Here is a 54935-nt window from a genome sequence, read left to right as displayed (position 1 = left end):
CGAAGCCCCATCCAGCGCCTTGGGATGATCGTAGAAGTCCTCGGCCACATTGAGCACGCCTTCGAGCCTGTAAATCTGACGGATCCGGCTCAATTCACCCACCGCATCCTTGAGCTGTGCGATCGCGTTCAACGCCGCCAAGCGGCAGGCCGCATAGCCTTGGCCGAGGTCGAGATCGCGCCCCAGGCGGCCTCGGTACTGCAATTGCCCATCGACCCAGGGAAACTGCCCAGACGTCATCAGCGTATTGCCGACGATGCTCCAGGGTACATAGTTGCCCAGTGCCGGTGCCGGGCTGGGCAAAGTCAGACCGGCAGCTTGCAGGCGTGATTCGGGCGTGTCGAGCATGTTCATGGTGAGGTCCTTGTGCTGTTGTTATTGTCAAGCACGCGCAAGGCGCGCCTGGACGCCATGCCGAGGAAAACTCAAGCAGGAGGCAGGTCGCCGCAGATCCTTGTCGAACCAACGGCGGTCAATCTGGGCTGACGGTGTGAGGCGCTTCAATCTCAAGGTGCGGCATGCTCTGGCCAACAATTCGGCTACCCGGTACGTAGTCGAAGATCATCTCGATGGTTATGCCGTTAGGGTCCTCGAGAAACAGTTGGTGTTCGCCGATTTGTGGTATGACGCGTTCACGAAACGCAATACCCAGGGATTGCAATCGTGCCTGGACTTGCACCAGTCCCTCGCAACGCAGCGACACATGATCGAGCGAACCCGATCCATACCCGCCTGGCTTGTCGCCCAGGTACATCTGAAGTTCCTTTGGGTCGCCCTGGACACTGGCGATGTGCAACAGCGGCTGGTCACCGGCATACATCCAGTAACCCGGGAAAAGAAACCCCGGCCGGGGCCCTGGCACCAGGCCGATCACGTGCTCGAAGAACGCTGCGGTTTCTACCCAGAGCGGGGTGCGGATGGTGAAATGGTCGAGTTTAAGGATGCCCATGAAATCCTCCGGATTGGGGGTAATGCCAATAAGCGAGCCGTTGGAACACGCGGCTCATCGCACCGGTACATCGTGTTGGAGACCGGCATTGCGCGTGTCGAGTCTGGCGTGCTCAGTGCCCGGGATTAATCAGCCCTGCCCATGAACACTTTCATTGCACAAGTGACAATCATCCGGCTCGAAGCACCGGTTATCTTCGTTCGCCACGTCACTGATAGGCGGGATAGTCGCTGTAACCCACTTCGTCACCGCCGAACAGGCGGCTGCCCTCGAACTCGGCCAGCGGCCAGTCATGCTGCAGCCGCGTGGGTCTGTATGATCATTTATTGGAGATGTGCGATAAATATGGCTTTTGGCACATAACTTTTAAGGAATGCTTACAAGTGCAAGGGCTGGCTGAGTTGAAAGTGCTGGTCAGAACCGCCGAAGCCGGTAGCCTCTCGGCCGCGGCGCGTGAGCTGGACATCAGCCCTGCGGCAGCCAGCCTCACGCTCAAGCGCCTGGAGTCGCGCCTGGGGGTTCGCCTGTTCGCCCGCTCGACGCGCCAGCAGCGCCTGACTGTGGAGGGTGAGCGCTATCTGGAGGCTGCGCGGCTTGCCCTGGCAGCATTGGACGAAGGAGAACGGGCGATTCGCGGGGGGCAGCAGGGTCTGGCCGGAGTATTGCAACTGGCGGCACCTTCAGACTTCGGCCGCAGTGTACTGCTGGGTTGGTTGGATGAGTTGCGCGTCTCGCACCCACACCTGCAGATGCATCTGTTGCTCAATGACCGCCCCAACAACCTGTTCGGCGAACCGGTGGATGTCGCCCTGCGGTTCGGCGTCCCGGTCGATTCAAGCCTGGTGGCCTTGCCGGTGCTGGAGGCGCATCATCGGGTCGCCTGCGCCAGCCCCGCCCACCTTGCCCGTCAGGGGGAGCCTGCATCACCTCAGACGCTGGCCGCCCACTCGGCGATCATCTACCAGCGTCATGGGCGTCCCTACGATGTCTGGCATTTCAGCCGTGGTGACGAGGTCTGCGAGGTCAAGGTCCGAGGCGACTATCGCAGCGATGATGGCGAAGTTGCCAGGCGCTGGGCGCTTGCCGGGCACGGGATCGTGTACAAGGCATGGCTCGATGTCGTCACGGATGTGCGTGCCGGGAGGTTGCGCGTCTTGTTCGCCGACTGGCAGGGAGAGCCTGCGCCGGTCTACCTGATGTGCCCGCACAGGGCTCAGGTCAGTGAACGGGTCAGGGTCCTTCAGGCCTTTCTACGCGAACGCTGCACGTCGTTGGCCGGGACGCAGGACATCCGCGCCATATGAATGGTAGGCTGCCTGTCGCTCAAGTCCGAACATTCGAGTAAATACTGCGTTACGCCTACACCAACAAAAACGCGACCTTTCGGTCGCGGTTTTCTGTGCTTTTGCCTTAAATGGAAGGCCAGCGAGGGACTGCCTGCTCTTCACCCAGATGTCCGGTTGGTGCGGGGGAATGGACGGTTGCGACGATGGATGAAGGGCTACGCATGTAGGCGGCCTTTGTCCCCAAGAACTCGAATGCATGGCTGGCAACGAACAGGACTTCGTCCACCTCCCCCGGTGTCAGGATAGTTGTCGTGACCCAGGACGTGGTGTAACTGAACAAGCCGAAAGCCCCTTGCGGACGAAAGAGGATGCTTGGTGCTGGCGGAGCTGGCTGACAACACCAGCGCCGGTGTTAAGGCGTTCTCGCAGCAGGCACCGCAGCCAATACAGTGCGCAGCGACTGTCAGCGCTGTGTGCCCTGCGCATTGACAGCCCAAGGTCAATTTTCTCCCTCGGGCGCCCGAAATGCTTTGCTGTAGTAGCCGGACGAGTCGAAACAGCAAACCGCCTTCTTACCGGTCGCAAGCATCTCGCAAGCATCCCCAATGCGCTTTTCACGTGTCTTGAGTTGCTTCGCTGAAGTAATCCAGTGGATCCAGTCCACCCGCGCGAGGGTCGTCGTAGAGTTCCAAACCTTTTGAGCCTCAGGTGTGGCTGCCAGGGCTTTCTCGAAATCCGCTGGGATATCGGGTTCGGGCTCCTTCTTCACAGGGGCTAGTTCGAGGGTGACGATATCTCCAACAGCCACACCCGCCGCATCGAGTAACTCGCTACTGACCTTCAACCAATGGCTCAACTGCCCATCGGGTTCAAGGGTTGCCCGGAAAGGATGCCCATTGATCGTGCCGTCAACGGACGTCCTTCCCCGCCTCGGAAGCCGTTCACTCGCGTCCCTTGGAAGCACTACGAACGCCCACGAGCTGTCATCACCGGGCTTTGCCGGACGAAGAAGCTTGGCTTCGAATCGCGACCTCGCACCCTTTGCTGTCATGGCAGGTTCTCCAACCGTGCGCTCAGTTAACCATCACCTCGTCCAGCGCCTGCTCAAGGGTGCTGACCGTGCGCTCGAGATTGTGCAGCTTTTCGAGCCCGAACAGGCCGATGCGGAAGGTCTGGAAGTCGGCCGGCTCGTCGCATTGCAACGGCACGCCGGCGGCTATCTGCAGGCCGTGGCTGGCAAACTTCTTGCCGCTCTTGATATCGGCATCATCGGTATAGCTCACCACCACGCCAGGGGCCTGAAAGCCTGCTGCGGCCACGCTCTTGATGCCTTTGCGGGTCATCATTGCGCGCACCCGATCACCCAGGGCCTGTTGTTCGTCGCAGACCTTGTCGAAACCGTAGGCCTGTGTCTCTTTCATCACTTCGTTGAATCGCGCCAGGGCGTCGCTGGGCATGGTCGCATGGTAGGCGTGGCCGCCCTGCTCATAGGCCTGCATGATCTGCAGCCACTTCTTCAAGTCGCAGGCGAAGCTGGTGCTTTGCGTCGATTCGATGCGCTCGAGGGCCAACGCGCTGAGCATCACCAGGGCGCAGCAAGGTGAGGCGCTCCAGCCTTTCTGCGGTGCGCTGATCAGCAGGTCGACTGCGCATTTGTCCATATCAACCCAAATCGCGCCTGAGGCGATGCAGTCCAGCACGAACAGGCCACCCACCGCATGCACGGCGTCGCCCACGGCCCGCAGGTACTCATCGGGCAGGATGATCCCTGATGAGGTTTCAACGTGGGGGGCGAAGACAATCTGCGGTTTCTGCGACTCAATGGCCGCCAACACTTCTTCCAGCGGGGCCGGGGCGTAGGCCGCCTGGCGCCCCGTTTCAACCGGCCGGGCTTTGAGCACCGTTGTGGCCGCCGGGATATTGCCCATCTCAAGGATCTGACTCCAGCGATAGCTGAACCAGCCGTTGCGTAGCACCAGGCATTGCTGGCCGGTGGCAAACTGCCGGGCTACCGCTTCCATGCCGAACGTGCCACTGCCCGGGACCACCGCAACCGCCTGGGCGTTGTAGACCTGCTTCAGGGTAGTTGAAATGTTCTTCATCACACCTTGAAACGACTGGGACATGTGGTTGAGCGAGCGGTCCGTGTAGACCACCGAATACTCGACCAGCCCCTCGGGATCGATACCGGGATAAATCTTCGACATGGTGTGGCTCCTTTGGCAGAGATGTCCTTGGCATCGACCCTGCCCTAAGCCATTGCAAATGACAAGATGCATTGAGAGCCCGGCGATAAGACCCTCAATTACACACCAGCCTTATGACCTTGGCCGCCGCTCCTGCTGCCTGCATCGCTCATAGCAGTTCGGGGAAGGCCACGCCAAGCAGGCCGGGATCTTTCAGGATCGATGCACTGCTGGCGATATCCGGTGCCAGCCAACGGTCCTGGGCATAGGCCGGGACCCGTTCGCGCAACAACCGCCAGGCAATGCTGGTACCGGCGCCAAAGCGCTGCTCCTTGAGGAACTCGAAGGCCTGGGCCGCCAACAGGTACTCGATGGCGAGGATCTGCGTGCAGTTCTCCAGGGCGCGGTGCAGCTTCAGCCCGGCATTGGTGCCCATGCTCAGGTGATCCTCCTGCAAGCCGGAGGTGACGTAGTTGTCGATGACGGCCGGTTGAGCCAGCTGACGGTTTTCGGCACACAGTGAAGCGGCCACATACTGGACGATCATCATCCCCGAGTTCACACCCGGTTGGCTGACCAGGAAGGCCGGCAAACCGCTGACCAACGGGTTGATCAGGCGATCGAGACGACGCTCGGCAATCGCCCCGATCTCGGCCACCGCGATGGCCAGCAGGTCGGCCGCCATGGCCACGGACTGGCCGTGCGGGTTGGCTTGGGAAACCACCCGATACGACTCGGGTGTACCCAGCAACATCGGGTTGTCGGTGGTGGAGTTGAGTTCGGTCTCGATCTGCCGCGCCGCGTGTTCCAGTTGATCGCGCGCGGCGCCATGCACCTGGGGGATCGAGCGAATGCTCAAGGCGTCCTGGGTGCGGATGCCATGGCTGCTGGCAATGATTTCGCTGCCCTCGAGCAGGCGCCGCAAGTTCCTGCCCACGCGCTGCATGCCAGGGTGCGGTTTCATCGCGATGATTTCAGGGTCGAAGGCATCGAGTTGGCCGCGCAGGGCCTCGAAGCTCATGGCGCCGATAACATCCGCCCATTGGCTCAGCCGAGTGGCATCGTCCAAAGACAGGCAGCTAAGGCCGGTCATGCAAGGGGTTCCGTTGACCAGGCACAGACCATCCTTGGCACCCAGTTTGATCGGCGCCAGGCCGACCTCGGCCAAGGCTTGCTGCGCCGGCACGATCTGGCCGCGATAGCTGACCTGGCCGACACCCAGCAAGCTGATGCTGATATGGGCCATGTGGGTCAGATACCCCACCGACCCCTGTTTCGGCACCTGCGGGGTGATGTGCTGGTTGAGCAAGGTCAGCAGCGCCTCGACCACCTTGCGCTGAAGGCCGGAACGGCCCTGGCAGAAGTTGATGATCGCCGCGCACATGATCGCCCGGGTCTGCTCGTCCGACAGCGCGCTACCCACGCCGCAGGCATGGCTGAGCAAGGTGTTGTGCGACAGCTGGCTGAGTTGTTCGTCCTGCAACGAGACATTGCACAAGGCGCCAAGCCCGGTGTTGACGCCATAGGCGCGGTCACCGCTGGAAACGATGCGCTGGACGATCGCCTGGGCGTTCTCGATCCGCGCCCAGGCCGCTGGGTCCAGCTCAAGCTTCGCGCCATGCCGGGCCACAGCCACCACGTCCTGCCAGCGAACGGGCGTGTCGGTGATGATGATCTTTTCGGCAAACGACATACACGCGGTTCCTTATAGCGAAGCTACGCGACGCTGCACGAAACGATCGACGTATTCGTCCGCAGGCTGGTAGAGGATTTCTTTCGGCGTGCCTACCTGGATCAGGCGGCCGTCCTTGAGAATGGCAATGCGGTTGCCGATGCGCACCGCTTCGTCCAGGTCGTGGGTGATGAAGACGATGGTCTTGTGCAGGGTCTTTTGCAGTTCCAGCAACTGGTCCTGCATTTCGGCGCGGATCAGCGGGTCGAGCGCACTGAAGGCTTCGTCCATCAGGATGATGTCGGTGTCGGCAGCCAACGCACGCGCCAGGCCCACACGTTGGCGCATGCCGCCCGACAACTGGTGCGGGTACGATTTTTCGTAACCCTTCAGGCCCACGGTATTGATCCAGTGCAGGGCACGCTCCGTGCACAGGGCTTTGCTCTCGCCACGTACTTTCAGGCCGTAGGCGACGTTGTCCAGCACGGTGCGGTGCGGCAACAGGCCGAAGCTCTGGAACACCATGCTGATCTTGCGCCGGCGGAATTCACGCAGGGCCCGCATGTCGTACTGCAGAATGTCCTCGCCATCGACCAGGATCTGGCCGCTGGTGGGGTCGATCAGGCGGTTGAAGTGACGCACCAGGGTCGACTTGCCCGAGCCCGACAACCCCATGATCACGAAGATCTCGCCGCTGCCGATGGACAACGACAGATCGTTTACCCCCACCACACAACCGGTTTCGGCCAGGACCTGCTCTTTGCTTTTGCTCTGGCGGATCAGTTTCAGGGCATCTTCGGCACGCGCACCGAAGATCTTGAAGACGTTCTTGACTTCGATCTTGTTCATCGTCTGCTTGGCGCTCATTTGCCCACCCCATGCCGTGGCCGGCCATAGGCCTGGGTAATGCGGTCGATCACAACCGCCAGAATCACAATGGCCAGGCCCGCTTCGAGGCCGCGGCCCACGTTCAGGGTCTGGATGCCGACCAGGACGTCTTCACCCAGGCCACGGGCACCGATCATCGAGGCGATGACCACCATCGACAGGGCCATCATGGTGGTCTGGTTGATACCGGCCATGATGCTCGGCAACGCCAGTGGCAGCTGCACGCCGAACAGTTGTTGCAGGCGATTGGCACCGAACGCATTGATCGCCTCCATGACCTCGCCATCCACCTGGCGAATGCCCAGGTCGGTCAGGCGAATCAGCGGCGGCGCGGCATAGATGACGGTGGCGAAGATCGCCGGCACCTTGCCCAGGCCGAACAGCATCAGTACCGGGATCAGGTACACGAAGCTGGGCATGGTCTGCATGATGTCGAGCAGCGGCATCAACACCGCCCGCAGGCGGTCGTTGCGCGCCGACAGGATACCCAGCGGGATGCCGACCAGGACCGAGATCAGCGTGGCCACCAGCATCAGCGCCAGGGTCTGCATCAGCTTGTCCCAGAGCCCGACCGCACCGACCAGGAACAGCAAGCCGACGATTACCGCGGTGGGTACGATTCTGCGGGTGGCGTGCCAGGCAATACCGCCGACGATGGCCAGCATCAGCCACCAGGGTGTAGCGCGCAGTAAACCTTCGAGGTTGACGATGGCCCACAGCAGGGTGTCGGAAATGTGCCGGAACACGTCACCGTAGTTGGTGACCAGCGCATCGACCCAACCATTGACCCAGTCGGCGATGGAAAACGTGAAGTCTTTGGGAAACATGGAGTTCTCTCGAGCAAGTGCGTGAAGCGGACTGCTGTGTGGCATGCCCGGCAGGCGCCGGACCGGCCCACACCCTTCAGAGTGCCGCGTCTACCTTTTTGGCTGCGTCTTCGCTGACCCAGCTGTGCCAGACTTCGGGGTGCTCCTTGAGGAACGCCTTCGCCAGTTCCGCCGATTCGATACGGTCCCTGGTCATGCGCGCCAGGTTCTGGTTCAGCAGATCGATCGGCAGGTTGACCTTTTCCAGCACCGCCACCAGTTCCGGTGCCTGCTCGTGGAAGGTCTTCGACACGCCCACCTTGATGGTCACGGATTTGTCCACGCCTGGCTTCTCGTCCAGCTTGACCAGGTCGGCCTGGCCCATCAGCGGGGTCGGCGACCAGTAGTAGAAGAGGATCGGCTCGCCACGCTTGTAGCTCGAGAGCACGGCGGCATCCAGTGCCGGGCCGGTGCCCGGGCGGAAGTTGGTGTAGGTGTTTTCCAGGCCATAGCTCTTGAGCATCTGGCTGTTGTCCAGCTCGCAGGTCCAGCCGGCCGGGCAGTTGTAGAAGCGCCCCTTGTCCGGCTCTTCCGGGTCCTTGAATACCTGGGCGTATTGCCCCAGGTCGGCAATGCTCTTGAGGTTCGGTGCCTTGGCTTCGAGTTTGCGCTTGGCGTCGCCTTCGATCACATAACGCGGCACATACCAGCCTTCGACCGCGCCAACCACCGGCGAGCCGACACCGACGACCTTGCCGGCGGCCTGCGCCTTGTTCCAGACCTCGCTGCGCCCTACCCACTCCTCGGCGAACACCTGGATATCGTTGCTGCTCAGGGCGTTCTCCATGGAGATGGAGTTACCCGGCAGGCTGTCGGTGTCACAGCCATAGCCATTTTTCAGCACGAACTGCATCACCTCGGTGAGCAGCATCCCGCTTTCCCAGTTCAAACCGGCGAACTTCACCGGCTTGCCAGACTCGCACCAACCGGCGGCCTGGCTGGCGCCAGCGCACGCCAGGAGCCCTAGAGAAAGTGTCGTGGTCAGCAGAGCCTTTGTAATTGTCATTGTGACGCTCCCAAACAAGATGATCACTGCGCAGGAGAAATATTTCACAACGATAAAAAAGGATAAAATAATAAGTCCTGATGCATCACCACGGAAAAAACTATGAAGTTCACACTGCGGCAGCTTCGCTACGCGCTCGCAGCGGCCAAGCACGGAAACCTGACCACTGCCGCCATGGAGCTTCATGTTTCACAGCCTTCCATCTCGGCGGCCATCACCGAACTGGAGGAAGTACTGGGGCAATCCATCTTCATACGCCAGCGTGGCCTCGGCATATCGCTGACCCCCTTCGGTCGTACCGTCATGGTGCAAGCGCGTCGCGTGCTGGCAGAGGCCCAGACCTTTGCCGAGATCAATGCCAATGCAGACGAGTGTGTCGGGGAACTGGTGGTGGGATGTTTTGAAGATCTGGCGCCCTATTGCCTGCCGCAGATTGTGCGACGGATGCAGCAGTCCTGCCCAAGGGTCACGGTCGATATGCGCGATGGCAGCTTCGATTATGTGGGCAAGCGGCTCAGTGAGGGCGCGATAGAGCTGGCCATCACCTATGACCTGGGTTTACCGCCGAACACTCAATGCACCCAGCTGTGTCAGCTGACCGCCCAGGTGCTGCTGTCGGCCGATCACCCGTTGGCCAAGGCGCCGCGCGTCAGTCTCAAAGCGCTGGCCGAATACACCCTGGTCGTCACCGATCAGGTCCACAGTTGGCAGCATGTGTTGGATCTGTTCAGCTTTTACGACATTTCACCCGCTGTTGTGCACCGTGTGCGCACCTTTGAGTTGCAGCGCAGCCTCGTCGCCAATGGCTTTGGCGTGGCGCTGATTTATACCCGGCCATTTGGTGACCATAGCTACGATGGCCAAGCGCTGGTGTGTCGGCCGACTCAGGAGAAACTGCCAACCCATAGCATCGTACTGGCGCATGATCAGCGCTACCCGCTGACGCCTTCGGCCGAGGCGTTCAAGGAGCTGGCGGTGGCATGGTTCGCCGAGCGACCGTCGTTTGCATCCGAAGCCGTTAGCAAGCACGGTAATTGACCGAAAGCGGCCATGAGGCCAGCCTCATGACGTTCGACAGGTAAGCCTACGAGCCTTGTGGCGTCGAGACTGCGACAGCGTCCGATCTTCAGCGCTGTGAGTCAAAAGCGTGGTCAACTCGGGATCCATAGGAAACCCATCCTCCAACCATTTGAGCGCTAACCCGGCCCAATAGTCGGAATGTGACATCAGCGCTGTAACGACCAGCGGGTGCAATGTTATGTCGGCAGGCAGTATGTATTTTTCTCCGAGGGCTTTTAACGCGCGGGGCAATTGTTGCGCTGCTTGTTCTAATGGTTTTTCCAGCAGAGGCAGTAACCATACGTAGGTGAATGCCTCTTTCATCCTCTCTCCAAGAATACTGATGGCTGTGCTTTGTATGACATAGGTTGCGTTGACCGACTTCTGCCTGCCGTCACCTGCGCTATCCGGTTACGTGGAATTGCGTGCTACTTAACCAACGCACGTACTCGTTGAGCCATCTCATTGGCATGATCAGGTACAGATATTGAAATGCCCAGATAGTGCTCAAGATGCAGGGTAAGCGCCTGCTCGCCTACCATCAGATCCCAGTAGCGCTGATCCAGGCCGTCGAATTTTTCCTTCCAGTAACCGCCCAGCCCTTGCTCAAGCTGCTGAGCCACGTTCTCGAAAAATTCCCAATCTGCGTGCTCTGATATTTCTATGATCGCCATGCGCCACCTCACCAAGCGAATGCAGATTTTCGTGGTTCTTGCGATCGGCAGCAATAGGGCGTAAGCGGACGGTCTCGAAAGGCCGCAATGGATCGAAGTCCGCCAGGTGGTGTACCTCTCCCCCTTTGGGCTGTTTTGCAGCCCTTCGCGGTTGACCCGCTCCCGCAGGTACTGCGCCAACTCCAGAAATTGCGTAGCCCAAGGAGAGCCGGCTTGGCTTGTCGAGGCGCGAGACAGCTTGCCCCCCGAGTAAACCTTCGGTGCTGTTCAAGGAACTGGATAGAAGCCTCTGCATTCACGTCCTAATGGGCCGTCTGCAAAGGTGTTGCCGCTGCAACAGTCCAAGCCGTCGCGCCCCACGTAGGTACCCGCCCTACACGCTGCAGGCAGCAGCTTCCTCCAGGTTTTAGTCCCTGCGTCGTTTCTGCCCGTGCCATTCAGCTCGTAGGTGCAGTCATGCTTGCGCTTCTCTGCATTCGGCACCTGTTGGTTATAGGCTGCTTCCCCGAGCTGGAGACATTTCTTGAACTTCGGGAGATCCAGTTCGCGTGCAGCCTTTGCCTCTGCAATGATTGCGCTGCATTTGGGGTCGCCAGGTGTAGCGAGGCAGTTGATTCGCCCACTCAATGCCTTGGCTCTCTCCCTCAAACTTACGCACTCCTTTGCCAACAGCGGCTGCGCCGGTGTGCTGGCACACGCTTGCTGATAGAACGCCGGGGTGAAGTCGAACGTATCAGGGTGCGGGCCACTCCCCCGGTACATGACGTTCAAGCACTGCTTTTCGCCGGACTCGAAGCAGATGCGACACGCTTCTCCCTTCACACACTTGCTGTACTTCGTCCCTTCCTTGTGAGCGAACGCTGTTCCATTCATGGCGTTGGAGAAGACGACATGTGCGTCGCAGTTGGCGGGACAAGAAACCCCATCGTCGTAGATCGTGATTTTCTTGACCTCTGCCTGGCTGGCCGGTACCGCCGCTGTGAGGAACAGCATTGAGAACAGGAGTCGGATAAGCATGTGACCCTCCGTGGAACGTGCATGAACCGCTGCTCTTTCGACCTTACCCTCCTCGATAGGCAGGAAGGCATTCAAAGAGCCTAGCAGCCATACTGGCACAGTGCCCTGTGCTTCACCCCGTCACCACCTCATACCTCACCCGATGCGCCTCGGTCGGCAACGGCACCTCCCACTTGAACATCATCCGCCGTATATCGTCATTGCGCAGCGATGTATCCCGGCGCTGGTTACGCCGCATGATCTCCTCCTCCGGCCGCTCCAGGTAGACGATCTCCACCTGCGCCCCGTAGCCGTACAGCAAGTCCAGCGTCCGGCTGCGCATCTGCGCCGACAAGTGCGTCGAGTTCCACACGAAGGGCCTGCGCTCGCGCAACAGCGCCTTGGCCCGGTCGATGGCGTAGTGCGCGGCGGCGCCTTCGTTCTGGCCATGGCGCAGGCCCAGGGCCTGGCGCGCGTCGTCGAACGACACCACCGGCAGGTCCGGGTGGTGTCGGGCAGTCCAGGTGTCCTTGCCGCTGGCCGGCAGGCCGGAGAGCATCACCACCGGGGAGCCCTGGGGTTCGTGCAGCGCATAGTCCGGGTGCACGCGGGCGCCACGCAGGTACTGAATACGCGTGTAGTCGTCGGCAAACGGCCTTGGGCCGTACAAACACCCCTCCTCTGCGGCCAGTTCGCGCCACAGCTCGATGGCGGTCAGCACATCGGCCTTGCCGGCATAGTGGCGGCCCTGCATGTCGGCCTCAGCCACTGCGCAGAGCATCCACACCGGCAGTTCCCAGGACAGCTTGTGCAGCAGAAACTCCGCGCTGCGTCCGCTGCGGTCGCCCTGCAAGGCGAAGAACGGCAATTGATGCACAGTGATGATCCGGCAGATCTGTTCGCGCAGCGCGAACGGCACGCCAGCGCGCCACAGCAGCAGGCGTGCATCCACCGCGCCCCGGCGCGAGTGGCCGGGTTGGCCGATACGCCCGGTCTGTGGGTCGATCATCGTGGTGTCGGGCTTGGCGATGTCATGCAGCAAGGCGGCGAAGAACAGCACGAAGCGCTGCTCGGCGCTGGCGTCGCGGTAAGCGCTCTGCGCCAGCAACGCTTCGACCACCAGCCGGGTATGGACCCACACATCGCCCTCGGCATGATAGGTCGGATCCTGCGGGGTGTCGGCCAGGCGTGCCAGGGCCGGGATGGCCGCCAGGCAGGCGGCGCAGTCCATGTCGTGCCCGGGGTCGGGCACCAGTTGTTGCAGTCGAATATCCATTTCAGAAAGCTCCACAGTCGCCGCGGCGTTCGCCGTGCCAGTCCAGGGACAGGCGCGGTGCGTAGAGATCGACGCCTGCGGCCAGTTGATTGGGTATGAACGGTTGGTTGGCATGGTGCTGGTCAGCGTCGAGGATGGCCTGGACAAAGTCCTGGCGCACCCACTTGAGCCGGCCCAGGGTCTGGCGCTCGTCTTCGAGCTTCAGGTACAGCCCCTCCATGCGGCTCGAGCGGTCGCATTGGCGCCAGGCGCGGGCCAGGTCGAGGCCTTCGCGGCGTACCACCTGCTCGAACACTTCGCGCCAACGCGCAGTCTTGGCCAGCGAGTCGCCGAGCAATGCCATCAGCTCGGCGTAGCGGCGCGGTGCCGGGCCTTCGTACAGCACCGGTACCGACAGCACCGGGCCGTCCGCGAGCAGATGTCGGCGCGCCGCGGTGGACAGGAACTGGCCTGTGGCGCGGTCCCACACGTCGAACTCGCAGAAGAAATGCGGCAGGTGGTCGTAGAACACCGAGTGCTTCTTGTGCAGCCACTCGCCATACAGCACGAAGCGGTCTTCAAGACGCTCCAGCAACCAGTGCTCGTGGGCCACGGCCCATTGCTTGAACAGGTTGAACTGGCGCTCGCGACCACCGCCGCTGAGGTAATGGCCACGCGATTGCAGGCGTAGCTCGCCGCCGTTGGTAAAGCTGATGCCGGCGTTGGCGCCGTCGAGTTTCTCTTCCACCACCAGCCATTGGCCAACCAACGAGCCATAGGCCACCTGGCCGGCATCGCTGTCGCCGTCCTGCAGACGCGAGCCTTGCAGATGCGCTGTGCGGGGGTATTTGAGCAGTTCGAGGGAATGTGCGTCGGCACGAAAATCCATGTTCATGGGTTTCTCCTTGGAAATAGGGAAAAACCGACGACAGGATCAGGCAGGTACGAGGATGAAGCGCCGCCGCGCGCAAGCACGGGCAGCCATCAGGCACGATGGACCGTCGTCGGTATCAGGCGTGTTTGATGGCGCAGGGCACTGGCTTCACCACTTTGGGGAAAGGTTGCGGGGATTCGAGGGCGCACATTCAACAGCAGGTATTAGTCGCGGGTCAAGCCCTCAATAGCAGCAATGTGATAGCATCTGCGCGCCCCTGGAGGGGCAATTTTTTGATATCCCGCAAGGAATACGCTTCGTGAAAGACTTCGTCATCAGCGTCAACAACATCGTTCTCTACATCTCCCTGGCCGTTATCTGGCTGTTCGCGCTCATCACCCTGTTCACCGGCGGATTCCTGCCAGCCCTGGGTGTCTTCGTGGCCGGCAGCCTCGGATGGTGCATAGTCTCCGGCTTCTGGTTCGTCCAGTCCGCCACTTACGAAGAGCTGCGCAAGCTCAACGCCAGCAAGGACTGAAGCATCCGGGCGGCTAGGCACCTCGCCTCGCAGCGCATGGCCGCCCTCCTCCAAGCCTGGAACCGTTATCGGCCGATCAGTACCGCCTCAGCCTTTATTGCGCAGTGCCTCGACCAGTTGCGCCTTGGTCATGCTCGAACGCCCCTTGATATCTTTGCTTCGCGCCTCTTTCATGAGGCTTTCCTTGGTTTGCGTACCCAGTGACGCACCTGACTCACGCGCATGGCCCTGACGCGTTTGCGCCGCCCGCTTGGCCGAATCGGCGCGTGCTGTCTTCTTTTCGCTCGGCGATGTCTTGCTGCCCGACCCACCGGCCTTGTCACCGCCGCCGGACTGCTTGTTGACGGTAGCCCAGGCGCGAGCCTCGGCCTCGTCCTTGGACAGGCCCTTGTGCTCGTAGCTTTGCTCGATGTGTTCGGCCTTGCGCTTCTGTTTCTCGGTGTACTTGCCTTTGTCTCCACGGGGCATGTCGTTCACTCCTGAGTGAGTTTGGCTGAACGGTTGAAATGATTGCCACGCCCGAAGTGCGATCGACAGGACGAATGGTCGGCCACCGCAGGTTCTATTCAACGTGATAGTCCGCACCTGCCACCGCCTTCACGAACGCACGATCGGCAAGCCGGCGCAGGTCGCGCCACTCGGTCCAGTCGATCAACCGCTGCCGATCCATCTCATCGGCCTGGCGCAACAGTTCGTCGTGGTAGGTGCTTGGACAATGCCGACGCAGGGCGTGGTTGTCGTAGGTGTCGAACCAGCGGTTGATTGCTGCCAGCCGGCATTGCGCCGGGGTCATGGGGTCGCTGAAGGCATTCATCGCGGGCCGCCCTGCTTTCTTTAACGGAAGATGGCTGCGCGCCGTACGAGGTTCCGTCCAGCCGCCTGGATGGTCACCACAACGCAATGCCACTGGTGATCTGCGCCTGAACTTTACCGCGCTCCCTGGCTTCCCCTGCATAGACCCGTCACCACAGTGCGCAGGAGATCCAACCCATGAGAGCTTTGATCTGTCGCGGTACCCGCGATGTCCGTATCGATAGGCTTCCGGATCCGGTCGACCTGGATAAGGACGGCCGTGTTTTTCGCGCTACAGCCACACGGAGCGTGCTGCCATGATCGATCCCGCCACCGGCATGAAGCCGGGAGAACGCTATGCCGTGGACAACCTCGAGCGGGTGCATCCGTTCACCGGCTTCTTCCTCGACGGCAAGTACTACCTGGGGCCGGAACTGCTGACCGCCGTGGGGTGGCTGGAGGGGCGGCGATTCATCTATGACAACCTCGATGCCACGGGCGAGCCGGTGTTCGCGAACCGCATCGCCGGCGAGATCAAGGACCTGGTATTGACCCTGGCGGACGGCACTCCCCTGGCAGTGTCGCGCCTCAAGCATTGGCCCCCTGACGAGGGGGCCGGTGAAGTCGAACAGCCCGGACAGCGGCCATCGACACCTGAAGCCCCAGCCTTCGCAGCGGTGCAGGGGCGGCGTCTGCTGGCGGGTGTCGAGCGCTTGCAACGCCACCCCGCAGCCATCCTGGCAACCGCCTTGGCCCTGGGATTCGTGGCGGGCTGGGTGCTGGCGGCACTTGAGCGCAAGCGCCAGTAGGCGGACCAGGCACGCGTGCGCCCTACCCTGGTCTGCGTCTGTCACTCACGGCCATGTGAGGCTTGAAGATCAGCGTAAAACTGCCGGTCAGGCGCGCACGCAATTCTTTGGGCATGGTGTATCCGAAGTGGACAAGCCATGCGCCGTCACCCAACAGGAAGGTATCGCCCCGATAGCGCTTGACCTCGGTTTCGCTGATGCCGATTTCCATTGCCACTTCCAGATCGGTCGGGGTGGTCACCATTTTACAATGGCCTCGGGCAAAATTTTTATTGGAAGGTAAACAGCGCGTGTTCGACTTGAATAAGGGCGCTTTCCCCCCCGGGCGTTCAGGCCAAGTCGCAAGTGTCGGACGAATGGCAGCTGCTGTAACGCGGTGGAGCGCTGGCAGGGTCAAGACGTTCCATAAACCCAGCCGTGAAAATCCGATCGACCTCTTGCCGCACCTCGACGTCCCATGAAAGGACGCTGCACATCCCCGAGGGCAACCAGGAGGCGAGCCACTCATGAATGACCGCATCATTGAACTGTTCACCGATACCACGCTATTCGGTATCTCCATCCTCAACCTGCTGCTGGCGTTGGGTGTCGCCGCCCTGACCTTTGTCGCGGCGCGGGCGGCGATCAGCTTCGTGCAGCGGCGGGTGCGCCGCTGGTCCGAACACGACGGCGCGTTCAGCCAGGTGCTGGCCAAGGTGCTCGGCGGCACCAGCAATGCCCTGCTGCTGCTCGCCTCCCTGCTGGTGGGCCTGGGTATGCTCGACCTGCCTGAGCGCTGGCTGGCCCGGGTGGGCAGCCTGTGGTTCGTGGTGGCGGCGCTGCAGATCGGTCTATGGGCCAACCGCGCCATCGCCCTGGGCCTGCGCCGCTATTTCGCCCGGCACGGCAACGAGGGGCTGAACCAAGGCAGCGCGCTGGCCACCCTTTCGGCCTGGGGCGCCCGGGTACTGCTGTGGTCGGTGGTGGTGCTGGCCATGCTGTCCAACCTGGGGGTGAACATCACTGCCTTCGTCGCCAGCCTTGGCGTGGGTGGCATCGCCGTGGCGCTGGCGGTGCAGAACATCCTCGGCGACCTGTTCGCCTCGCTGTCGATCGCCGTGGACAAGCCCTTCGAGGTGGGCGACTTCATCGTCGTCGGCCCCCTGGCCGGCACGGTAGAGCATGTCGGGCTGAAGACCACGCGGATCCGCAGCCTGGGCGGCGAGCAGATTGTCATGGCCAATGCCAGCATGATCAGCAGCACCATCCAGAACTACAAGCGCTTGCAGGAGCGACGCATCGTCTTCGAGTTCGGCTTGTCCTATGACACCCCCACCGATGCCGTGAAGAAGGCACCCGGCATCATCGAGGAAGCGATCAAGGCACAGGGCCAGGCGCGCTTCGACCGCGCGCACCTGCGGGGCTTCGGCAAGGAGGCGCTGGAATTCGAGTGCGTGTATATCGTCAAGGACCCCGGCTACAACCTGTACATGGATATCCAGCAGGCCATCAATTTCCACCTGCTGGAGCGTTTCTCCAGGATCGGCGCCAAGTTTGCCGTGCCGGTGCGGGCGATCAAGGTTACCGCGTTACCCCAGGAAGACATGCTGCGCTTCAGAGAGGCCTGAATACCGTGGGCTGGAGATCAGCGCCATAGCGTCATCAGGGCGCCTTGTGCGCCGGCCACCGGATCTTGCGCTGGCCTGGACACGGCGGCAATGCGCGCCAGCGCCTGGTCGTATGCGCCGTCCTCGGGCCGTTGGATGGCGTACTTCTCCTGCCCCTGCGGATAAGCCCCCACCACCAGGAAGTCCTCGCTGTGCTCGACACAGCAATGGCCGGTGCCGGCCGGCAGCACCAGGACATTGCCTGCTTTCACGGTCAACGTCTGGCCGCCCGCGCCGCCCAGTGTTACCCGCGCCTGCCCGCAGGCCACCCCCAGCACCTCATGGGCATTGGGGTGGAAATGCTGGTAGTCGAAGATGCCGTCGCGCCACAGCGGCGTCCATTGGTGGGCGGCGAACAATGCCTCGAAGGCGCCCGCGTTGTCCTCGGCCGGTGCAAGGCGCAGGCGGTAGAGCAACACGGCGAAGCGGCTGTTCGGCGTCGCGCCGTCATCGGCGAAATGCAGCGTCTTCTGCGGCTGGGTGGTGCTGTCGAGGGCAAGCATGAGGGCCTCGCGATGAGGTTGGGCGATACCCTTGAGAATCCGCTGCCAGCGTCGAGGTTCCTGCCGGGCGACCAGGTGCATCCAGTGAAACTTTCCCCTTCGCGGCCCAGTCCAGACCCTATCCATCACTGACAGGGACACGACGATGACAACGACGGTAGGTGACTTCCTGGTCGAGCGTTTGTACCAGTGGGGCGTGCGGCGTATCTACGGTTATCCGGGCGACGGCATCAACGGTGTGTTCGGCGCGTTGAACCGGGCCAACGGCAAGATCGCGTTCATTCAGGCCCGCCATGAGGAAATGGCCGCGTTCATGGCCAGCGCCCACGCCAAGTTCACCGGTGAGCTGGGCGTATGCATCGCCACCTCGGGCCCCGGCGCCTCGCACCTGCTCACCGGGCTGTACGATGCACGCATGGACCACCAGCCGGTGCTGGCCATTGTCGGCCAGCAGGCACGGGCGGCGCTGGGCGGGCACTATCAGCAGGAGCTGGACTTGCTGTCGATGTTCAAGGATGTGGCCGGTGCGTTCGTGCAGCAGGCGTCCACCCCTGCCCAAGTACGCCACCTGCTCGACCGCGCGGTGCGCACGGCCGTGGGCGAGCGCCGGGTAACCGCGATCATCCTGCCCAATGACCTGCAGGACCTGCCCTATGAAGCGCCCGCCAGGGCCCATGGCACCGTGCACTCCGGCGTCGGCTACAGCAAGCCGAGGGTGCTGCCCTACACGGCTGACCTGCAGCAGGCCGCCGACGTGCTCAATGCCGGGCGCAAGGTGGCCATCCTGGTCGGTGCCGGCGCCCTGCAGGCGAGCGAACAGGTGGAGGCGGTGGCCGAAAAGCTTGGGGCGGGCGTGGCCAAGGCGCTGCTGGGCAAGGCCGTGCTGCCGGACACGCTGCCCTGGGTCACCGGTTCCATCGGCCTGCTTGGCACCGAGCCCAGCTACAAGCTGATGACTGAATGCGACACCTTGCTGATGATCGGATCCGGCTTTCCCTATTCCGAATTCCTGCCCAAGGAAGGCCAGGCCCGCGGCGTGCAGATCGACCTGCAGCCCGACATGCTCGGCCTGCGCTACCCGATGGAGGTCAACCTGGTCGGTGACGCCGGCGAAACCCTGCAGGCGCTGCTGCCATTGCTCGAACACAAGCCCGACAGGCGCTGGCGCAAGAAGCTCGAAGGCTGGCGCGCGCGCTGGGACAAGACCCTGGAAAAACGCGCCCTGGCCAAGGCCGACCCGATCAACCCGCAGCGGGTGGTGCACGAACTTTCCCCGCGCCTGCCGGATGCGGCCATCGTCACCAGCGACTCCGGTTCCTGCGCCAACTGGTTCGCGCGTGACCTGATGATCCGCCAAGGCATGCAGTGTTCGTTGTCCGGCGGCCTGGCATGCATGGGCGCCGCCGTACCCTATGCGATCGCCGCCAAGTTCGCCTACCCGCAACGCCCGGTGATTGCCCTGGTAGGCGACGGTGCCATGCAGATGAACAACCTGGCCGAGCTGATTACCGTGGCCAAGTACTGGCAGCAATGGGAAAACCCCATGTGGATCTGCGCGGTGTTCAACAACGAGGACCTCAACCAGGTCACCTGGGAGCAACGTGTCATGGAAGGCGACCCGAAGTTCGAGGCCTCCCAGTCCATACCCGACGTGCCCTACCACCTGTTTGCCATTTCCATCGGCCTGCAGGGCATCTTCGTCGAGCGCGAGGACGAAGTCGCCAGTGCCTGGGAACGGGCCTTGGCCGCCGACCGCCCGGTGCTGATCGAGTTCAAGACCGATCCCAACGTGCCGCCGCTCCCCCCGCACATCAAGCTGGAGCAGGCAAAGAAATTCGCCAGCACCCTGCTCAAGGGCGACCCTGACGAGGTTGGGGTGATCGTGCAGACGGCCAAGCAGGTGCTGGGCGCGGTGCTGCCTGGCAAGAGGTGATGCCAGCCTTCCGGGAATCCGCTGGAACTTCACGCCAGGCCCGAGGCCTGCCCTTTCAGACCTATCAAAAAAGGAGACACGACGATATCCCCGCCTTCAACGAGCAGTTGATCGCAGCGCTGGGCCGCTGACATTGGCGCATGGCCCCCTCGTCCCACGCCTGCATCGAGCCGGGGCCATGCTTTGGGTTGTTCACGCCAGCTGGATATACACCGAATAACTACCCAGCAGCACCCAGAACACCAGGAAGATCCACGGGGTACGCAGTGAAAAGAGCAATGACTTGCGATGCCCCGCACGTGAGGTTTCGGCCTCGCAGAACAGGGGGGACTCGTCGTAGGCCAGCCCCATCAAGGGCTCGCTGCGCAGCAAGTGGCTCTGCTTGAGTTGCCAGTGATCGATGATGTTGTACGCCGCCCGAATGCCTGGCCAGGCATTGAGCGAACTCAATACCCCGAGCAAGGCAAGGAACGCAGGCACGATCAGGGTGAACATCTCGCCCCACCCCTGATTGAGGTTGCCCATGGATGAGACGAACGCGATGACCAGAAACGACTGGGCTGCCAGATAGGCGTCCGTGCGATTGGCCAGGATGCTGGTTTCGTACTGGATCTCACGCCGGTAGAAGTCCAGGCGCTCCTTGGGCGAGCCGAACATCCTGGCGTTATGTTCGGTGATTTCGTGTTCGGGGGTCGATGGGGTGATGATTCTAGGCACTCGGTTCTCCTGCGGTCAGGCTCCGGGCAAGAAGAATCGAGGAGCTCGCTGTGGTAGAACCGCTCATGCAGGGCAAAATTCAATTCTGTTTGGCGTTGACCAAATCGGCACCGCCGCCCTGCTTTCAGAGATCCAGGGCGCCCCTGAGCAAGGCGTTGAGCATCCCCGCCACATCATCCCCCTGCTCGTCCAGCACACGCAGCGGAATGCCCTGCAACACCGCTTGCGAACCCGCCACCCCGGTCAGGGCCATCGGGCAGGCAATCTCCATCTGCAATGCGCGCAGCCGCCTGGCCAGGCCGGCGTTCACCGGCCCTTGCACCGCGATCACCAGCGCTGCCGGCAGGGTTGCCGCGCACACCAGCGGAAGTTCCTCCAACGGCTGTCCGCAGCCGAGCACGTCGACGCGCTGTTGCTCGGCGCTCAGCAGCAAGCCGGTACACAGCAACGGCAGTTCGGCATGCCCCTCGGTACCGGCCAGCAGCACCCTTGGCGCATCGGCCTGGTTCATCTGCAGGCGCAGCAGCAGGCGGGCGCGCAGGAAGGTGTCGAGGAACAACCATTGGCTGCGTTCCCCGAAGGCCCTGCCTGCCGCCATTTCCTGCCACACCGGCAGCAGCACCTCACGCAGCACGGTAGCCTTGGGCAGGAGCGTGAACAGCTGGCCATGGACACCTTCCAGCGCCCGTGCATCGAATGCCATCGCCGCCCGTTTCACAGTGGCGCGCCAGTCGTGGAAGGCCGAGTCCTGCTGCACGGGCGCCTGGCGCTGGGCGGCGAGCATTTCGCCGACCTTGCTGATCGGCAGGCCGTTGGCAGTCCAGTGCAGGATGTCGCGGATGCGCTGCACGTCGCCGGGCGTGTACAGGCGATGGCCACCGTCGGTGCGCTGCGGGCGGATCAGCCCGTGGCGGCGCTCCCAGGCGCGCAAGGTCACCGGATTGATGCCGGTCAGGCTGACCACGTCGCGCATGGGCAATAAATCGGGTGAGATGGCTTCGGTCATCAGGAGGGATCGTCGGAAAGATGGCACATTCTAAACCCATACGCTCTTTCTGCGGCGAGCTCAGGTAGGCCATTATGTAGCGAATCGCGCCGGCGCTTTGTACCGTTGCGCCCGCCATACCGCTTAGGCTTTCCATGGGTGTCCCCAATGATCAACGCAAAACTCCTGCAACTGATGGTCGAGCACTCCAACGATGGCATCGTCGTCGCCGAGCAGGAGGGCCCAGAAAGCATCCTGATCTACGCCAATCCTGCCTTCGAGCGCCTCACCGGCTACTGCGCGGACGATATTCTCTACCAGGACTGCCGCTTTCTTCAGGGCCAGGATCGGCAACAGTCGGGCATCGCCGCGATCCGCGAGGCGATCCGCAAGGGCCAGCCCTGCCGCCAGGTGCTGCGCAACTATCGCCAGGACGGCAGCCTGTTCTGGAACGAATTGTCCATCACCCCGGTGCGTAACGAGGCGGACCAGCTGACTTACTACATCGGCATTCAACACGATGTCTCGGCGCAGATCGCCGCCGAGGAGCGGGTGCGCGAGCTGGAAGCCGAGGTCGCCGACCTGCGTCGCCAACTGGCGGCGGCCGGTCTCTGAGCAAAATATCTGTACAAGAACGTTGACTTGTACAGATTTAAACGTAGGCTTCGTTTATACCTGTACAAAAATACCGGGTTGTACAGGATTGCCCGGAGCCGAGCATGTCAACGTACCTGCAGAATTTCGCCGAGCGCTTCGCCCAGCTCGATGGAGAGCACCTCGAAGCGCTGGAAAACCTGTACAGCGAGAACGTCACTTTCCGCGACCCGCTGCATCAGATTGATGGGCTAAGCGACCTGCGGGCCTATTTCGCCCAGCTGTACGCCAACGCCCATGACATCCGTTATGTCTTCTCTGGTGTCGACGAGGTGAAGACCGGGCAAGGGTACCTGCGTTGGACCCTGCAGTTTCGTCATCCCCGGCTGGCCGGCGGTCGCCCGGTTTCCCTGCAAGGCTGCAGCTACCTGCAATGGCATGATCGGGTGCATTTCCACCAGGATTTCTTCGACGCAGGCGCCCTGCTCTACGAGCATATTCCGCTGATGGGCGGGGCGATTCGCTGGCTCAAGGGGCGGTTGGCATGAGCCGCTGCTGGTTGACCGGTGCCAGCAGCGGCATCGGTGCGGCGCTCGCGCAGTGCCTGCTGGAGCAAGGCCATCAGGTAGCCCTGGGCGGTCGCCGGATCGAGCAACTGGTGCCTTTTGCCGAGCGCTTTCCCGGGCAGGTGCTGCTGGCCAACGGTGATCTGGACGATCCGGAGCAGGTCACGCAGATAGCAGCCCGCATTCGCCAGGCCTGGGGCGCACTGGACCTGGCAATTTTCAACGCCGGGACCTGCGAATACCTGGAGCCCGGCCGGTTCGATCCGGCGCTGGTCGAGCGCGTGATGCGCACCAACCTGCTGAGCCTCAGCCATTGCCTGGCGGCCGCCCTGCCCCTGCTGCGGGCCGGCGCACGTCCTCACCTGGTGGTGATGGGCAGCTCGGTAACCTGGCTGGCCTTGCCCCGGGCCGGTGCCTATGGCGCGTCCAAGGCCGCCGTGCGCTACCTGGTGGAGTCGCAGCGCATCGATCTGACGCAAGCCGGCATCGACGTCACGCTGGTCAACCCGGGCTTCGTCGACACGCCACTGACCCGGCGCAACGATTTCCCGATGCCGCAGCTGTGGTCGGCCCAGCGCGCCGCCCAGCACATCGCCAGACGGCTGCCGCGTCGCCCCCTGGAAATAAACTTTCCGCGCCTGTTCACCTGGGGATTGCGCCTGCTCGGAGTGCTGCCGGCGCGGGCGCGCCTGGCATTGGGCCGGCGCCTGGCACGTCAAGAAACGGACTGAGCAACCATGCGTATAGCCATCATTGGCAGCGGCATCGCGGGCCTGACCTGCGCCTACCTGCTGTCGCGCAAACACGAAGTAACGGTATTCGAAGCCGCCGGCTGGGTCGGTGGCCACACCCACACTGTCGACGTGCTGTGGCGGGGTGAGCGCCATGCCATCGACACGGGGTTCATCGTCTTCAACGACTGGACCTATCCCCATTTCATCCGTTTGCTTGAACAGCTCGGAGTCGCTTCGCAGCCGACGCAGATGAGTTTCTCCGTGCATGATCCACTCTGCGGTCTGGAATACAACGGGCACGACCTGAACACGTTGTTTGCCCAGCGCCGCAACCTGCTGTCGCCGGGCTTCTGGGGCATGCTGCGCGATATCCTGCGCTTCAACCGGCAGGCTCTCGCCGACCTCGAGCACCAGCGTATCGACGCCACCACCACCTTGGGCGCTTATCTTCATGAACGCGGTTACGGCCCGCGTTTCATTGAGCATTACATCGTGCCCATGGGCTCGGCCATCTGGTCCATGTCCCGTGCCGATATGCTCGGCTTCCCGCTGGCGTTCTTCGTGCGCTTCTGTCGCAACCACGGTTTGCTGTCGGTGAACCAGCGCCCGCAGTGGCGTGTCGTCGCGGGCGGTTCGCGCAGTTATGTCGCCCCGCTGTGCCGACCCTTCGCCGAACGCATCCGCCTTGACTGCAAGGTGCACCGGGTCGGCCGCGACGAAGGCGGTGTCACCCTGGTCAGCGACGCCGGCACCGAGCGCTTCGACAACGTGGTATTCGCCTGCCACAGCGACCAGGCCCTGGCGCTGCTGGAGGCGCCGAGCGTGCACGAGCGTGCCGTGCTGGGTGCCATCGGCTATGCCGACAACGACGTGGTGCTGCACACCGACACCCGCCTGCTGCCGCGCCGCCGCAACGCCTGGGCCAGCTGGAACTACCGCCTGGGCGGCCCCGAGCAGGCGCCGGCCGCGGTGACTTACAACATGAACATCCTGCAGGGCATCCAGGCACCGACGACCTTCTGCGTCAGCCTGAATCAGACCGCGCTGATCGACCCCGCGCAGATCCTCGCCCGCTTCAGCTATGCCCACCCGCAGTACAGCCTGGCGGCATCTGCCGCTCAGGCCCGGCAAACACAACTGCAAGGCCAACAGCACAGCTATTTCTGCGGCGCCTACTGGGGCAACGGCTTCCACGAGGACGGCGTGGTCAGTGCGTTGCAGGTGGCCAGGCACTTCGGAGAGCAGCTGTGAACAGTGGCCTGTACCTGGGCTGGCTCAGTCATCGGCGCCTGAGTCCGCGGCCCCATGCCTTTCGTTACCGGATCGGCCTGTTCTACCTGGACCTGGACGAACAAGCCTGGCTGATGGCCCTGTCGCGCTGGCTGGGGCGTTGGCGCCTGGCCCCGCTGTGCTGGCGGGAAACCGACTACCTGCCGAGCCTCACCCGCCAAGGTCAGCCCCTGGCCCAGGCCGCACGACTGCTGGTGAGCCAAGCCACGGGGCAAATGCCCGACGGGCCAGTGTGCCTGCTGACCCAGCTGCGTTGCTGGGGGCTGTCGTTCAATCCGGTGAGCTTCTATTTCTGCCATGACCGCGACGGGCACCTGGCGGCGATCCTGCTGGAGGTGCGCAACACCCCTTGGCGTCAGCGTTTCCACTATGTGCTGCCGGTGCAAGGCGACCCGGCGAAAACCTTCGCCATGGCCAAGCGCTTTCATGTGTCGCCGTTCATGCCCTTGGACATGGACTATCGGGTGCGCTTTCACCTGGACCAGGCACAGATGCGCATCCACATGGAGAACTGGCAAGGCAGCCAGAAAGTGTTCGAGGCCGACCTGGCCCTGAAGCGCCGCCCGCTGGACCGCAAGGCTGTGCGCGACTACATCCTGGCCTTCCCCTGGATCAGCCTGCGCACCGTCTCGGCCATCTACTGGCAAGCCCTGCGCCTGTTCATCAAGCGCACGCCCATCCACGACCACACCGCCAGCCGGGGCAACCTGGCACTCGGCCACTCCTGCGAGGACCCCGATCATGTCCAATCCGACCCTGAGCGTTAGCAAGTCCGCGGGCCTGGCGCCACTGCTCGGCGGCTTGGCGCGCAAGGCCGTGCTCGCCCAGCTGGGCAAGCTGCGTCATGGCCATCTGCGCCTACTCTGCCATGGTCGCCAGTGGACGTTCGGCGACCCCGGCAGCGCGCTGCAGGCCGAGGTGGAGATACTCGACGACACCGCCTGGAGCCTGATCGCCGGCAATGGCTCGATCGGCGCGGCCGAAGCCTATATCCATGGTTACTGGCGCAGCCCGGACCTCGCGTTGGTCACCCGCCTGTTCGTGGCCAACCTCGATGTGCTCGACGCCCTCGAGGGCGGCCTGGCACGCCTCGGCCGCCCTGCCCTGCGGCTGCTGCACCGGCTCAACCGCAACAACCGCCAAGGCGCCCGTCGCAACATCCTGGCCCATTACGACCTGGGCAATACCCTGTTCGAGCAACTGCTGGACCCGACCATGATGTATTCGGCCGCGCAGTTCGAGCACCCCGAACAGTCCCTGGAGCAGGCTCAGCGGCGCAAGCTGGAGCGCATCTGCCAGAAGCTCGAGCTGAGCCCGCAGGATCACCTGCTGGAAATCGGCTGCGGCTGGGGCAGCCTGGCGATCCACGCCGCCACCCGCCACGGCTGCCGGGTGACCACCACGACCCTGTCGCACGCGCAGTACACCTATACCCTGCAACGGGTGAAGGACCTTGGGCTGGAGCAGCGGGTGACCGTGTTGTGCGACGACTACCGCGACTTGACGGGGACTTTCGACAAACTGGTCTCCATCGAGATGATCGAAGCGGTAGGCCACCGCTACTTGCCGGTGTACTTCCGTCAGTGCGCGTCACTGCTCAAGCCCGACGGGCTGATGTTGCTGCAGGCCATCACCATCCGTGACCAGCGCTACGCCCAGGCGCGGCGCTCGGTGGATTTCATCCAGCGCTACATCTTCCCCGGCGGCGCCCTGCCCTCGCTGAGCGTGCTGCTGGACACCGCCAGCCGTCGCACCGCGCTCAACCTCGTGCACCTGGAGGATTTCGGCGTCGACTACGCACTCACCCTGGGGCATTGGCGCGACAACCTGCGCCAGGCGCGCGGCACATTGGCGGCACTGGGCTACGACGAGACCTTTCAGCGCCTGTGGGAGTTCTACCTGTGCTACTGCCAAGGCGGCTTCGAGGAACGGGCCATCGGCGTGGCCCAGCTGCTGTGGGCGGCGCCCCTGGCGCGGCGGGCGCCGTTGCCCGGGCAATGACGATGCCCCGCGCCTGGCTGATCGCCAATGCCCTATGGCTGCAGGTGGGCTGGTGGGCCTGCGTGCTGGGCGCCAAGGTTCCCTGGCTATTGCTCCTGGTGCCGCTGGGGCTGGCCGTGCACCTTAAACTGTGCCCGGCCCGCAGCACCGAAGTCGGCGCACTGTTACGCGTGACCTTGGCCGGTTGCATGCTGGACGGTCTGCTGGGGGCAATTGGGATTTTTCGTTTCGAGGCATGGCCACTGCCATTGTGGCTGGCGCTGCTGTGGCTGGTGCTGGCCAGCGGCTTGCGCCACAGCCTGGCCTGGGCGGGTTGGCCGTTTTGGCGCGGTGCGTCAGTCGGCGCGCTGGGTGGCCCGTTGGCGTACCTGAGCGGTGCCGGGCTGGCCGATATCGCCTTGCCCCTGGGGCCCGTGGTCACGGGCTTGCTGCTGGTGCCGGTCTGGGCCCTGGCCCTGCCCTTGCTGGTGCGACTCGCCGCGCGGCGCTGAGCGGCGGCAGCGTTCAGAACAGTAGCGCACCTGCGCCCAGCACCGCGCCCAGCGCTTGCGCCAGGTGAAAGGCCGGCCGCATGCCGCGCATACCTTGCTTGGAAGATGCTGCTTCTTCTTCATAGGTCCTGGCCGGCATCGAGCCGCGCCAGCAGCGCCTGGCCGCGTTGCCACACGCCCTCGCGACGGGCAGGCGCCATGCCGTCCAGGCTGCGATACACCAAGGCCAGACGAGGATTGCCTGAAAGCTGGGCGCGGTGGCGAATGAGAAAATGCCAGTACAACGCATTGAATGGGCAAGCGTCTTCACCGACCGCCTTGTCCACCCTGAAGCTGCAGGCCTTGCAGTGATCGGACATCCGCTGAATGTAGCGACCACTGGCGCAATAGGGCTTGGAACCCAGGTAACCGCCATCGGCGTGCATCACCATGCCCAGGGTGTTGGGCAGTTCTACCCAGTCGAACGCGTCGATGTAGACGGCCAGGTACCATTGGCAGATCGCGGCGGGCACGATTCCGGCCAGCAGGGCGAAGTTGCCGGTGACCATCAGCCGCTGGATGTGATGCGCGTAACCGAGGCGCAAGGTCTGTCCGATGGCCTGCGCCATGCAGCGCATGCGCGTCTGCCCGGTCCAGTAAAAGTCCGGCAGGTCGCGAGTGTTGCCCAGGCGGTTGAGCCTGGCGTACTCGGGCATGCGCAGCCAGTAGATACCGCGCACATACTCGCGCCAGCCAATCAACTGGCGGATGAAGCCCTCTGCGGCGTTGAGCGGCACCCGGCCCTGGCGCCAGGCGTCTTCCACGTCCTCGCACAGGCAGCGCACGTCCAGCAGCCCGATGTTCAGCGCCGCGCTGATGCGCGCATGGAACAGGTAGGGCTCGCCCTCAGCCATGGCGTCCTGATAGTCGCCAAACGCCGCCAGGCCGAAATCGAGAAAATGACGCCATAGCTGTTGAGCCTCGGCATGAGTCACGGGATAGTCGAAACCATCCAGTTCGCCGTAATGGTCGCTGAAACGCTGGCGAACCAAGGCCACCACGCCACGGGTGATGGCATCCTGTTCGAAATGCGCCGGAAACGGGCCGCGCAGACCTCGCGCCAACGGCTTGCGATTTTCGTCATCGAAATTCCATGCGCCCCCCGCCGGGCTGCCGTCGGGCTCCAGGAGCAGGCCGCAACGCTTGCGCATGCCGCGGTAGAAATGCTCCATGCGCAGCTGGGTGCGGCCCTGGGCCCAGCGTGCGAAAGCCTCTCGCGAGCACAGGAAACGGGTGTCGCGGTGCCACACCAACGGTAGCCCAGCCTCCCGTAACGTCTGTTCCAGGCGCCACTCACCGCACTCGGTCAGGTGGATCTCGCTGGCGCCCAGGGCCTGCTGCCAGCGACGCAGTTCGCCGGCAATGCTGGCACTGTTGCCGTCGGCGTCCAGTTTGACATAGTGCACATGCCAGCCACGCGCCCTCAGCGCCTGGGCAAAATGACGCATGGCGCTGAAGATAAGCACGATCTTCTGCGGATGATGCGGCACGTAGCGTGCCTCGCCCTCCACTTCGGCCATCAGGATCGCATCGCGGGCGGGGTCCAGCGCGGCGAGACTCGCCAATTCGAACGACAGCTGGTCGCCCAGCACCAGGCCCAGGCGCATCGCCGGGGCTACCACTGCTCGTCCAGCGTCACCGGCACCCGCAGCGGCGCGACGGGGCCGTCGCCTTGCCCGCACATTTCATCGTGTACCACGTGCTGGACCAGCATGCACGGCACCGGCGGCAGCCCGGCCAGCACCTGGCGCAACTGCGTGATGGAGCGAAAGCGCAGGGCCTGCCCGTGATCGTCGCTCAGCGTGACCGGCCCTGCGTCGGCCATGGCCCGCAGCAGGTAGAAACCGCCTTCCAGCGACAGCAGCTCCAGCGCCCGGACCTGGCCGGCGCCGACCTGATCGAAAAGTGTATTGAGATTCATCGCGTGCCCTCCGGCAGGCGGCGGAAGAACAGGGTGACCTGGCCGATCTCCACGCCCAGCTTGCTCATGCGCGAGCGGTTGATCAGGGTGTCGTCGTCCATCAGGTACATCCAGTCGTCCAGGTCCACCTGCCAGTGCCGCCCGTCAACCGGCAGGTCCAGCTGGTAACGCCAGCGCAGCGCATTGCCAGCCACCTCGCCGCGGGCCTCGCCGATCACGTCGCCAGCGGTGCCACGCCAGCGACCGGGGCCATCGGGCACCAGCGTCCAGGTGCGCCGCTGTCGGATACCGTCGCTGTAGAGAAACTGCTCGTCGAGGATCAACCGGTCGCCATCGCGGCGGCTGTCGATACGCACGTGAAAACGCTTCACCACCTCGCCGGAACGCTTCTGGAACATGCCCCAGGCCTGCACCGGACGCGAAAAGAAGGCCGCCAGGTCCAGCTTGGGTTGCTCGTCGGCATAGTGCTCGACGCCGACATTGCCACAGCTGCCCAGCAGCAGGCACCCTACCAACAACAATGCTTTGTACATGTTCAGGGTCCTCGATCGTTGCCGGCCAGGCCGAGCAGGCGCTGGCGCAGTTGTGGATCCCGGGCGCGCGGATCCAGCCAGATGGCGAAGAAGGCCTTGGCAAAGGCCGCATCGGCCACTTCACGGCGCAGTCGGCCATCGACGTAGAAGCGGCAACCTGCTTGCGGGAGGTACACCCCCGTGATGCGCATACCGGGACGCACATCCACGAACGCCGCTTGCATTTCCCCGGTCCAGGCGTCGAGTTGCTGTGCCGTGACGCTGCCGGCGCCAAGGCGACGCATCTCCTCAATGCTGGCCTTGACCAGGGTGTCCCGGGACAACGACCGGTGGTAAGCAAGCTCCAGGGCGAACGGTCGACCCCAGTCCAGCAGCGGGCCCTCTGCCCACAAGCGGGCGCTGTACAGGCGCAGGCCGAACCAGGTGAACTCGCCTTCACCCAGTCGTTGAGCCGCCGGCAGCGTGGCTCGCCAATCCGCGCCGATCGAGGCGAGCGAGGTCAACAGCAGACAGAAGCAGGCTAATCGTAGAGCAAAGGCCATGATAAACCTGTACAGAAAACAAATTCTGTACAAGATTAGATTTTTGTACAGATAAATTCCAATGCTGTATAGAAATTAGGGCAGCTAGATCCATGCCAGGGGAGCACCTCGAATGAGCCTCATCACCAACCTCCACAGCCCCGCAAACGTGCTGGTCTGCGGCGCCAGCCAAGGCATCGGCCTTGCCCTGTGCGAACAACTGCTGGCACGCGAAGACGTGGGCCTGCTGATCGCCGTGTCGCGCCAGGCAAATTGCAGCACGCCGCTCGATGCTCTGGCCCTGACCCATGGCCGCAGGTTGATGCGCATCGACTGCGATGCTCGGGATGAACAGGCGTTGCAAGCACTGGCGGTGCAGGTCCAGGCCAGCTGTGCGCAGTTGAACCTGGTCATCAGTACCCTCGGCGTGCTCCACCAGCCTCCGGCACGCGCCGAAAAGTCGCTGGCGCAACTGGACATGGCAGGGTTGCAGGCCAGCTTCGTCAGCAACTGCTTTGCCCCGATCCTGCTGCTCAAGCACCTGCTGCCATGGCTGCGCCAGCAACCGGTCACCTTCGCCGCGCTGTCCGCCCGGGTCGGCTCGATCAGCGACAACCACCTTGGCGGCTGGTACAGCTATCGGGCCAGCAAGGCCGCGCTCAACCAGCTGTTGCGCACGGCCAGCATCGAACTCAAGCGGCTCAATCCCGCTTCAACAGTCCTTGCCCTGCACCCCGGGACCACCGACACCCAGCTCTCGCGACCCTTCCAGGGCAATGTGCCAATCGACAAACTGTTCTCGCCAGCGTTTGCCGCCCGTTGCATCCTCGAACTCGTCGGCCGGCATGGACCGTTACAGACCGGTACCTTCTGGGCCTGGGATGGCAGGCCAATTCCCTGGTGACTCGCAGGCTTGTCAGCGGTGGATCGGGTCAAGGAAGATCAGTTGCAACGGATCCGCCAACAACGCGTCAGCCTGCTCGGCAAAACGAAGAAAGTGTTCGGTGGCCAGGTGGGTGTCCAGAGCCTGTCGAGGGTCGAACGCTTCACGCATGTAAAACGTCCTGGGCTAATCGTTGCGCTCGAACAACATGTAGTTTCGGTTGCCGCCCTCGGCCCGGGTCGGTTCGCCAGGCCTCTTTAAAGTGCCGGCGGCTGGCCTGGCTTGGCCTTGCGTATGGCTGCGGTAGATCCGGACCGGACAATCTTTTACAAACAAGTTCTTGAGGGTAGCGGCCAGTTAACCTCCAATACTCTAATCGGGAAGTTAGCAGTATTTCAGTACCTTCAAAACCATTGAGATCCAGAGAGCCTTTGTGAAAATATCACTCGCCACAATAACAAAGCACAACTATGAAGCCGCTTGCGAATTGGAAGTCACAGACGAGCAAGAAGACTATGTAGCCAGCAATACCTGGTCACTGGTGGAGGCTGCGTACAACCCTGAATACTCCGTACGGGCCATTTACGCCAACGATGAGCCTGTTGGCTTTTTCATGTGGGTTCAGGCGTCACCCCATAAAATATCCATCTGGCGGTTTATGGTTGACAAGAAGCACCAACAAAAATCCATCGGCAGGATAGCACTAGGCCTGGCACTTCAAGAAATCAAGCGAGCCCCTGGCCTGGAAGAAATTGAAATCTGCTACAACCCTGGTAATCCCGTGGCGAAAAGATTTTATTCCAGCTTTGGCTTCGAAGAGGTCGGCATGGCCCCAGACGGCGAAGACATGCTGGCGCTCATCAGGCTTTAATCTACCGAGACGCCTTTGTTTATCGAAAAGCGGTTCACGCCTGCCCCGCTTACTGCTGCCCTTGGAGGCGATAGCGAGAAAGCGAAACACCGGTTTGCCGCTTGAAGTAGCGGCACAGGTAGGAGGCATCGACAAAGTTCAGCTCGTCGGCGATCTGGCCGATCGCCAGATTGCTGTAGGAAAGCAGCGCCTTGATTTCCTGGGTCACCTGGCGATCTATCAGGCCTTTGGCGGTGTCGTTGAAAAACGCTTTGGTCAGCTGTGACAGGTAGAACGGCGTGATGCTCAGCGCGTCGGCATAGAACTTCACATCCCGGTGCCTGGTGCAGTGCTTGCCGATCAAGTCCCAAAATTGCCAACTGAGCATTTCCTTGCGGCTGAACGCCCTGCTGCCTTTGTATGTAGCTGGAAGCTGCTCGGCAATTTTCAGGAAAAGGTTCTGCAGTTGGTTGCGCAGCATGACGTGCCGGTAAGTCGGGCAGCACTTCACGATATCCCGCATCTGCGCCAGCCATCCTTCTATCAACGGCCTGTCGTCACTGTCCGGGACGCAATGTGGATGTTCATGCAAGAAGATGAACAGGGGGTTGGGCAGTTGGTAGGCGACCTCCGCAGCGAAACCCTTTGGCATCAGGCAAAAAAATACCTTGAATCCGCGTGAGCGACGTTTGAGCAAGGCAATGGTGTCTTCGGCCAGCAGCAGCACATCACCGCGCCGGACCACATGTTCCTTGAAGTTGAGCGTGAAGCGGGCGCTCCCGGACAGGCAGACCAGCAGCGTCAGATAGGTGTGGCCGAAGGAGAGTGGCACTCCCAGCCCTTCGGTCAGGGAGGTATCACCCATGCGCGGTGGGTCGTCAGCAGTAAAAAGTTGCGGAATATGCTGCATAGCCTCTAGATGCCAGGACCTGAAACGCGATGAATCTTATCACCCATTGGCCATCTAGTTTCGAAAAGTACCGAAATCACCGAGGTACTGATGTATACCGAACCTGTCTTCCTCCCTACCCTGTTCCCCACCTGATCAGCCAACTGAGGACATGAGATGAGCCTGGAAACAACCCGACTGCTGCTGCGCCCTTGGCGAGACACCGACGCTGCGGATCTGTACGAATTCGCCAAGGACCAGCGAGTCGGTCCCATCGCCGGTTGGCCCCGGCACACCAGTGTGGAAAACAGTGCCGAGATCATTCGCACGGTCTTCAATCACCCTGAGGTCTATGCTGTCGAGTTGAGGGAAAATCGCCGTGCGGTAGGGTGCGTCGGTATCCTTATCGGTGGCGATAGCAACTTCGAAATCAGTGCGCAGGAAGGCGAAATCGCCTACTGGATCGGAGTACCGTACTGGGGCCAGGGCCTGATTCCCGAAGCTGTGCGGGAAGTGATGCGACACGCCTTCGAAACCCTGAAGCTCAAAGCGCTGTGGTGTGGTTACTATGCCAACAACAGTCAGTCCTTTGTCGCGCAGTCGAAGTGTGGTTTCCGCCATCACCATACTGAAGAGAACAAGTACAACCCGTTCCTTGAGGACTACCGGACAGAACACATCAGCCGCATTACCTATGAGCAGTGGCTCGAGCATACGAAAGAAGGCACTTTTCGAGCAGGTTAATCAAACAGGCTACGGATCTCTGATACCAACGCCTGCGTTGCCTCTTCAAGGGTTCCTTCGTTGCGACATAAAACCCACCCTTGATCGGCAACCACTCGCTCGAACGCTTGGGTGCACGCGACATGCTCTTCCAGTGCGTGCATCACGGTACTGCTCAGGCCGCGTGACCGCGCCGCTGCTCTCCTCCACGAGACTTCAGGGTCGGTGAGAACGCCCACATGCAGGTCCGGCACCCGCACGTTGCGTTCGATGTTCAACCGCAGGATCTCGGCAAACGGCACCAGCCGGCGAAACGCCGCATCGGACGGGTACCAGCGATCGATCAGGATGATGCTGTCCGTCGGCTGCTTGGCCAGCACGTGCCGGGAAATCCAGGCACGGCTGTCCGCCAGGCGCTCACAAACCTTCATCTCCAGGTCCCGGCAGGGGTTCCTGACGAACTGGTTGACCAGAACCATGGTTTCGCCCCGGTAGGGATCGCTTTTCTTCTCGCTGATGCGGATCACCTTCCTGTTTTCCGCCCTCAGCGCTTGCGTGACGGCTTCCAGGAGCGTGGTCTTGCCGGTGCCCTTGGGGCCATCCAGGGAAATGAACAGCGAACGACTCATGCTTCACACAACGGTTGAATTCCTTCACGAACAGTCAATGAACCGGGCTCGGTCACATCAGGCAGTAGAACTCACTGACCTCTGCGACGATTTCCCGGGCGGCATTGTACAGCCTCGCCTCGGGTGTCAGGGCCATGGAGCGGGCTTCCAGGACATAGCGCTGACCAGCCTGGAAATGGGCGTATTCGAGGGTGAGGTAGCATTGGCGGACGGTGGTGCCACCCAGCATGCTCATGCCTCCTCCACCGTTCGTTTCATAGTCGAAGCGCACGATCAGTTCGTGGCTGCCGGGGCTGACCTGGAAGAAACGGCCTTCATCCAGGCGTTGCTTGTCCAGGCGTTCGGCCAGCAGGACGCGGTCATTGGGGAATGGCAGCGACAGGTCGACCCAGGCCATCTGCGGGTTGGCGGCTGGCAGCGGGGTTTGGCAGCCTGGGATGACGGTGATCAGTAACAGCAGTAGCAGCCGGCGCATGGTGAGGTTCCTTGGGGAACTGGGTTAAGGATAGCGCTGGGGCGTTGGGTTGTTAATCACCGCGTGGGAACGTGCTGGTGCTCGTCACCTGGGAGGAGATAAAACTCAGGCCCGCCAGGTTGAACCCGGACAGGCCTGAGGAAGGGAAACTGTCGGCCGGCGGCGGCCGTTGAAGCTATAGACTCTCGTCGAGGAACTTGACCACCGTGCCCATGCACGCCACCCGTTCTTCCACATGCGGCATGTGGCTGGAGTTCTCGAACAACGCCCAGCGGATACCGGGGATCAGGTCCAGGTACGGCTTGACCACCAGCGGCGTCGCCTCGTCGTAGCGCCCGGAGATCAGCAGGCTCGGCACGTTGATCCGCGGCAGGCGGTCGACGATGGTCCAGTCCTTGGTGCTGCCGATGATGTGAAATTCGTTGGGCCCGGTCATCGCGTGGTACACGGTCGGATCGGCCTCCACTTGGGCGAAGGTGCGTGCCACCTCTTCCGGCCAGGGCTTGAGCCGGCACACGTGGCGGTCGTAGAACACCTGGGTGGCGGCGATGTAGTCGGCCGCGGTGTAGTCGCCCACAGCTTCGTGGCGCAGCAGGGTTTCCTGGACGTCCTCGGGCAGTTCCTCGCGCAGGCGGTTGGCCTCGCGCACCCAGGTGCGCATGTCGGCCGGCGAGTTGGCGATCACCAGGCAGCGCAGGCCCCTGGGCTGACGCACCGCGTGTTCGCTGGCGAGCATGCCGCCCCAGGACTGGCCCAGCAGCGCGTAGCGCTCGCTGATGCCCAGGTGCTTGAGCAGGTTGTCGAGCTCATCCAGGAACAGCTTCACCGTCCAGAACGACGGCGGCATCTGCGGCAGGTGGGTCGAACGGCCGTTGCCCAGTTGGTCGTAGTGGATGACCGGGTAGCCACCAGCGGCGACATCTTTATAGGCATCGACATAGTCGTAGGTGCAGCCCGGGCCGCCGTGCAGGATGACCAGCGGGGTGCGGCCACAAGCCAGGTCGCCGGTGACGCGGTACCAGGTCTGGTAGTCGCCAAAGGGGGCAAAACCTTCACGCGATGGGGTGAGTTCCATTTCATCCGGCTCCATGTGAATCATGGAACACACGATAACCCTATGCGCAACGCGGCATAACTAGAGAGTTCGCTAGGTTTTCGGTTTTTTTTGCCCCTTTCACGGGTCGAGCAGGCGGTAATGCACCGCCCGGGCGACCGCCTGGACGCGGTTCTTGGCCCCGAGCTTGTGCATGGCCGAGGTCAGGTGCAGGGAAATTGTCGCCAGCGAGCGGTTGAGCTTGTCGGCGATCTCCCCCGCCGTCAGGCCCTCGGCGGCCCAGCGCAGGCACTCGGCCTCGCGACGGGTCAGGCGGATGGCGCGGGTGGCGGATTCCTTGGCCAACAAGGGATAGGCGGCTTCCTGCAGGGCATGGGCGATCAGGCTGAAATCGGCAAGGTGTTCCCGGGCGTCGTCCAGGTCGCGCTGGCTGGCCTGGGGGCGCAGGCCGGTCAGGGTCGCCAGGCCGCCGCGCGGCAGGTGGATGGGTACGGTTACCCCGCAGGTCAGTTGCGCATCGTGCAAGTAGCCGACCACCGGGGCATGGCGCCTGTCGATCAAGCGCTGCAGGACGGTCTCGCCCTTGGGCAGGTACGACCAGACGAAGGGGGCGATGGAGGACACGGCCACCTGCTGCACCGGGTCGATCTGGTAGAAGCCTTCGGAGCACCACAGGTCCTGCCAGTCCTTCGGGGTCTGGCGCAGCCTGACCACGGACGGGGTGATCAGCTCGCCGGTGTGGTCCAACGGTACCGGGCTGTAGTCATACACCAGGGCGTCGAAGCCCAGTTGCGCCGCCAGGTCGGCGACGCTGTCCATCTGTTCATCCAGGCTGCTGCCTGACGCCAGACGCGAATTGAGTTCAGCCACCTTGGCCTGCATACCTGACACTCCCTGTGTTCCTTGTGGATTTCCAACTTGAAGTCCGGCACGTAGAATGCCACGGCTTGGCGCGGGACTGCCATACAAAACCTATAGGAAACACTAGCTTGTAGGCGACGAATTCTCCTGCGCTAGTTATAGCCCCAAGCCATGGCCAACAGGAGAGTAGCGATGTGGCGTGAGATGCAACCTGACCAGCGGTTCGATGTAGAGGTCGATGGCCACAACGTCGTGGTGTACAGCTTTGGCGAAGGGGACGAGGTGCTGCTGTGCCTCAATGGCGGGCCGGGGCTGCCTTGCGACTACCTGCGCGACGCCCATGCCTGGCTCAAGGACAAGGGTATCCGCGTGGTCGCCTTCGACCAGTTGGGTACCGGCGCCTCCGACCGCCCGGATGACGACAGCCTGTGGAACATCACCCGCTACGTGGCCGAGGTCGAACGCGTGCGCCAGGCCCTGGACCTGGGGCGCGTGCACATGCTGGGGCATTCCTGGGGTGGCTGGCTCGCAATCGAGTACGCCATTTATCACCCGCAGTCGCTGAAAAGTCTGATTCTCGAAAACACCGTCGGCGATATCCCGCACCTGATCACCGAGCTTGCACGCCTGCGCGGCGCGCTGGGCAGCGAGACCGTGGCGATGATGCAGCGCCACGAGGCCCTGGGCACCCTCGACCATCCCCAGTACCAGGCGGCCATCACCCTGCTCAACTACCGCCATGTCTGCCGCCTCGAGCAGTGGCCGGCGCCGATCCAGCGCTCGCTGGGCGACTGGAACATGGGCCCGTACAGCACCATGCAGGGCCCCAACGAGTTCCTTTATATCGGCAACCTCAAGGACTGGAACCGCCTCGAGCAGATGGGCGAGTTCCGCATGCCGGTGCTGATCACCACCGGCCAGCACGACGAATTGACCCCCGCCTGCGCCATGCGCATGAACCTGGCCCTGCACGGCCGCGCCGAGCTGCACGTGTTCCCTAATAGCAGCCACATGCCGTTCTACGAAGAACCCCAGGCCTATTTCCCGGTGTTGCTGGACTTCCTGCAGCGCAACCGGGGTTGATCGATGAACCTGGCACGTTACCGGTTCGTCCTTGTTCGGCCGTTGCAGTTGCTGCCGGTGCTGCTGGGCATCAGCATCATCACCTTCGTGCTGGTGCGCTCGATCCCCGGCGACCCGGCGCGGGTGCTGCTCGGCGCGCGCAGCACGCCGGACGCGATCGCGAAGATTCGCGCCCAGTTCGGCCTCGATGAGCCGATCTGGGCGCAATACCTGTACTTCCTGAAGAACCTGCTCAACGGCGACCTGGGCAAGTCATTGCTGTACAAGGTCGATGCCCTGCCCTTGATCGCCGGGCGCATCGAACCAACCTTGTTGCTGGTGCTGGGCAGCGTGCTGCTGGCGTTGCTGATCGCCGTGCCGCTGGCCACCCTCGCCGCCCGCCACAAGGGCGGCTGGGCCGACAACCTGATCCGTCTGTTCACCACCGCCGGGCTCGGCCTGCCGGCCTTCTGGCTGGGGCTGATGCTGATCCTGCTGTTCAGCGTGCACTGGGGACTGTTCCCGGTGTCCGGCTATGGCCGCACCTGGCCAGACAAACTGCACCACCTGGTGCTGCCGTGCCTGACCATCGCCCTGGCGCTCTCGGCGGTGCTGGTGCGCAACCTGCGCGCAAGTATTCTCCTTGAGCTGCAGGCCGACCACGTCACCGCCGCCCGCGCCCGCGGCCTGGGCGAAGGCGCGATTCTGCGCCGGCACATCCTGCCCAACGCCATGCTGCCCACCATCAACCTGCTGGCGGTCAACATCGGCTGGCTGATCAGCGGCACCGTGGTGATCGAGAGCCTGTTCTCGCTGCCCGGCGTCGGCCAACTGCTGGTGCGCGGCATCTTCACCCGCGACTATATGGTGGTCCAGGGCGTGGCCATGGTACTGGCCTGTGCCACGGTGGCGGTGAACTTCATCGCCGACGTGGTGACCACCGCACTCGATCCGCGGGTGAACATCCAATGAGCCAGAGCCCCGCACTGGCGCTGCGCTGGCGCCTGGCCTGGCACTTGGGCAATGGCCGCCTGACGCTGTACTGCGGCCTGGCGATCGTCCTTGGCTGGTGCCTGCTGGCCCTGTGCGCGCCGTGGATAGCACCCTTCGACCCGCTGGCACAGGATGCCGACCTGCGCCTGGCCGCGCCCAGCCTGGCCCACCCCTTCGGCACCGACAACTTTGGTCGCGACATTCTTTCGCGAGTGATCTGGGGCGCGCGCATCGACCTGCAGATGGCGCTGATCGGGGTGATCTTCCCGTTCCTGCTCGGCACCTGCATCGGCGCGGTTTCCGGCTATGTTGGCGGTTTGCTGGACAACGTCTGCATGCGCCTGGTCGATATCGTCCTGGCCTTCCCGTTCCTGGTGCTGATGCTGGCGATCATGGCCATCCTCGGCCCGGGCCTGGGCAGCTTCTACATCGCCATGGCCCTGGTCGGCTGGGTGTCCTATGCGCGGTTGATCCGCTCGCAGATCCTGGTGCTCAAGCAAGGCGATTTCGCCCTGGCCGCCAGGAGCCTGGGGTTCAGCCACCGACGTGTGCTGTTCGGCCACCTGCTGCCCAACGCCCTGTTCGGCTCGGTGGTGTTCTGCATGTCGGACGCCGTGCTGGTGCTGCTCAATGGCGCGGCCGTCAGCTACCTGGGCCTTGGCGTGCAGCCGCCCACTCCGGAGTGGGGCACCATGGTGGCCGAGGGGCAGAGTTTCATCACCAGCGCCTGGTGGATCTGCACCTTCCCGGGCCTGGCCGTGGTGACCCTGGCCATGGGCTTCAGCCTGCTGGCCGACGGCGTCGCCGAGCTTCTGGGAGACCGCACATGAGCCCTGCCCTGCTTCAGGTTCGCGAACTGAGCGTCATCGCCCGCGCCGGCCAACGCGATATCACCCTGGTCGATCGCCTGTCCTTCGACCTCGGCGAGGGCGAGATCCTCGGCCTGGTGGGCGAAAGCGGTTCGGGCAAGACCCTGGCCTGTCGCGGCCTGATGCGCCTGCTGCCGTCGCCCAACCTGCGCCTCGAAGGCCAGGCCGTGCGCCTGGCCAGCAACGACCTGCTGCGCCTGGACGAGGCCGGCATGCGCCGTATGCGCGGTCGCGAGCTGGGCATGATCTTCCAGAACCCCAGCAGCCACCTCGACCCGCTGATGCGCATCGGCGCGCAGATCGCCGAGGGCATCCGCCTGCACCAGGGCGCCTCGCGGCGCGAAGCGCGGGCCGAGGCCATCGAGGTGCTGCGCCAGGTCGGCATCCCCGACCCGAAAACCCGCGTCGACAGCTATCCCCACGAGTTCTCCGGCGGCATGCGGCAACGGGCGATGATCGCCGTGGCCCTGGGCTGCAACCCCAAGGTGCTGATCGCCGACGAGCCGACCACGGCGCTGGACGTCACCGTGCAGGCGCAGATCCTGCGCCTGCTGCTGGAGCTGCGCGACCGCCGCGGCCTGTCGATGATCCTGATCAGCCACGACCTGGGTGTGGTGGCGCAGACCTGCGACAGCATCGCCGTGATGTATGCCGGGCGTCTGTGTGAACATGGCGCCAAGCAGGCCCTGCTCAGCCAGCCGCGCCACCCCTACAGCGCCGGCCTGCTGGCCTGTCACCCCGCGGCGCGGCGGCACGCGGGGCTGATGAACACCATTGCCGGGCAACCGCCGCTGCTCGACGCCCTGCCCGCAGGGTGCCGTTTCGAACCACGCTGCCCCCAGGCCACGCCTGACTGCCGGGTACAATTGCCGGAACTGCGCGTGATCGGCCCCGGGCATCGTCTGGCCTGCCATACCCCGCTGCTGGCCGGAGGCCTGTCATGACCACGCTGTTGCAGGTCAACGACCTGCATGTGCAGTTCCCCGCCCCGGGCGGCGGCCTGTTGAACCTGCGTCCACGCAAGGTCAACGCCGTAAACGGCGCTTCACTGAGCCTCGCCGCCGGCCAGGCCCTGGGGCTGGTGGGCGAGTCGGGCTGCGGCAAGAGCACCCTGGCCCGGGCCATCCTGCAGCTGACCCCGGCCAGCAGCGGCCAGGTGCTGTTCGACGGCAGCGACATGCGCCAGGGCAACCGCCTGGATATCGAGCGCCTGCGCCGCGAGACCGCGATGATCTTCCAGGACCCGTACAGCGCGCTCAATCCACGCCAGCGCATCGGCCAGATCCTCGCCGAGGTGCTGCACGTGCAGCGCAGAGTGCCCACCGCACAGATCCCGGCCCGGGTCGCCGAACTGCTCGGCCTGGTCGGCCTGCGCGCGGAACTCGCCGAGCACAAGCCCGGCTCGCTCAGTGGCGGCCAGTGCCAGCGGGTCGGCATTGCCCGGGCGCTGGCCGTCGAGCCCAGGCTGATCGTCGCCGACGAGTGCGTTGCCGCGCTCGACGTGTCGATCCAGGGGCAGATCATCAACCTGCTGCTGGACCTGCGCCAGCGCATGGGCCTGGCCCTGCTGTTCATCACCCACGACCTGGGCGTGGTACGCCACCTGTGCGACCGGGTGGCGGTGATGTACCTGGGGCGGATCGTCGAGGAAGGCCCGGTGGCCGAGGTCTTCGACGACCCGCGCCATCCCTACACCGCCGCGCTGGTACAGTCCATCGCCGACATCGACCCGGCCCGGCGCCTGCCGCAGCACCCGCTGGCCGGCGAGCCGCCGAGCCCGCTGCAGCCGCCGTCCGGCTGCGCCTTTCACCCACGTTGCCGCCACGCGCTGCCCCAGTGCGGCGCAGACATTCCCCCCAGCCACGCAGAGGGCAACCGGCACCATGCCTGCGTCCACCCGCGACTGCCGTGTTGACCCACCCCACATGACCATCAAACGGAGCTTGAGCATGAAACCCACCGCATTGAAGTTACTCACCGCCGCCGTGCTGGCCGCCAGCACCCTGGCCGGCGGCATGGCTCAGGCCGCCGGCGTGCTGACCATCGGCTGCCGCGAGGAGAGCACCACGTTCGACCCGATCAAGAGCGCGCAGAACCGCGACAGCTGGGTCTTCGCCAACGTCTACGACGTGCTGGTGCGCGTCGACAACAGCGGTACCAAGCTCCTGCCGGGCCTGGCCGAAAGCTGGAAGGTCTCCGACGACGGCCTGACCTACACCTTCAAGGTCCGCGACGCCAAGTTCTCCGACGGCTCGCCGCTGACTGCCAGCGATGCGGCGTTCTCCCTGCTGCGCATCCGCGACAACCCCGGCTCGCTGTGGGCCGACTCCTACAAGATCATCGACAAGGCCGAAGCGCCCGATGACCGGACCCTGGTGGTGACCCTGAAGAACAAGTCGGTGCCGTTCCTCGCGCAACTGGCTACCGCCAACGTGTCGATCCTGTCGAAAAAGGCCATGGACGCCATCGGCGAAGAAGCCTATGCCCAGGAACCGGTGACCTCCGGCGCGTTCAAGGTCAAGGAATGGCTGCGCGGCGACCGTGTGATCCTGGAAAAGAACCCCTACTTCTGGGAAGCCGACAAGGTCAGCCTGGACGGCGTGGAATGGATCTCCATCCCCGATGACAACACGCGCATGCTCAAGGTCCAGGCCGGCGAGCTGGACTCGGCGATCTTCGTGCCATTCTCCCGCGTCGACGCGCTGCAGAAAGACAAGAGCCTGACCATCCACATCGACCCGTCGACCCGCGAGGACCACCTGCTCATCAACCATGAGAAAGGCCTGCTGGGCAAGGTCGAGGTCCGCGAGGCCATCGACCTGGCGATCGACAAGAAGGCGCTGGTGGAAACCGTGACCTTCGGCCATGGCGAGGCGGCCTACTCGTACATCCCCAAGGGTGCGCTGTACCACAATGCCAACAACCCGCAACGCCCGTTCGACCCGGCCAAGGCCCGTGAACTGCTGAAGAAGGCTGGTGCCGAGGGGCTCAAGGTCAACTACGTGGTCAACGCCGGCAACGAGGCCGACGAGCAGATCGCCGTGCTGGTGCAAAAGCAGCTGGCCGATGTCGGCATTACCGCCAACCTGCAGAAAGTAGACCCGACCCAGAGCTGGCAGATGCTGGTCGACGGCGACTACGACCTGTCGGTGATGTACTGGACCAACGACGTGCTCGACCCGGATCAGAAGACCACCTTCGTGCTTGGCCACGACACCAACCAGAACTACATGACCCGCTACCACAACGACAAGGTCAAGGAGCTGGTGGCCGCGGCCCGGGTGGAAACCGACCCGGTCAAGCGCAAGCAGATGTACCAGGACCTGCAGAAGCTGGCCAAGCAGGACGTGCACTGGATCGACCTGTACTACAGCCCGTACATCAACATCTCGCGCAGCAATATCCAGAACTTCCTGCAGAACCCGTTGGGCCGTTTCACGCTTGAGGAGACCGTGAAGCTGGAGGCCGGTCAGAAGACCGCGCAGAACTGAAGCCATTGAGGCGGCTCCTGGCCGCCTTCTTGACTGTGTTGTGGCAGACAGGTGCCTGGCGGTAACCTCGTAGCGCGCTTGCGACCGAGCGCCGCCCGCGCGGCGCTCGGCCTGATAGGCGCTGCAACTCTCTCGTCATACACCTCGAGAAGCCAACGCCGCCCCTTTTCGTTTCACACCTTGGCCTTGCGCCTCCGCAACCACATCCAGGCAACCCCCGCCAACACCACCAACCCCACCGGTAGCACCTGCGCCTTGTACGGCCGCAATGCCGCCCGCGCGGCATCCAGCTTCTCTGCCACGTAGCGTTTGTTGGCCTGGTCGAAGCGGGGCGCTTCGCACTGGTTGCCGAAATCCTCTGCCCACTGCACAAACGGCCCCTGCTGGACATAACGCTTGTACAGCGCGCTTTCCTGTTCGGTGCCCGGCACCCAGCCCGCCGCCGTGCACAGCACCGCGGCGAAGGCCTGGCTGCTGCGCGGCAACTGGTCCGCAGCCTGGTTGGCCAGGTCGGCGGCGACATAACGATAGTGGTAGCGTTGGTCTGGCTTGGCCTCGGTCGCCAACTGGCGCTGCACCTCGCCGGCACTGATGAACGGCCCGGGCTGCAGGGTGGCACTGCCCAGGCTGAAGCTGCCGCCCAGCCAGGCATAGTCCGGCGCCATTTCGTAGCCGAGGATCTCCATGCCGGCGCCGCGTGCCAAGGTGGCCGCGGCAAACAGCGCCTCGGCGCGGCCCGTGGGCGTCCAGCGCGAGACGGCCTCCTGGCGGTGCTGGCCGTAGGCCTTGGCGTCGGCCTGCAACTGGGCCGTTGCGAAGTAACCGGGCGCCTCATCGTAACGGCCTTCGCGCAGCAGGCGGCGGCCCAGCAACTCACGCAGCTGCGTCGCCACCGGCCGCGGTGCATAGCCGCCCTCTTCCACCTTGGGCGCTGGTGGCGCCGGCACATGGGCGTCGACATAGCCCTTGAGCTCGTCCAGGGTCAGCACGCGGTCGGCCACGTTGGCCGTATCCTGCCAGTAGATGTCCTGGCTGCGGTACAGCAAGTCGAAGGCCTGCAGGTAGTCGCCGCGCTCCAGCGCCAGTATCGCGCCCTCGCCTTCGACCCGGCAGCCGGGCTTCACGCTTTCGTAGTCCCAATCGGGCGTCTGTCTCGAGCCCCACGACTCTTCGCGGGGGAACGCGGCGGCGGCCTTGGCATAGGCAGCGGCGGCCTGGGCCTTGTCACCGTCGCGCAAGGCCAGCTTGGCGCGCAGCCACCAGGCAAGGCCGGTATCGCCAGCCTGCTGCAGATAGCTCCTGGTCGCGGCATAGTTGCCTTGCTGATAGGTCAACGCAGCCAAGCGGTCGGCGTCTTCCAGGTGGTCGCCGACACTGGCCTGCAGCAACGCGGGCAGGCGCCGGGCCTGGGTTGTCGGCTGGCCGTCGTAGTCCCAACCGACATGGCTGAGCAGATAGGCGGTGAGCAGCTTGCGTGGCATCGGTTGTGCCAACTGCGTCTTCAGCTGTTCATCCGGCAGGCTCACCAGTTCGTTGGCAAGCTGCCTGAGCGAGCTGTAGCCGCTGCCCGAGCCCAGACGGCTCTGGCTGGCATACAAGCGGATGGCGCTGTTCCAGTCGCCAGCGAGCTTGGCCAGGCGGGCCTCCTCGCCAAGGCTGGCAACCCCCAGTTCCAATGGGTCGCTGAAGCCTTCGGCGCTGAGCGCGCGGGCCTGGTGGAAAGCCTCGCGCGCCTGGGCTTGCAGGGCCTGCGGGGTCTGTTGCGGATCATCACTGGCCTCGAAGCTCCGGGCCATCAAGGCCCGCCCCAGCGAGTAGGCCGCCCAGGTGCTGCGCAGCTTGCGTTGTTCAGCTGGCAGGGCCAGCACCTTGGCGAAATAATCCGCCGCCAGGGCGTGGTCGCCTGTGTCGAAAGCCACTGCGCCGGCAATGTACAGACGCAGTTCATCCGGCAGTTCGGCGCCCTGCTCCAGCACTTGTTGCGGATCTGGCAGGGCACGCAGTTGCGCGACCTTCTCGCGCAGCGATTGCGGTAGCTCGCTTGCCTCGATACGGCTGCGCTGCTCACGGTAAGGTCGGTCGTTGTCGTCACTGTCCCAGTAAGGCGTCAGGGTCGCATCGGTGGCGGGCTTGAGGCCTGCGATCTGCTCGCCGAGGCGATTCACCTCGAAGCCGAAATTGCCCTCCGGCAACTCGGCCAGGGTGTGCGCTCGGTCGCCGAGCAACTGCATCGGGAAGTCCGGGCCACAGGCCAGCGCCGGAACGGTCGGCACGCTCAGGGACAGGTACAGCAGGTGCCGGGGCCAGTTACGGGTAGACATTCCATGCTCCTTGATCGATTCCATGGCAGCGCGCCCAGCCGAGGATGCGCCGGCCGCCAGCGGCGAGACGCGCGCTGGACTGGCGGTTGAAAGTGAGGTGTCGCGGGGATTGCTGCAAGCGGTAGCCGTTGAGCCCGTCGGCGACGTCACAGGAGGCGACGTCCAGCTCTACCCGCGCAGGCATCGGCAGGTCGAGATTGCCGACGTTGACCAGCGTGATGTCGCGCAGCCCCGCCTGCCCGGACAGCTCGACCCGCCATTGGCTGGCGAGCGCATCGCCCCGCGCCACCGCGCTCAAGGTGGTCAGGCTCCAGGCGCGGCGGTCGCCGGGCAACGGCAGGCGGAACCAGATCAGCCCGGCCAGGTGCGCAGGTGGCTGGTTGCGCAATTGTCTGCCCAGGTCCGCCAATTGCTGTGGATCGGCCAGCAGTTCGCGGCGTTCGCCACCACGATTCAACGGTGTTTCGCTTTCCACAACGGGCGCGCCACCGGCATCAGACAGCAACGCGACGCCATAGGCGGGCAAGGCCAGGTAGAACGGTTTTTCGCTGACGCGACTCCAGCGTTCGGCCCATTGCCTGGCCTGTGCCGGATCGAACAGGCCGCGACGCGGGTCGCTCACTGCGTGCACCTGCAACACACTGCTATCCACCGCCTGCAACAGCGCCGGCAGCTGCGGGCTGTCGAGCCAGGCGGGCAATGCGGTAATGCTCAGCTTCAGGCCCGGAGGCAGTTGTTCGCGCAGCTGCAGGAGAAATTCGCCATAGTCTGCAAGGCGAGCGCTGCCACTGTCATGGTCGATCTCCAACCCATCCAGGGGCACACCCACGGCCTGCCAGTCCGCCAGCAGGCGCGCCACCTGTGGGCCTGCCTCCTGCAGGTCGAGCGCCGGCAGCTGGCCGTCCAGGCGTACCACCGCGATCACCGGCCGCCCATCGGCCTTGAGCCGTGGCAGGTCGACCAGCGCCCTGCTCCACCCGGCCTTGGGCTGCGCCTGCAAGGCCAGCACGCGCAAGGTCGAAAAGTCGGCGCGGCTGTCCGCCAGGGCCTGCTCGTGGGCGGGTTGCCATTGGCGTTGCCAGATATAGAGCTGCTGGTCGAGGGGCGGTGCGGGCTCAGGCCGACAGCCGGCGAGCGCAGCGAGCACGACACAGAAAAACAGCAGGGACAGGTTGGCGGGCATGCAATCCTTTGTCTGGCGCGTTGGGCTGCCGTTGGCGAGGGGGCGATATTACCTCAATCCGGCACGCTATCACGCTCCAATCCTGTCGGCAGACACCTGGCGGCCTCTCCACTTCGCGGTCAGGCCGCCAGGCCCCTTTCACTGCGCAGGCGCCACCGTCGGCGGTGGTTCGTTGGTCACCCGCAGGATCCCCCACAGCCCCGAGGCATTGCCATACGCCGCATAGTCGCGGAACAGGTAATCCCCCGGCACGGCGTTGGCGCCCCCGGCACTGGGCAGCATGAAGCTGAAGTGCGCCGCCGGCAGCACGCTTTCCTGCGCGCCCACGTACATCGCCATCGGGTTGTAGCCGTAGCGCACCGAGCCGATCCCCGGCAGGCCCATCGGGTAGCCGCTCACGTCGCTCTTCTCGGCCTGGTAGTTGTGCAGTGGCCACAGGTGCCCGTCGAGCTGGTAGGTGATGCCACGGCTACCACCGCTGGGCATCAATACGTGGCTGCGCGCCGGCTGACCGGGCTTGGCCCAGAGCACCGGGGTCTGCGGATCGCCGCCGATCAGGGCATTGCTGTAGGCCATGTGGGCATTGGGCACATCGGCGAAGCCGAAGCCATCGGCATGGCCGAACGGCGCGTCCGGCGCCAGGCCGAAGCGCAGCCACAGCGGCTCGGTCTTGTAGTTCATCGCCATGTTGCCGTTGTCCTTCGGATCGCCCGGCACGCCGTTACCCTCGGTGGCGATGCCCTCCACCGGCCGGCCATCGGCCCAGCGCATGTTCAGCGAGCGCTGCCACACGGTGACGAAGTCGCGGTAGTCGGGCTGGCCGCTGACCTTCACCGTGGCCTGGGCGCGGCTGGCGGTGTCCTCGGTCCAGGTCGCGCTTTGCGGCAGCACGCTCATGGCGCCCACCAGGCCTTTCTGCGGCTGCTTGATGACATCCGCCGGGGTCAGGTTGAGGCCGCCGAACTCGATGGCCGTGGTGTTGATGTTGTCCACGGTGCGGCCCAGTTGCAGCACCGGTTTGCCTTCACGCTCCAGGTGCCCGGCGTAGTACTGGTACACCCGGCTCGGGTAGGCGCCGCTGCTGCCAGTGCGCGGTGGCACGGTCTGCACCGGGTTGAGGCCGACGTTGACGCCATCCGACTTGGTGATGTCGTAGGCCAGCAGTTGCGCATGCAGGCCGACGTGGCTGGACGGCCGCATCAGGTTGTTGTTGAACGCCGTCGAGCCCTCGCCGCCGGCGCGGTCGCGCTTGACCACGTTCTGCATCACCGCACTGCTGGGCAGGTCCGGCATCATCAACGGCAGGCGGTTCTCCAGGGTGATGCTGATGCAGTCGCCGGCGTTGGCGCGCAGCACCAGTGGCTCAACCGGCACGCCGGCCTTGAGCTTGCCGGTGCTCGCGTCGAGGTCGGCCTTGCGCACGTAGAGCACTGCGGTCGGGTCATGCAAAGGCGAACTGTGCCCACCCACAGTGAAGGTCGCGCCGTCTTCCTCGTCGGTGACGGTGGCCATGGGAATATCGACCTTGCGGCTGTTGAACACCAGGGTGCCACCATTGGCCTTGAGCGCGCCACCGACGTGCTGGCCGATACCAGCCGGGTCATTGATGCTGACCCCGTGGCGGTTCTCGAGAATGTCGTTGGCCAGGGCCGCGACGATCTCGTAGCTGCGCTTGACCGTCGGCCGGGTACCGATGCCGTTGGCGTTGGCCGTGGTCTTCGGACAGATGCCGTCGAAATTGACGGTATTGCGCATGGCCACCGGCTGCGGATTGTTCGGCAGGACGAACAGGTCGGCGCGCTGCGCGGTGTAGTTGCGCATGATGCCCCAGATGCCGTTCCAGTAGCCTTCCAGCGCCGCGTCAAGCGAGTACAGGTAATCGCCGTTGGTGGCGGCGGAGCTGGAAATCATCGACACCGGTGCCATGAACCCGAGCTGCTCGGAGATGCCCACCATCTGCGACGACTTCCACCCCGAGTTGGAGCTGTTGCCGAAGCCCGAGCCGTTCTGCAACCACTTCACGCCGTGCAGGGTAACGTTGTGTTCCTCTTCGTGGCCGCCGGCGTGCATGCGCAGGCGCACGTTGTCACCGGAATAGGTGCGCAGCAGCGGTGTGAACGGGTCACCCGGCTCGCTGCCCTTGTTGACGTGCGGCGGGAACAGCGTGGTGCCGCCAGTGGGGCCGGTGGCCTGGGTGATCGCCGAAGGCGCCAGGTTCATCGCCGGGATGGCACGGTCGGTGCGGCTCTGCATGGCGTAGGCCAGGTCGCCGCCGAGGCCGTCGGCCTGCATGCCGCGCTTGCCGTCCGGGCCGACCTTGTTCGGGTCGAACACGCGCAGGGCCAGCGGTTCGTTGCGGTAGTTGACGACGAACATGCCAGGGTCATCCACCGAGATCGCCTGCGGGCACGGCCGGGTCGGGCAGCCCGGGCTCAGCCCGCCACGGGATTCGACCACCGACTCGAGCAGCGTCGAGGCCTTTTGCCGCACGGGCGGGTTGATGGCATAGCGGAAGCTGTCTCCGGTGGCCGGATAGGCCTGGCCGTCCGGCACACCATTAGGGCCGGCGCCGACATACACGCCGGCTTCATAGGCGTGCTGGAAGTCGCTGTACTCGAGGAAGAACTCACGATAGCTGTCGTTCTTGCCATCACCGTCGTGGTCGCCGGTCTGGATCACCGCCTGCCACGAGGTCGGGCCGCCATCCTGGCGGGTCGCCGGGTTGTACAGCTGTTCGCCGGTCTCGGCGTGGTACCAGGTAGAGCCTGCGGGTTCGGCCAGCACGGTGGCGTATAGCCCGAGCTGCTGGTGGGTCGATGGGCCGAGGTGGTCATGGGTAAAGATGGTGCCCAGGCCACGGTCGACGTTGTGCACGTTCACCAGGGGGTCGGCGAACCAGCGCTGCATCGCGCTGCGCGCGCCGAGCCAGTCGGCCCGGCCGAAGCGTCCAAAGTACGGATGCTGCTTGGCTTTCGGGCAGGCGGCGGTGCCGTCGCGGGTATCGCCTTCGGTGCAGCTGTTGAAGCTGCGAATGGCGTGCACGCGCTCTACCACGCTGCCGGGCGAGAGGATGCCGTCCTCGTAGTTCCAGCCGTTGGCCGAGCCGTCGGCGGCGGTCAGGTCCCACTTGGGCAGGTGGATATGCTGGCCGATCACGTCGGTCGGGGTGCGTACCTGGTAGTCATCCATCTCGTAGAACGACGGGATCAGGTTGGTGTGCACGTACTGGGTGCAGTCGAATGTGTTCATGCGCATCACCAAAGGCTCTGGTGGGCGCTGCTTGGTGATCACCGGCCAGGCGTCTTCCCACAGGGCGAGGATGCGCGCCTGCGGGAAGTGGTAGCCGACCTTGTTGTACACCGCGTCGAACTGGATGTTGGCCGCCTTGTACATACGCGGCCGGTCGGCGGTGAAGGTGGACGAACCGCGGAAACTCATGCCGGTGAGGTTTTCGCCGCTGAAGAACTCGCCGACGCCCGAAGATTGGGTCAGGCGCTTGCCACGGTCGTCCATGCACGGCTCATAGTACGGCGCGCCCGCCGTCGGCAAGGCGCCGTTGGTGCGGAAAGCCTTGGCCACTGGCGCGCTGCCGGGGATCAGGGCGAAGCTTGGGTGCTCGGCCTTGGCGTGGAACTGCATGGCCGCCTGTTCGACCTCGGTGCCCTCTTCGGGCAGGTAGATCGGCTTGGCCTTGTGCACCACCTTGGAGAAGTCCAGCTTGGTGGTGGTGGTCACGGCGTCGCCACCGGCAGACACGCCGTCGAGGGTGTGCCGGCCAAGTCCGCCGTCCCAACCGTCGACCTGGTTGGGGTCGAGGTTGGCCCACAGCGCCTTGCCGCTGTCCTTGAGCTGCCGCGCCAGGGCCGGGTCGAGCATGTCCAGCGGCGGAGTCGGCGGGCGCTGGCCGACACTGCTTTCCATGCCGCCGACCCAGAACGGATAGCCGGGGTTTTTCAGGCTGCCGTCGGCGTTGCGATTGGTCTCGCTGCGGTCGACCAACGCGAGGGAGCCAACCGCACGCGGCGTGGCGGGGTCGTCGGGGTGATCGTCGCCCTCCTCTTCTTCGTCATCGTCATGTTCGGCGACCAGGGTCTCGGCCAGCTTGGGCACCACCGTGACCTTGCCCGGCATCGGCGCCATGGCCTTGCCCGGCAACGGCACGATGGCCGGGATCGGCGTGCCGGCGATGATCTCGCCATCGGGCAGCGCCCGGGCACCCGGGGCGGGCTTGCCATTGCGCAGGGCGAACGGCGTGGTGTGGAAGCCGTTCTCGCCCTCGCCGCTGACCGCCAGGCGCGTGCCCGGCTCGAACACATCATGTACCCGCCACATGGCCCACATGCCCTGGGCGAAGTGCGGATAGAAATGGCAATGGTAGATGGCATCGCCCGCTACCCGGTTGCGGTTGCCGGAGCCGCCGTTGGCGATTTCGTAGGTGTAGCCCACGCCCGGGCCGATGCCTTGGGCGTCGATATAGTCGGAGTTGTCATCGTTGGGGTTGAACAGCCACTGGTGCCCGTGCAGGTGGAAGATGTGCTGCTCGTGGCCATTGTGGGTGTTGCGGAACTTGGTGAAGTCACCGATGTAGCTGTGGTGCACGTTGGCAGGTTCCGCCGGGTACAGGGCCATGGTCGCCTTGACCCCGGTGGCGCTGGCCGGCGGCGTTTCGCCCGGGCGGATGTTCTCCAGCCCGACGTTGGCCGGAATATCCACCAGGGTGCCGATATCGCCGACAGTGTGGGCACTGAGGAAGAATTCCTCGTAGGCGCACGACAGGCAGTCATGCATCGGCCCAACGCCCAGGCGGTTGGCCACCACCTCGGCGCCCATGCCGCCGGAGCCGTAGTTGATCATGAACGAGTCGCGGGTCGGCTCCAGCACGTGGCCCATGACCGGGTCAGCCCAGTAGCCGGGGAACGCCTGGGTGGCAGCGACCTCGTCGGCGAACTGCGAGGCGAAGTCGCGGAAGGCGTCCAGGCGGTTGGGCAGCGCCGGGTTGCGTTTGCCGACACTTTCCAGCGGGTAGGTGCTGGCCGGGAAGCTGCCGTCGGGGTTGGGGCCCATGACGATGGCGTCGGTCTCGCTGCTCTGGATCTCGTTGCCGTCGACCATGGCAATGATCGGCTTGCCGGCCTTGCCCTCGGCGATCCACGGCTCGACATTGGGGTAGCGTGCCTGGTAGTCGATGACCGGCTGACCGGTGGCCGTGCGACCGGTGGTGGCCAGGCGCATCTCTTCCTCGGTCAGGGTGTTGCGGTAGGTGCGCCCAGCCTTGGGTACCACCACCACCTGGCCGAACAGGCCGTTGGCGACATTACCACCGCCGCCCTGCCCGCCAAAGGTCGCCCCCTGGCTGGTGACGGCGAAAGCGCCTTCGCGCTCTGCGTACAGGGTATAGCTGCGGGTACCGCCCGGGGCGACCAGGAAGTTGCCGTTGCGCCCGGTGTTGGCGGCGATGTCGCCGATGCTGTTGACCGCCTGCAGGCCGTTGACCTGGAAGCCCACATGGCGGTCGGTGACCTGCTCGTCAGCGACGAAGTGCTCGTTGCCCTCGTTCTCGCCCTCGGCGCCCTCTTCTTCCTCGCCTTCAACTTCGTTCTCGTCGTGATCGATGCCGTGCTTGTTGGGGTTGGCCTGGTAGGCCAGCAGGTTGCTCAGGTTGACCGTCAGGCAATCACCCGCCGCCACTCGCAGCACGATCGGCCGCGGGCGCTTGTCCGGGCGCAGGGTGACCTTGCCCGGCACCGCGGCGCCGCCCTTGCTCAGGGGCACGTGGTGCTCGTCCACCACGTCCTGGCGCAGGGCGAACATCATGCCGTTGGCGTTCTGCGCGCCGAGGCGGTTGAACATCAGGGGCTGATCCAGCGCCACCACGTTGGCCACCAGCGTGCGCTGGCACTGCACGGCGGCCTCGCTGGATACCTGCCAGCCCAGCAGGGCCAGCAGAAAGGTGGACAGGACCGGGCCTTTGCGAGGGGTCGACATGGGGCACCTCCGGGGACACAGGGATACTGCGTGGAGGTGAGCAAGTGGCGTGCCATATGATTAACTGATTAATTTCAATTAGTTAAGCCATAAAAAATGGGGCCACTGGGGAAAATCCCCGATGGGTATGCCCCGAATCCGGGGCGGCTACGCAGCCCTCAAGCCAAGCGCCGACCCTGTGGGACCTGGCTTGCCAGCGATGGGGCCAGTAGAGGTACACAATTACTGCAATAGCATTTAGTGATTGAACGCCAACGCGAAGGTGCAGTAAGCTCGGTCCCAATCACTGGAGAGCAACATGTCGAAACAAACCCGCAACCACGCCAACCACACCGGTCGCTCCGCGCACCGCGTGCTGGCCGTTGCCGGTCGTAACGCCGTTGCCAGCTTTTATTTTGGGTATTGGTTTAGCCACTAGGCGCCGATTACCCATCCGGCGCCCACCTTCGAGGGGCCGCCGAACATGAGAATACTCAAACCCCCGGTCGGCTTCCCGACCGGGGGTTTTGCTTTTCCGGGCCCACGAAACCTACCGATTACCTTGAGGACAGCGTCATGAACCACACCACCTACTACCGCACCTATGCATGGCGATTTAGCCAGTTCCGTTCGGGCCAGCCTGCCGCCTCCGTTCGGTCGATTTCCGGTGGCAATGCCGCACAGACACCCCATTTGACGATCAGTCGAACACCTCGATAGGGCCGACCGCGCGGGCCAGAACCCGCCGTCCGCCCAAGGAACAAACGCCATGCAAGCCTCGAACCTCGCCCTGCCCCTGACCCAGCCACACGCTGCCAACACCACTGTCAGCCAGCGCCTGCCCAGCCCGCACCTGCTCAAACAGCAGATGCCGCTGTCCAGCGAACTCACCCAGCAAGTCCATGCCCAGCGCCAGGCGATCCGCGCCATTCTCGAAGGCCGCGACGAACGCCTGCTGGTGGTGGTCGGCCCCTGTTCGATCCATGACCCGCGCTCTGCCCTCGAGTACGCTGACCGCCTGGCCGCGCTCAGCCGCGAGGTCGACGACAAGCTGCTGCTGGTGATGCGCGCCTACGTGGAAAAACCGCGCACCACCGTGGGCTGGAAAGGCCTGGCCTACGATCCGCACCTCGACGGCAGCGATGACATGCACGCCGGTATCGCCCTGTCCCGTGGCCTGATGCTGGGCATGCTCGAACGCGGCCTGCCGATCGCCACCGAGCTGCTGCAGCCGATGGCTGCCGGCTACTTCGACGACCTGCTGGGCTGGGCCGCCATCGGCGCGCGCACCACCGAGTCGCAGATTCACCGCGAGATGGTCAGTGGCCTGGCGCTGCCGGTCGGCTTCAAGAACGGTACCGACGGCGGTATCGGCATCGCCTGCGACGCCATGCGCAGCGCCGCCCACCCCCACCGTCACTTCGGCATGGACACGCAGGGGCATCCGGCGATCATCGAGACCCTGGGCAACCCCGACACCCACCTGGTGCTGCGCGGCGGGCACAAGGGCCCGAACTACGACGCCCAGAGCGTCGCCCTGGCGCGCCAGGGCCTGGCCAAGGCCGGCCTGGCGCCACGCATCATGGTCGACTGCAGCCACGCCAACAGCGGCAAGGATCCGGCGCGCCAGCCGGCAGTGTTCGAGGACGTGCTGGCCCAGCGCCTGGCCGGTGACCGCTCGCTGGTCGGGGTGATGCTCGAGGGCCACCTGTTCGACGGCTGCCAGGCCCTGGGCAAGGGCGCGCTGAAGTACGGCGTGTCGATCACCGATGGGTGCCTGGGGTGGGACTCGACCGAGGTACTGCTGCGCGATGCCGCCGCACGCCTGTGAGTCTCTGCGGCAAGCCTGGCGAGACAGGGCACGAGCAAGTGCGCTAGGCTTGCCTTTTCGAACCCAAGGAGCAGTACCCATGGCCCGAGCCACCGCCCGCCACATCCTGGTTGCCAGCGAAGACAAGTGCAACGAACTGAAGAAGCAGATCGAAGGCGGCGCCGACTTCGCCGAAGTCGCCAAGGCCAACTCCACCTGCCCGTCCAGCCGCCAGGGCGGTGACCTGGGCTCGTTCGGCCCGGGCCAGATGGTCAAGGAATTCGATACCGTGGTCTTCAGCGCGCCGCTAAACGTCGTCCAGGGCCCGGTGAAGACCCAGTTCGGCTACCACCTGCTGGAAGTGACCAGCCGCCAGGACTGATCCGGCATTGCCGTGGTCTTCCCCGTAGGAGAAGGTCTGCAGGAAGCAAGCTGCATGGGAGCGGGGGTGGCCCCCCCGGGTGTGCGCCCCCCCCGCGCGAAAGCGGGGCCCCCCCCCGCCCCCCCAAACCCCCCCCCACGCCCACATGGCGGTGTGGTGAAAAAATGCCTGT

54 protein-coding genes and 3 pseudogenes (1 of these 57 running past the window's edge) are annotated in these 54935 nt (G+C 64.0%); 24 read left to right on the top strand and 33 right to left on the bottom strand.

Annotation, left to right across the window (positions count from 1 at the left end):
* Together ACVWY1_RS00285 and ACVWY1_RS00280 are read right to left on the bottom strand one after the other, a co-directional pair.
* Positions 1 to 354, bottom strand: partial view of an Atu1372/SO_1960 family protein gene (locus tag ACVWY1_RS00285; protein ID WP_214501678.1) — the 5' portion only. The gene continues 123 nt to the left of window position 1, outside the view; 354 of the gene's 477 nt are visible here — the first part of the coding sequence; its start codon is at positions 352 to 354; its stop codon lies off the left edge, out of view.
* A 118-nt stretch (positions 355 to 472) separates the two neighbouring features.
* Positions 473 to 949 carry a VOC family protein gene (locus ACVWY1_RS00280; RefSeq protein WP_214501679.1) on the bottom strand — a complete coding sequence of 159 codons (477 nt, stop codon included), beginning with the start codon at positions 947 to 949 and terminating at the stop codon, positions 473 to 475.
* A gap of 383 nt (positions 950 to 1332) precedes the next feature.
* On the opposite strand from ACVWY1_RS00280, the gene ACVWY1_RS00275 reads away from it, so the two are divergent.
* On the top strand, positions 1333 to 2253 hold the full coding sequence (locus ACVWY1_RS00275; protein WP_457377597.1) for a LysR family transcriptional regulator: 921 nt from the start codon (positions 1333 to 1335) through the stop codon (positions 2251 to 2253).
* A 481-nt stretch (positions 2254 to 2734) separates the two neighbouring features.
* Here the strand turns inward: ACVWY1_RS00275 and ACVWY1_RS00270 are convergent, their stop codons facing one another.
* The 6 genes from ACVWY1_RS00270 to ACVWY1_RS00245 all read right to left on the bottom strand — a co-directional run bounded on the left by ACVWY1_RS00270 (position 2735) and on the right by ACVWY1_RS00245 (position 8853).
* A complete protein-coding gene (locus ACVWY1_RS00270) occupies positions 2735 to 3286 on the bottom strand; it encodes a YdeI/OmpD-associated family protein (protein WP_277504118.1) in 552 nt (183 codons plus the stop codon).
* 22 nt (positions 3287 to 3308) lie between these two features.
* Positions 3309 to 4442: an alanine--glyoxylate aminotransferase family protein gene (locus tag ACVWY1_RS00265; RefSeq protein ID WP_457377596.1), complete on the bottom strand. Its 1134-nt coding sequence runs from the start codon at positions 4440 to 4442 to the stop codon at positions 3309 to 3311.
* A 148-nt stretch (positions 4443 to 4590) separates the two neighbouring features.
* On the bottom strand, positions 4591 to 6114 hold the full coding sequence (gene hutH, locus ACVWY1_RS00260) for a histidine ammonia-lyase (protein WP_457377595.1): 1524 nt from the start codon (positions 6112 to 6114) through the stop codon (positions 4591 to 4593).
* A 12-nt stretch (positions 6115 to 6126) separates the two neighbouring features.
* Positions 6127 to 6960 (bottom strand): quaternary amine ABC transporter ATP-binding protein, encoded by an 834-nt coding sequence (locus ACVWY1_RS00255; RefSeq protein ID WP_457377594.1) that lies wholly within the window; start codon positions 6958 to 6960, stop codon positions 6127 to 6129.
* Positions 6957 to 7808, bottom strand: a complete 852-nt coding sequence (locus tag ACVWY1_RS00250) for an ABC transporter permease (protein WP_046855584.1) — start codon at positions 7806 to 7808, stop codon at positions 6957 to 6959. Before ACVWY1_RS00250 ends, ACVWY1_RS00255 begins: the two co-directional genes overlap by 4 nt.
* Before the next feature lie 76 nt (positions 7809 to 7884).
* Complete coding sequence (locus ACVWY1_RS00245) at positions 7885 to 8853, bottom strand: ABC transporter substrate-binding protein (RefSeq protein ID WP_457377593.1); 969 nt, start codon at positions 8851 to 8853, stop codon at positions 7885 to 7887.
* A 102-nt stretch (positions 8854 to 8955) separates the two neighbouring features.
* Here ACVWY1_RS00245 and ACVWY1_RS00240 point away from each other — a divergent pair, with 102 nt between their 5' ends.
* A complete protein-coding gene (locus ACVWY1_RS00240; RefSeq protein ID WP_258701590.1) occupies positions 8956 to 9891 on the top strand; it encodes a LysR family transcriptional regulator in 936 nt (311 codons plus the stop codon).
* Between the two features lie 24 nt (positions 9892 to 9915).
* Here the strand turns inward: ACVWY1_RS00240 and ACVWY1_RS00235 are convergent, their stop codons facing one another.
* From ACVWY1_RS00235 to ACVWY1_RS00215, 5 genes are all read right to left on the bottom strand, one after another.
* On the bottom strand, positions 9916 to 10236 hold the full coding sequence (locus ACVWY1_RS00235; RefSeq protein WP_457377592.1) for a hypothetical protein: 321 nt from the start codon (positions 10234 to 10236) through the stop codon (positions 9916 to 9918).
* A 104-nt stretch (positions 10237 to 10340) separates the two neighbouring features.
* Positions 10341 to 10586 carry a DUF3630 family protein gene (locus tag ACVWY1_RS00230; RefSeq protein ID WP_102682061.1) on the bottom strand — a complete coding sequence of 82 codons (246 nt, stop codon included), beginning with the start codon at positions 10584 to 10586 and terminating at the stop codon, positions 10341 to 10343.
* Positions 10587 to 10853: 267 nt separating this feature from the next.
* Complete coding sequence (locus tag ACVWY1_RS00225) at positions 10854 to 11603, bottom strand: hypothetical protein (RefSeq protein ID WP_102681977.1); 750 nt, start codon at positions 11601 to 11603, stop codon at positions 10854 to 10856.
* Between the two features lie 112 nt (positions 11604 to 11715).
* Complete coding sequence (locus ACVWY1_RS00220; protein ID WP_457377591.1) at positions 11716 to 12858, bottom strand: AAA family ATPase; 1143 nt, start codon at positions 12856 to 12858, stop codon at positions 11716 to 11718.
* Position 12859: 1 nt separating this feature from the next.
* A complete protein-coding gene (locus ACVWY1_RS00215) occupies positions 12860 to 13732 on the bottom strand; it encodes an RNA ligase family protein (RefSeq protein WP_457377590.1) in 873 nt (290 codons plus the stop codon).
* A gap of 298 nt (positions 13733 to 14030) precedes the next feature.
* Here ACVWY1_RS00215 and ACVWY1_RS00210 point away from each other — a divergent pair, with 298 nt between their 5' ends.
* A complete protein-coding gene (locus ACVWY1_RS00210; RefSeq protein WP_050705559.1) occupies positions 14031 to 14249 on the top strand; it encodes a hypothetical protein in 219 nt (72 codons plus the stop codon).
* A gap of 87 nt (positions 14250 to 14336) precedes the next feature.
* Here ACVWY1_RS00210 and ACVWY1_RS00205 read toward each other — a convergent pair whose 3' ends face one another.
* A complete protein-coding gene (locus tag ACVWY1_RS00205; protein ID WP_110704365.1) occupies positions 14337 to 14717 on the bottom strand; it encodes a termination factor Rho in 381 nt (126 codons plus the stop codon).
* Positions 14718 to 14811: 94 nt separating this feature from the next.
* The gene (locus tag ACVWY1_RS00200; RefSeq protein WP_277504099.1) at positions 14812 to 15063 is read right to left on the bottom strand and encodes a hypothetical protein; all 252 of its coding nucleotides are present in this window, start codon (positions 15061 to 15063) and stop codon (positions 14812 to 14814) included.
* Between the two features lie 295 nt (positions 15064 to 15358).
* Between ACVWY1_RS00200 and ACVWY1_RS00195 the strand changes: the two are divergent.
* A pseudogene (locus ACVWY1_RS00195) lies at positions 15359 to 15629 on the top strand (short chain dehydrogenase); the annotation flags it as partial.
* A gap of 243 nt (positions 15630 to 15872) precedes the next feature.
* Here ACVWY1_RS00195 and ACVWY1_RS00190 read toward each other — a convergent pair.
* On the bottom strand, positions 15873 to 16061 hold the full coding sequence (locus tag ACVWY1_RS00190) for a hypothetical protein (RefSeq protein WP_434728422.1): 189 nt from the start codon (positions 16059 to 16061) through the stop codon (positions 15873 to 15875).
* Between the two features lie 295 nt (positions 16062 to 16356).
* On the opposite strand from ACVWY1_RS00190, the gene ACVWY1_RS00185 reads away from it, so the two are divergent.
* Positions 16357 to 17457 carry a mechanosensitive ion channel family protein gene (locus tag ACVWY1_RS00185; protein WP_277504098.1) on the top strand — a complete coding sequence of 367 codons (1101 nt, stop codon included), beginning with the start codon at positions 16357 to 16359 and terminating at the stop codon, positions 17455 to 17457.
* Positions 17458 to 17474: 17 nt separating this feature from the next.
* Here the strand turns inward: ACVWY1_RS00185 and ACVWY1_RS00180 are convergent, their stop codons facing one another.
* Entirely contained in the window at positions 17475 to 17999 is a 525-nt protein-coding gene (locus ACVWY1_RS00180; protein WP_457377708.1) for a cupin domain-containing protein, read from the bottom strand.
* Positions 18000 to 18144: 145 nt separating this feature from the next.
* On the opposite strand from ACVWY1_RS00180, the gene ACVWY1_RS00175 reads away from it, so the two are divergent.
* Positions 18145 to 19932, top strand: a complete 1788-nt coding sequence (locus ACVWY1_RS00175; RefSeq protein ID WP_277504095.1) for a thiamine pyrophosphate-requiring protein — start codon at positions 18145 to 18147, stop codon at positions 19930 to 19932.
* A gap of 192 nt (positions 19933 to 20124) precedes the next feature.
* Here ACVWY1_RS00175 and ACVWY1_RS00170 read toward each other — a convergent pair whose 3' ends face one another.
* The gene (locus ACVWY1_RS00170; RefSeq protein WP_023630687.1) at positions 20125 to 20649 is read right to left on the bottom strand and encodes a hypothetical protein; all 525 of its coding nucleotides are present in this window, start codon (positions 20647 to 20649) and stop codon (positions 20125 to 20127) included.
* Positions 20650 to 20773: 124 nt separating this feature from the next.
* On the bottom strand, positions 20774 to 21655 hold the full coding sequence (locus tag ACVWY1_RS00165; RefSeq protein ID WP_102681969.1) for a MerR family transcriptional regulator: 882 nt from the start codon (positions 21653 to 21655) through the stop codon (positions 20774 to 20776).
* A 147-nt stretch (positions 21656 to 21802) separates the two neighbouring features.
* On the opposite strand from ACVWY1_RS00165, the gene ACVWY1_RS00160 reads away from it, so the two are divergent.
* The 7 genes from ACVWY1_RS00160 to ACVWY1_RS00130 all read left to right on the top strand — a co-directional run bounded on the left by ACVWY1_RS00160 (position 21803) and on the right by ACVWY1_RS00130 (position 27310).
* Positions 21803 to 22249 (top strand): PAS domain-containing protein, encoded by a 447-nt coding sequence (locus ACVWY1_RS00160; protein WP_214501687.1) that lies wholly within the window; start codon positions 21803 to 21805, stop codon positions 22247 to 22249.
* Positions 22250 to 22353: 104 nt separating this feature from the next.
* Positions 22354 to 22776 (top strand): nuclear transport factor 2 family protein, encoded by a 423-nt coding sequence (locus ACVWY1_RS00155; RefSeq protein ID WP_102681967.1) that lies wholly within the window; start codon positions 22354 to 22356, stop codon positions 22774 to 22776.
* Complete coding sequence (locus ACVWY1_RS00150) at positions 22773 to 23525, top strand: SDR family NAD(P)-dependent oxidoreductase (protein WP_258601063.1); 753 nt, start codon at positions 22773 to 22775, stop codon at positions 23523 to 23525. The genes ACVWY1_RS00155 and ACVWY1_RS00150 overlap by 4 nt, the downstream gene beginning before the upstream one ends.
* 6 nt (positions 23526 to 23531) lie before the next feature.
* Positions 23532 to 24779 (top strand): NAD(P)/FAD-dependent oxidoreductase, encoded by a 1248-nt coding sequence (locus ACVWY1_RS00145; protein ID WP_214501688.1) that lies wholly within the window; start codon positions 23532 to 23534, stop codon positions 24777 to 24779.
* On the top strand, positions 24776 to 25585 hold the full coding sequence (locus ACVWY1_RS00140) for a DUF1365 domain-containing protein (RefSeq protein ID WP_277504089.1): 810 nt from the start codon (positions 24776 to 24778) through the stop codon (positions 25583 to 25585). The genes ACVWY1_RS00145 and ACVWY1_RS00140 overlap by 4 nt, the downstream gene beginning before the upstream one ends.
* Positions 25560 to 26819: a class I SAM-dependent methyltransferase gene (locus ACVWY1_RS00135; protein ID WP_457377589.1), complete on the top strand. Its 1260-nt coding sequence runs from the start codon at positions 25560 to 25562 to the stop codon at positions 26817 to 26819. Before ACVWY1_RS00140 ends, ACVWY1_RS00135 begins: the two co-directional genes overlap by 26 nt.
* Positions 26820 to 26821: 2 nt before the next feature.
* The gene (locus ACVWY1_RS00130; protein WP_102681962.1) at positions 26822 to 27310 is read left to right on the top strand and encodes a DUF2878 domain-containing protein; all 489 of its coding nucleotides are present in this window, start codon (positions 26822 to 26824) and stop codon (positions 27308 to 27310) included.
* A 12-nt stretch (positions 27311 to 27322) separates the two neighbouring features.
* Here ACVWY1_RS00130 and ACVWY1_RS00125 read toward each other — a convergent pair.
* From ACVWY1_RS00125 to ACVWY1_RS00105, 5 genes and pseudogenes are all read right to left on the bottom strand, one after another.
* A pseudogene (locus tag ACVWY1_RS00125) lies at positions 27323 to 27433 on the bottom strand (DUF2256 domain-containing protein); the annotation flags it as partial.
* On the bottom strand, positions 27430 to 28956 hold the full coding sequence (locus ACVWY1_RS00120) for a cryptochrome/photolyase family protein (RefSeq protein WP_457377707.1): 1527 nt from the start codon (positions 28954 to 28956) through the stop codon (positions 27430 to 27432). The gene ACVWY1_RS00120 and the pseudogene ACVWY1_RS00125, both read right to left, overlap by 4 nt.
* Before the next feature lie 8 nt (positions 28957 to 28964).
* Entirely contained in the window at positions 28965 to 29270 is a 306-nt protein-coding gene (locus tag ACVWY1_RS00115; RefSeq protein WP_457377588.1) for a DUF6482 family protein, read from the bottom strand.
* On the bottom strand, positions 29267 to 29803 hold the full coding sequence (locus tag ACVWY1_RS00110) for a DUF3833 domain-containing protein (RefSeq protein WP_457377587.1): 537 nt from the start codon (positions 29801 to 29803) through the stop codon (positions 29267 to 29269). The genes ACVWY1_RS00115 and ACVWY1_RS00110 overlap by 4 nt, the downstream gene beginning before the upstream one ends.
* Before the next feature lie 2 nt (positions 29804 to 29805).
* A complete protein-coding gene (locus ACVWY1_RS00105; RefSeq protein WP_214501691.1) occupies positions 29806 to 30345 on the bottom strand; it encodes a chalcone isomerase family protein in 540 nt (179 codons plus the stop codon).
* Between the two features lie 112 nt (positions 30346 to 30457).
* Between ACVWY1_RS00105 and ACVWY1_RS00100 the strand changes: the two genes are divergently transcribed.
* Positions 30458 to 31228, top strand: coding sequence for an SDR family NAD(P)-dependent oxidoreductase (locus ACVWY1_RS00100; protein ID WP_457377586.1), 771 nt, complete (start codon positions 30458 to 30460; stop codon positions 31226 to 31228).
* Positions 31229 to 31240: 12 nt separating this feature from the next.
* Here ACVWY1_RS00100 and ACVWY1_RS00095 read toward each other — a convergent pair.
* A pseudogene (locus ACVWY1_RS00095) lies at positions 31241 to 31503 on the bottom strand (putative quinol monooxygenase).
* Between the two features lie 137 nt (positions 31504 to 31640).
* Between ACVWY1_RS00095 and ACVWY1_RS00090 the strand changes: the two are divergent.
* On the top strand, positions 31641 to 32078 hold the full coding sequence (locus ACVWY1_RS00090; protein WP_102681956.1) for a GNAT family N-acetyltransferase: 438 nt from the start codon (positions 31641 to 31643) through the stop codon (positions 32076 to 32078).
* 49 nt (positions 32079 to 32127) lie between these two features.
* On the opposite strand, the gene ACVWY1_RS00085 is transcribed toward ACVWY1_RS00090, so the two are convergent.
* A complete protein-coding gene (locus ACVWY1_RS00085; RefSeq protein WP_457377585.1) occupies positions 32128 to 32967 on the bottom strand; it encodes a helix-turn-helix domain-containing protein in 840 nt (279 codons plus the stop codon).
* A gap of 156 nt (positions 32968 to 33123) precedes the next feature.
* Between ACVWY1_RS00085 and ACVWY1_RS00080 the strand changes: the two genes are divergently transcribed.
* Positions 33124 to 33690: a GNAT family N-acetyltransferase gene (locus ACVWY1_RS00080; protein WP_457377584.1), complete on the top strand. Its 567-nt coding sequence runs from the start codon at positions 33124 to 33126 to the stop codon at positions 33688 to 33690.
* Here ACVWY1_RS00080 and ACVWY1_RS00075 read toward each other — a convergent pair.
* The 4 genes from ACVWY1_RS00075 to ACVWY1_RS00060 form a co-directional block, all read right to left on the bottom strand.
* Positions 33687 to 34298, bottom strand: a complete 612-nt coding sequence (locus ACVWY1_RS00075; protein ID WP_457377583.1) for a dTMP kinase — start codon at positions 34296 to 34298, stop codon at positions 33687 to 33689. The genes ACVWY1_RS00080 and ACVWY1_RS00075 overlap by 4 nt on opposite strands.
* A 52-nt stretch (positions 34299 to 34350) precedes the next feature.
* On the bottom strand, positions 34351 to 34773 hold the full coding sequence (locus tag ACVWY1_RS00070; RefSeq protein ID WP_277504080.1) for a PA0061/PA0062 family lipoprotein: 423 nt from the start codon (positions 34771 to 34773) through the stop codon (positions 34351 to 34353).
* A 175-nt stretch (positions 34774 to 34948) separates the two neighbouring features.
* A complete protein-coding gene (locus tag ACVWY1_RS00065) occupies positions 34949 to 35848 on the bottom strand; it encodes a proline iminopeptidase-family hydrolase (RefSeq protein WP_277504079.1) in 900 nt (299 codons plus the stop codon).
* 99 nt (positions 35849 to 35947) lie between these two features.
* Complete coding sequence (locus ACVWY1_RS00060) at positions 35948 to 36709, bottom strand: LuxR family transcriptional regulator (protein WP_102681950.1); 762 nt, start codon at positions 36707 to 36709, stop codon at positions 35948 to 35950.
* A gap of 171 nt (positions 36710 to 36880) precedes the next feature.
* Between ACVWY1_RS00060 and ACVWY1_RS00055 the strand changes: the two genes are divergently transcribed.
* From ACVWY1_RS00055 to ACVWY1_RS00030, 6 genes are read left to right on the top strand one after another with little or no spacing between them, the layout of a single operon-like run.
* On the top strand, positions 36881 to 37771 hold the full coding sequence (locus ACVWY1_RS00055; RefSeq protein WP_277504078.1) for a proline iminopeptidase-family hydrolase: 891 nt from the start codon (positions 36881 to 36883) through the stop codon (positions 37769 to 37771).
* 3 nt (positions 37772 to 37774) lie between these two features.
* On the top strand, positions 37775 to 38722 hold the full coding sequence (locus ACVWY1_RS00050; RefSeq protein WP_457377582.1) for an ABC transporter permease: 948 nt from the start codon (positions 37775 to 37777) through the stop codon (positions 38720 to 38722).
* Positions 38719 to 39573: an ABC transporter permease gene (locus ACVWY1_RS00045; protein WP_102681948.1), complete on the top strand. Its 855-nt coding sequence runs from the start codon at positions 38719 to 38721 to the stop codon at positions 39571 to 39573. Before ACVWY1_RS00050 ends, ACVWY1_RS00045 begins: the two co-directional genes overlap by 4 nt.
* Complete coding sequence (locus ACVWY1_RS00040) at positions 39570 to 40556, top strand: ABC transporter ATP-binding protein (protein WP_457377581.1); 987 nt, start codon at positions 39570 to 39572, stop codon at positions 40554 to 40556. The genes ACVWY1_RS00045 and ACVWY1_RS00040 overlap by 4 nt, the downstream gene beginning before the upstream one ends.
* Entirely contained in the window at positions 40553 to 41527 is a 975-nt protein-coding gene (locus ACVWY1_RS00035; protein WP_457377580.1) for an ABC transporter ATP-binding protein, read from the top strand. Before ACVWY1_RS00040 ends, ACVWY1_RS00035 begins: the two co-directional genes overlap by 4 nt.
* A 34-nt stretch (positions 41528 to 41561) precedes the next feature.
* On the top strand, positions 41562 to 43103 hold the full coding sequence (locus ACVWY1_RS00030; protein WP_277504071.1) for an ABC transporter substrate-binding protein: 1542 nt from the start codon (positions 41562 to 41564) through the stop codon (positions 43101 to 43103).
* A 173-nt stretch (positions 43104 to 43276) separates the two neighbouring features.
* Here the strand turns inward: ACVWY1_RS00030 and ACVWY1_RS00025 are convergent, their stop codons facing one another.
* The 3 genes from ACVWY1_RS00025 to mnxG all read right to left on the bottom strand — a co-directional run bounded on the left by ACVWY1_RS00025 (position 43277) and on the right by mnxG (position 52592).
* Positions 43277 to 45424, bottom strand: a complete 2148-nt coding sequence (locus tag ACVWY1_RS00025; protein ID WP_277504070.1) for a hypothetical protein — start codon at positions 45422 to 45424, stop codon at positions 43277 to 43279.
* Entirely contained in the window at positions 45411 to 46607 is a 1197-nt protein-coding gene (locus tag ACVWY1_RS00020) for a DUF3142 domain-containing protein (protein ID WP_277504069.1), read from the bottom strand. Before ACVWY1_RS00020 ends, ACVWY1_RS00025 begins: the two co-directional genes overlap by 14 nt.
* 138 nt (positions 46608 to 46745) lie before the next feature.
* On the bottom strand, positions 46746 to 52592 hold the full coding sequence (gene mnxG, locus ACVWY1_RS00015) for a manganese-oxidizing multicopper oxidase MnxG (RefSeq protein ID WP_457377579.1): 5847 nt from the start codon (positions 52590 to 52592) through the stop codon (positions 46746 to 46748).
* Positions 52593 to 53340: 748 nt separating this feature from the next.
* On the opposite strand from mnxG, the gene ACVWY1_RS00010 reads away from it, so the two are divergent.
* Positions 53341 to 54402 carry a 3-deoxy-7-phosphoheptulonate synthase gene (locus ACVWY1_RS00010; protein ID WP_258597927.1) on the top strand — a complete coding sequence of 354 codons (1062 nt, stop codon included), beginning with the start codon at positions 53341 to 53343 and terminating at the stop codon, positions 54400 to 54402.
* 79 nt (positions 54403 to 54481) lie between these two features.
* The gene (locus tag ACVWY1_RS00005; RefSeq protein ID WP_198754122.1) at positions 54482 to 54763 is read left to right on the top strand and encodes a peptidylprolyl isomerase; all 282 of its coding nucleotides are present in this window, start codon (positions 54482 to 54484) and stop codon (positions 54761 to 54763) included.
* Positions 54764 to 54935: the final 172 nt, after the last annotated feature.

It is taken from the genome of Pseudomonas sp. TE6288, assembly GCF_054062095.1.
The sequence above is the reverse complement of the archived record's forward strand: the minus strand, read 5'-3'. Positions and strand labels throughout refer to the sequence as shown.

Coding starts and splice junctions, on each gene's coding strand:
- ACVWY1_RS00235 (WP_457377592.1), bottom strand. CDS start 10,236: ATGAAAGAGGCATTCACCTACGTATGGTTACTGCCTCTGCTGGAAAAA.
- ACVWY1_RS00075 (WP_457377583.1), bottom strand. CDS start 34,298: ATGAGTCGTTCGCTGTTCATTTCCCTGGATGGCCCCAAGGGCACCGGC.
- ACVWY1_RS00135 (WP_457377589.1), top strand. CDS start 25,560: ATGTCCAATCCGACCCTGAGCGTTAGCAAGTCCGCGGGCCTGGCGCCA.
- ACVWY1_RS00155 (WP_102681967.1), top strand. CDS start 22,354: ATGTCAACGTACCTGCAGAATTTCGCCGAGCGCTTCGCCCAGCTCGAT.
- ACVWY1_RS00245 (WP_457377593.1), bottom strand. CDS start 8,853: ATGACAATTACAAAGGCTCTGCTGACCACGACACTTTCTCTAGGGCTC.
- ACVWY1_RS00190 (WP_434728422.1), bottom strand. CDS start 16,061: ATGGAAATCGGCATCAGCGAAACCGAGGTCAAGCGCTATCGGGGCGAT.
- mnxG (WP_457377579.1), bottom strand. CDS start 52,592: ATGTCGACCCCTCGCAAAGGCCCGGTCCTGTCCACCTTTCTGCTGGCC.
- ACVWY1_RS00185 (WP_277504098.1), top strand. CDS start 16,357: ATGAATGACCGCATCATTGAACTGTTCACCGATACCACGCTATTCGGT.
- ACVWY1_RS00105 (WP_214501691.1), bottom strand. CDS start 30,345: ATGGCCTTTGCTCTACGATTAGCCTGCTTCTGTCTGCTGTTGACCTCG.
- ACVWY1_RS00050 (WP_457377582.1), top strand. CDS start 37,775: ATGAACCTGGCACGTTACCGGTTCGTCCTTGTTCGGCCGTTGCAGTTG.
- ACVWY1_RS00200 (WP_277504099.1), bottom strand. CDS start 15,063: ATGAATGCCTTCAGCGACCCCATGACCCCGGCGCAATGCCGGCTGGCA.
- ACVWY1_RS00205 (WP_110704365.1), bottom strand. CDS start 14,717: ATGCCCCGTGGAGACAAAGGCAAGTACACCGAGAAACAGAAGCGCAAG.
- ACVWY1_RS00220 (WP_457377591.1), bottom strand. CDS start 12,858: ATGGATATTCGACTGCAACAACTGGTGCCCGACCCCGGGCACGACATG.
- ACVWY1_RS00070 (WP_277504080.1), bottom strand. CDS start 34,773: ATGCGCCGGCTGCTACTGCTGTTACTGATCACCGTCATCCCAGGCTGC.
- ACVWY1_RS00115 (WP_457377588.1), bottom strand. CDS start 29,270: ATGAATCTCAATACACTTTTCGATCAGGTCGGCGCCGGCCAGGTCCGG.
- ACVWY1_RS00165 (WP_102681969.1), bottom strand. CDS start 21,655: ATGACCGAAGCCATCTCACCCGATTTATTGCCCATGCGCGACGTGGTC.
- ACVWY1_RS00010 (WP_258597927.1), top strand. CDS start 53,341: ATGCAAGCCTCGAACCTCGCCCTGCCCCTGACCCAGCCACACGCTGCC.
- ACVWY1_RS00130 (WP_102681962.1), top strand. CDS start 26,822: ATGCCCCGCGCCTGGCTGATCGCCAATGCCCTATGGCTGCAGGTGGGC.
- ACVWY1_RS00100 (WP_457377586.1), top strand. CDS start 30,458: ATGAGCCTCATCACCAACCTCCACAGCCCCGCAAACGTGCTGGTCTGC.
- ACVWY1_RS00230 (WP_102682061.1), bottom strand. CDS start 10,586: ATGGCGATCATAGAAATATCAGAGCACGCAGATTGGGAATTTTTCGAG.
- ACVWY1_RS00110 (WP_457377587.1), bottom strand. CDS start 29,803: ATGTACAAAGCATTGTTGTTGGTAGGGTGCCTGCTGCTGGGCAGCTGT.
- ACVWY1_RS00265 (WP_457377596.1), bottom strand. CDS start 4,442: ATGTCGAAGATTTATCCCGGTATCGATCCCGAGGGGCTGGTCGAGTAT.
- ACVWY1_RS00025 (WP_277504070.1), bottom strand. CDS start 45,424: ATGTCTACCCGTAACTGGCCCCGGCACCTGCTGTACCTGTCCCTGAGC.
- ACVWY1_RS00280 (WP_214501679.1), bottom strand. CDS start 949: ATGGGCATCCTTAAACTCGACCATTTCACCATCCGCACCCCGCTCTGG.
- ACVWY1_RS00225 (WP_102681977.1), bottom strand. CDS start 11,603: ATGCTTATCCGACTCCTGTTCTCAATGCTGTTCCTCACAGCGGCGGTA.
- ACVWY1_RS00065 (WP_277504079.1), bottom strand. CDS start 35,848: ATGGAACTCACCCCATCGCGTGAAGGTTTTGCCCCCTTTGGCGACTAC.
- ACVWY1_RS00020 (WP_277504069.1), bottom strand. CDS start 46,607: ATGCCCGCCAACCTGTCCCTGCTGTTTTTCTGTGTCGTGCTCGCTGCG.
- ACVWY1_RS00160 (WP_214501687.1), top strand. CDS start 21,803: ATGATCAACGCAAAACTCCTGCAACTGATGGTCGAGCACTCCAACGAT.
- ACVWY1_RS00250 (WP_046855584.1), bottom strand. CDS start 7,808: ATGTTTCCCAAAGACTTCACGTTTTCCATCGCCGACTGGGTCAATGGT.
- ACVWY1_RS00055 (WP_277504078.1), top strand. CDS start 36,881: ATGTGGCGTGAGATGCAACCTGACCAGCGGTTCGATGTAGAGGTCGAT.
- ACVWY1_RS00270 (WP_277504118.1), bottom strand. CDS start 3,286: ATGACAGCAAAGGGTGCGAGGTCGCGATTCGAAGCCAAGCTTCTTCGT.
- hutH (WP_457377595.1), bottom strand. CDS start 6,114: ATGTCGTTTGCCGAAAAGATCATCATCACCGACACGCCCGTTCGCTGG.
- ACVWY1_RS00175 (WP_277504095.1), top strand. CDS start 18,145: ATGACAACGACGGTAGGTGACTTCCTGGTCGAGCGTTTGTACCAGTGG.
- ACVWY1_RS00150 (WP_258601063.1), top strand. CDS start 22,773: ATGAGCCGCTGCTGGTTGACCGGTGCCAGCAGCGGCATCGGTGCGGCG.
- ACVWY1_RS00035 (WP_457377580.1), top strand. CDS start 40,553: ATGACCACGCTGTTGCAGGTCAACGACCTGCATGTGCAGTTCCCCGCC.
- ACVWY1_RS00005 (WP_198754122.1), top strand. CDS start 54,482: ATGGCCCGAGCCACCGCCCGCCACATCCTGGTTGCCAGCGAAGACAAG.
- ACVWY1_RS00030 (WP_277504071.1), top strand. CDS start 41,562: ATGAAACCCACCGCATTGAAGTTACTCACCGCCGCCGTGCTGGCCGCC.
- ACVWY1_RS00040 (WP_457377581.1), top strand. CDS start 39,570: ATGAGCCCTGCCCTGCTTCAGGTTCGCGAACTGAGCGTCATCGCCCGC.
- ACVWY1_RS00215 (WP_457377590.1), bottom strand. CDS start 13,732: ATGAACATGGATTTTCGTGCCGACGCACATTCCCTCGAACTGCTCAAA.
- ACVWY1_RS00120 (WP_457377707.1), bottom strand. CDS start 28,956: ATGCGCCTGGGCCTGGTGCTGGGCGACCAGCTGTCGTTCGAATTGGCG.
- ACVWY1_RS00060 (WP_102681950.1), bottom strand. CDS start 36,709: ATGCAGGCCAAGGTGGCTGAACTCAATTCGCGTCTGGCGTCAGGCAGC.
- ACVWY1_RS00255 (WP_457377594.1), bottom strand. CDS start 6,960: ATGAGCGCCAAGCAGACGATGAACAAGATCGAAGTCAAGAACGTCTTC.
- ACVWY1_RS00180 (WP_457377708.1), bottom strand. CDS start 17,999: ATGCTTGCCCTCGACAGCACCACCCAGCCGCAGAAGACGCTGCATTTC.
- ACVWY1_RS00085 (WP_457377585.1), bottom strand. CDS start 32,967: ATGCAGCATATTCCGCAACTTTTTACTGCTGACGACCCACCGCGCATG.
- ACVWY1_RS00240 (WP_258701590.1), top strand. CDS start 8,956: ATGAAGTTCACACTGCGGCAGCTTCGCTACGCGCTCGCAGCGGCCAAG.
- ACVWY1_RS00045 (WP_102681948.1), top strand. CDS start 38,719: ATGAGCCAGAGCCCCGCACTGGCGCTGCGCTGGCGCCTGGCCTGGCAC.
- ACVWY1_RS00080 (WP_457377584.1), top strand. CDS start 33,124: ATGAGCCTGGAAACAACCCGACTGCTGCTGCGCCCTTGGCGAGACACC.
- ACVWY1_RS00145 (WP_214501688.1), top strand. CDS start 23,532: ATGCGTATAGCCATCATTGGCAGCGGCATCGCGGGCCTGACCTGCGCC.